Annotated in this window: 58 protein-coding genes, 1 tRNA gene and 1 other RNA gene (1 of these 60 running past the window's edge); 38 read left to right on the forward strand and 22 right to left on the reverse strand. The window is 37.8% G+C overall.

The window, feature by feature from the left end:
- Positions 1-137 (forward strand): zinc ribbon domain-containing protein (locus RFH42_RS10005; protein WP_308975558.1); only part of this gene is annotated, 137 nt, incomplete at its 5' end.
- Between the two features lie 166 nt (positions 138-303).
- Positions 304-400: signal recognition particle sRNA small type (ffs, locus tag RFH42_RS10010), an RNA gene on the forward strand.
- Positions 401-432: 32 nt separating this feature from the next.
- On the opposite strand, the gene RFH42_RS10015 is transcribed toward ffs, so the two are convergent.
- The 4 genes from RFH42_RS10015 to RFH42_RS10030 all read right to left on the reverse strand — a co-directional run bounded on the left by RFH42_RS10015 (position 433) and on the right by RFH42_RS10030 (position 3,420).
- Entirely contained in the window at positions 433-1,047 is a 615-nt protein-coding gene (locus RFH42_RS10015) for a regulatory protein RecX (protein ID WP_308975451.1), read from the reverse strand.
- A 68-nt stretch (positions 1,048-1,115) separates the two neighbouring features.
- Positions 1,116-2,159: a recombinase RecA gene (gene recA, locus RFH42_RS10020; protein WP_308975452.1), complete on the reverse strand. Its 1,044-nt coding sequence runs from the start codon at positions 2,157-2,159 to the stop codon at positions 1,116-1,118.
- A 129-nt stretch (positions 2,160-2,288) separates the two neighbouring features.
- On the reverse strand, positions 2,289-2,747 hold the full coding sequence (locus RFH42_RS10025) for an RNA-binding S4 domain-containing protein (protein ID WP_308975453.1): 459 nt from the start codon (positions 2,745-2,747) through the stop codon (positions 2,289-2,291).
- Positions 2,731-3,420 (reverse strand): HAD-IA family hydrolase, encoded by a 690-nt coding sequence (locus RFH42_RS10030; RefSeq protein WP_308975454.1) that lies wholly within the window; start codon positions 3,418-3,420, stop codon positions 2,731-2,733. Before RFH42_RS10030 ends, RFH42_RS10025 begins: the two co-directional genes overlap by 17 nt.
- Positions 3,421-3,872: 452 nt before the next feature.
- Between RFH42_RS10030 and imm45 the strand changes: the two genes are divergently transcribed.
- The 6 genes from imm45 (at position 3,873) to RFH42_RS10060 (ending at position 9,674) form a co-directional block, all read left to right on the forward strand.
- Complete coding sequence (gene imm45 / locus RFH42_RS10035) at positions 3,873-4,220, forward strand: Imm45 family immunity protein (RefSeq protein ID WP_308975455.1); 348 nt, start codon at positions 3,873-3,875, stop codon at positions 4,218-4,220.
- Between the two features lie 443 nt (positions 4,221-4,663).
- Positions 4,664-4,930 carry a hypothetical protein gene (locus tag RFH42_RS10040; RefSeq protein WP_308975456.1) on the forward strand — a complete coding sequence of 89 codons (267 nt, stop codon included), beginning with the start codon at positions 4,664-4,666 and terminating at the stop codon, positions 4,928-4,930.
- 102 nt (positions 4,931-5,032) lie between these two features.
- Positions 5,033-5,512, forward strand: coding sequence for an Imm42 family immunity protein (locus RFH42_RS10045; protein WP_308975457.1), 480 nt, complete (start codon positions 5,033-5,035; stop codon positions 5,510-5,512).
- Between the two features lie 605 nt (positions 5,513-6,117).
- A complete protein-coding gene (locus tag RFH42_RS10050; protein WP_308975458.1) occupies positions 6,118-6,435 on the forward strand; it encodes a hypothetical protein in 318 nt (105 codons plus the stop codon).
- Positions 6,436-6,881: 446 nt separating this feature from the next.
- Positions 6,882-8,147 (forward strand): MBL fold metallo-hydrolase, encoded by a 1,266-nt coding sequence (locus RFH42_RS10055; protein ID WP_308975459.1) that lies wholly within the window; start codon positions 6,882-6,884, stop codon positions 8,145-8,147.
- A gap of 372 nt (positions 8,148-8,519) precedes the next feature.
- On the forward strand, positions 8,520-9,674 hold the full coding sequence (locus RFH42_RS10060) for a porin (protein ID WP_308975460.1): 1,155 nt from the start codon (positions 8,520-8,522) through the stop codon (positions 9,672-9,674).
- 105 nt (positions 9,675-9,779) lie between these two features.
- On the opposite strand, the gene RFH42_RS10065 is transcribed toward RFH42_RS10060, so the two are convergent.
- From RFH42_RS10065 to xseA, 6 genes are all read right to left on the reverse strand, one after another.
- Positions 9,780-10,388: an alpha-ketoglutarate-dependent dioxygenase AlkB family protein gene (locus RFH42_RS10065; protein WP_308975461.1), complete on the reverse strand. Its 609-nt coding sequence runs from the start codon at positions 10,386-10,388 to the stop codon at positions 9,780-9,782.
- The gene (locus RFH42_RS10070) at positions 10,375-10,620 is read right to left on the reverse strand and encodes an Ada metal-binding domain-containing protein (protein WP_308975462.1); all 246 of its coding nucleotides are present in this window, start codon (positions 10,618-10,620) and stop codon (positions 10,375-10,377) included. The genes RFH42_RS10065 and RFH42_RS10070 overlap by 14 nt, the downstream gene beginning before the upstream one ends.
- A gap of 2 nt (positions 10,621-10,622) precedes the next feature.
- Positions 10,623-11,354 carry a 2OG-Fe(II) oxygenase gene (locus tag RFH42_RS10075; RefSeq protein WP_308975463.1) on the reverse strand — a complete coding sequence of 244 codons (732 nt, stop codon included), beginning with the start codon at positions 11,352-11,354 and terminating at the stop codon, positions 10,623-10,625.
- Positions 11,341-12,186 carry a methylated-DNA--[protein]-cysteine S-methyltransferase gene (locus tag RFH42_RS10080; RefSeq protein WP_308975464.1) on the reverse strand — a complete coding sequence of 282 codons (846 nt, stop codon included), beginning with the start codon at positions 12,184-12,186 and terminating at the stop codon, positions 11,341-11,343. Before RFH42_RS10080 ends, RFH42_RS10075 begins: the two co-directional genes overlap by 14 nt.
- 220 nt (positions 12,187-12,406) lie before the next feature.
- Positions 12,407-12,601, reverse strand: a complete 195-nt coding sequence (gene xseB, locus RFH42_RS10085; protein WP_308975465.1) for an exodeoxyribonuclease VII small subunit — start codon at positions 12,599-12,601, stop codon at positions 12,407-12,409.
- On the reverse strand, positions 12,594-13,856 hold the full coding sequence (gene xseA, locus RFH42_RS10090; RefSeq protein WP_308975466.1) for an exodeoxyribonuclease VII large subunit: 1,263 nt from the start codon (positions 13,854-13,856) through the stop codon (positions 12,594-12,596). The genes xseB and xseA overlap by 8 nt, the downstream gene beginning before the upstream one ends.
- Before the next feature lie 640 nt (positions 13,857-14,496).
- Between xseA and RFH42_RS10095 the strand changes: the two genes are divergently transcribed.
- Positions 14,497-15,357 carry a 3'(2'),5'-bisphosphate nucleotidase CysQ family protein gene (locus RFH42_RS10095; protein ID WP_308975467.1) on the forward strand — a complete coding sequence of 287 codons (861 nt, stop codon included), beginning with the start codon at positions 14,497-14,499 and terminating at the stop codon, positions 15,355-15,357.
- Between the two features lie 76 nt (positions 15,358-15,433).
- Here RFH42_RS10095 and RFH42_RS10100 read toward each other — a convergent pair whose 3' ends face one another.
- Positions 15,434-17,053: an oleate hydratase gene (locus tag RFH42_RS10100; RefSeq protein ID WP_308975468.1), complete on the reverse strand. Its 1,620-nt coding sequence runs from the start codon at positions 17,051-17,053 to the stop codon at positions 15,434-15,436.
- A 269-nt stretch (positions 17,054-17,322) separates the two neighbouring features.
- Here RFH42_RS10100 and RFH42_RS10105 point away from each other — a divergent pair, with 269 nt between their 5' ends.
- Positions 17,323-18,030 carry a histidine phosphatase family protein gene (locus RFH42_RS10105; RefSeq protein WP_308975559.1) on the forward strand — a complete coding sequence of 236 codons (708 nt, stop codon included), beginning with the start codon at positions 17,323-17,325 and terminating at the stop codon, positions 18,028-18,030.
- Positions 18,031-18,176: 146 nt separating this feature from the next.
- Here the strand turns inward: RFH42_RS10105 and rpsT are convergent, their stop codons facing one another.
- Positions 18,177-18,446: a 30S ribosomal protein S20 gene (gene rpsT / locus RFH42_RS10110; protein ID WP_308975469.1), complete on the reverse strand. Its 270-nt coding sequence runs from the start codon at positions 18,444-18,446 to the stop codon at positions 18,177-18,179.
- 216 nt (positions 18,447-18,662) lie between these two features.
- On the opposite strand from rpsT, the gene RFH42_RS10115 reads away from it, so the two are divergent.
- From RFH42_RS10115 to RFH42_RS10125, 3 genes are read left to right on the forward strand one after another with little or no spacing between them, the layout of a single operon-like run.
- Positions 18,663-19,334 carry a nucleoside-diphosphate sugar epimerase gene (locus tag RFH42_RS10115; protein ID WP_308975470.1) on the forward strand — a complete coding sequence of 224 codons (672 nt, stop codon included), beginning with the start codon at positions 18,663-18,665 and terminating at the stop codon, positions 19,332-19,334.
- Positions 19,335-19,339: 5 nt separating this feature from the next.
- Positions 19,340-19,852, forward strand: coding sequence for a ribonuclease E activity regulator RraA (rraA, locus tag RFH42_RS10120; protein WP_308975471.1), 513 nt, complete (start codon positions 19,340-19,342; stop codon positions 19,850-19,852).
- Positions 19,853-19,908: 56 nt separating this feature from the next.
- Positions 19,909-20,703: a glutathione S-transferase N-terminal domain-containing protein gene (locus RFH42_RS10125; RefSeq protein ID WP_308975472.1), complete on the forward strand. Its 795-nt coding sequence runs from the start codon at positions 19,909-19,911 to the stop codon at positions 20,701-20,703.
- Positions 20,704-20,827: 124 nt separating this feature from the next.
- Here the strand turns inward: RFH42_RS10125 and RFH42_RS10130 are convergent, their stop codons facing one another.
- Both RFH42_RS10130 and lpxO read right to left on the reverse strand, forming a co-directional pair.
- Positions 20,828-21,310 carry a hypothetical protein gene (locus tag RFH42_RS10130; RefSeq protein ID WP_308975473.1) on the reverse strand — a complete coding sequence of 161 codons (483 nt, stop codon included), beginning with the start codon at positions 21,308-21,310 and terminating at the stop codon, positions 20,828-20,830.
- Between the two features lie 149 nt (positions 21,311-21,459).
- Positions 21,460-22,365, reverse strand: a complete 906-nt coding sequence (gene lpxO / locus RFH42_RS10135; RefSeq protein ID WP_308975474.1) for a lipid A hydroxylase LpxO — start codon at positions 22,363-22,365, stop codon at positions 21,460-21,462.
- Positions 22,366-22,602: 237 nt separating this feature from the next.
- Between lpxO and RFH42_RS10140 the strand changes: the two genes are divergently transcribed.
- From RFH42_RS10140 to pepN, 7 genes are all read left to right on the forward strand, one after another.
- Entirely contained in the window at positions 22,603-22,836 is a 234-nt protein-coding gene (locus tag RFH42_RS10140; RefSeq protein WP_308975475.1) for a hypothetical protein, read from the forward strand.
- Between the two features lie 112 nt (positions 22,837-22,948).
- Entirely contained in the window at positions 22,949-23,578 is a 630-nt protein-coding gene (locus RFH42_RS10145; RefSeq protein WP_308975476.1) for a 2'-5' RNA ligase family protein, read from the forward strand.
- Positions 23,579-23,580: 2 nt separating this feature from the next.
- Positions 23,581-24,096: a bifunctional adenosylcobinamide kinase/adenosylcobinamide-phosphate guanylyltransferase gene (gene cobU / locus RFH42_RS10150; RefSeq protein WP_308975477.1), complete on the forward strand. Its 516-nt coding sequence runs from the start codon at positions 23,581-23,583 to the stop codon at positions 24,094-24,096.
- A gap of 3 nt (positions 24,097-24,099) precedes the next feature.
- Positions 24,100-25,158, forward strand: coding sequence for a nicotinate-nucleotide--dimethylbenzimidazole phosphoribosyltransferase (cobT, locus tag RFH42_RS10155; protein ID WP_308975478.1), 1,059 nt, complete (start codon positions 24,100-24,102; stop codon positions 25,156-25,158).
- A 6-nt stretch (positions 25,159-25,164) separates the two neighbouring features.
- Positions 25,165-25,818, forward strand: coding sequence for a histidine phosphatase family protein (locus tag RFH42_RS10160; RefSeq protein ID WP_308975479.1), 654 nt, complete (start codon positions 25,165-25,167; stop codon positions 25,816-25,818).
- Positions 25,819-25,829: 11 nt separating this feature from the next.
- Entirely contained in the window at positions 25,830-26,588 is a 759-nt protein-coding gene (locus RFH42_RS10165) for an adenosylcobinamide-GDP ribazoletransferase (RefSeq protein ID WP_308975480.1), read from the forward strand.
- Between the two features lie 247 nt (positions 26,589-26,835).
- Complete coding sequence (gene pepN / locus RFH42_RS10170) at positions 26,836-29,445, forward strand: aminopeptidase N (RefSeq protein ID WP_308975481.1); 2,610 nt, start codon at positions 26,836-26,838, stop codon at positions 29,443-29,445.
- A gap of 91 nt (positions 29,446-29,536) precedes the next feature.
- Here pepN and glnG read toward each other — a convergent pair whose 3' ends face one another.
- Entirely contained in the window at positions 29,537-31,003 is a 1,467-nt protein-coding gene (gene glnG / locus RFH42_RS10175) for a nitrogen regulation protein NR(I) (protein ID WP_308975482.1), read from the reverse strand.
- Positions 30,990-32,099, reverse strand: coding sequence for a nitrogen regulation protein NR(II) (glnL, locus tag RFH42_RS10180; protein ID WP_308975483.1), 1,110 nt, complete (start codon positions 32,097-32,099; stop codon positions 30,990-30,992). Before glnL ends, glnG begins: the two co-directional genes overlap by 14 nt.
- Positions 32,100-32,459: 360 nt before the next feature.
- On the opposite strand from glnL, the gene rimO reads away from it, so the two are divergent.
- From rimO to RFH42_RS10245, 13 genes are all read left to right on the forward strand, one after another.
- Entirely contained in the window at positions 32,460-33,803 is a 1,344-nt protein-coding gene (gene rimO / locus RFH42_RS10185) for a 30S ribosomal protein S12 methylthiotransferase RimO (RefSeq protein WP_308975484.1), read from the forward strand.
- A gap of 56 nt (positions 33,804-33,859) precedes the next feature.
- Complete coding sequence (gene pyrH, locus RFH42_RS10190) at positions 33,860-34,591, forward strand: UMP kinase (RefSeq protein ID WP_308975485.1); 732 nt, start codon at positions 33,860-33,862, stop codon at positions 34,589-34,591.
- Between the two features lie 71 nt (positions 34,592-34,662).
- On the forward strand, positions 34,663-35,217 hold the full coding sequence (gene frr / locus RFH42_RS10195; protein WP_308975486.1) for a ribosome recycling factor: 555 nt from the start codon (positions 34,663-34,665) through the stop codon (positions 35,215-35,217).
- Positions 35,218-35,223: 6 nt separating this feature from the next.
- Positions 35,224-35,973 (forward strand): polyprenyl diphosphate synthase, encoded by a 750-nt coding sequence (gene uppS / locus RFH42_RS10200; RefSeq protein ID WP_308975487.1) that lies wholly within the window; start codon positions 35,224-35,226, stop codon positions 35,971-35,973.
- The gene (locus tag RFH42_RS10205; protein ID WP_308975488.1) at positions 35,973-36,797 is read left to right on the forward strand and encodes a phosphatidate cytidylyltransferase; all 825 of its coding nucleotides are present in this window, start codon (positions 35,973-35,975) and stop codon (positions 36,795-36,797) included. The genes uppS and RFH42_RS10205 overlap by 1 nt, the downstream gene beginning before the upstream one ends.
- Positions 36,798-37,994: a 1-deoxy-D-xylulose-5-phosphate reductoisomerase gene (ispC, locus tag RFH42_RS10210; RefSeq protein WP_308975489.1), complete on the forward strand. Its 1,197-nt coding sequence runs from the start codon at positions 36,798-36,800 to the stop codon at positions 37,992-37,994. It begins immediately after the preceding gene.
- Positions 37,995-37,996: 2 nt separating this feature from the next.
- Complete coding sequence (gene rseP / locus RFH42_RS10215; RefSeq protein WP_308975490.1) at positions 37,997-39,349, forward strand: RIP metalloprotease RseP; 1,353 nt, start codon at positions 37,997-37,999, stop codon at positions 39,347-39,349.
- A 185-nt stretch (positions 39,350-39,534) separates the two neighbouring features.
- The gene (gene bamA / locus RFH42_RS10220) at positions 39,535-41,907 is read left to right on the forward strand and encodes an outer membrane protein assembly factor BamA (RefSeq protein ID WP_374990830.1); all 2,373 of its coding nucleotides are present in this window, start codon (positions 39,535-39,537) and stop codon (positions 41,905-41,907) included.
- Between the two features lie 59 nt (positions 41,908-41,966).
- Positions 41,967-42,452, forward strand: a complete 486-nt coding sequence (locus tag RFH42_RS10225; protein ID WP_308975492.1) for an OmpH family outer membrane protein — start codon at positions 41,967-41,969, stop codon at positions 42,450-42,452.
- 3 nt (positions 42,453-42,455) lie between these two features.
- Positions 42,456-43,526: a UDP-3-O-(3-hydroxymyristoyl)glucosamine N-acyltransferase gene (gene lpxD / locus RFH42_RS10230; protein ID WP_308975493.1), complete on the forward strand. Its 1,071-nt coding sequence runs from the start codon at positions 42,456-42,458 to the stop codon at positions 43,524-43,526.
- A 2-nt stretch (positions 43,527-43,528) separates the two neighbouring features.
- Positions 43,529-44,014 carry a 3-hydroxyacyl-ACP dehydratase FabZ gene (fabZ, locus tag RFH42_RS10235; RefSeq protein ID WP_308975494.1) on the forward strand — a complete coding sequence of 162 codons (486 nt, stop codon included), beginning with the start codon at positions 43,529-43,531 and terminating at the stop codon, positions 44,012-44,014.
- Positions 44,011-44,799: an acyl-ACP--UDP-N-acetylglucosamine O-acyltransferase gene (gene lpxA / locus RFH42_RS10240; protein ID WP_308975495.1), complete on the forward strand. Its 789-nt coding sequence runs from the start codon at positions 44,011-44,013 to the stop codon at positions 44,797-44,799. The genes fabZ and lpxA overlap by 4 nt, the downstream gene beginning before the upstream one ends.
- A 259-nt stretch (positions 44,800-45,058) precedes the next feature.
- Positions 45,059-45,430: an NADPH-dependent 7-cyano-7-deazaguanine reductase gene (locus RFH42_RS10245; RefSeq protein WP_308975496.1), complete on the forward strand. Its 372-nt coding sequence runs from the start codon at positions 45,059-45,061 to the stop codon at positions 45,428-45,430.
- A 177-nt stretch (positions 45,431-45,607) separates the two neighbouring features.
- On the opposite strand, the gene RFH42_RS10250 is transcribed toward RFH42_RS10245, so the two are convergent.
- The 3 genes from RFH42_RS10250 to RFH42_RS10260 all read right to left on the reverse strand — a co-directional run bounded on the left by RFH42_RS10250 (position 45,608) and on the right by RFH42_RS10260 (position 50,515).
- Entirely contained in the window at positions 45,608-47,413 is a 1,806-nt protein-coding gene (locus RFH42_RS10250) for an aminopeptidase P family protein (RefSeq protein ID WP_308975497.1), read from the reverse strand.
- Between the two features lie 11 nt (positions 47,414-47,424).
- The gene (locus tag RFH42_RS10255) at positions 47,425-48,951 is read right to left on the reverse strand and encodes a peptide MFS transporter (protein WP_308975498.1); all 1,527 of its coding nucleotides are present in this window, start codon (positions 48,949-48,951) and stop codon (positions 47,425-47,427) included.
- Between the two features lie 355 nt (positions 48,952-49,306).
- Positions 49,307-50,515, reverse strand: a complete 1,209-nt coding sequence (locus tag RFH42_RS10260; protein ID WP_308975499.1) for a L,D-transpeptidase family protein — start codon at positions 50,513-50,515, stop codon at positions 49,307-49,309.
- A gap of 203 nt (positions 50,516-50,718) precedes the next feature.
- Here RFH42_RS10260 and hemE point away from each other — a divergent pair, with 203 nt between their 5' ends.
- The 4 genes from hemE to RFH42_RS10280 all read left to right on the forward strand — a co-directional run bounded on the left by hemE (position 50,719) and on the right by RFH42_RS10280 (position 54,967).
- Complete coding sequence (gene hemE, locus RFH42_RS10265; RefSeq protein ID WP_308975500.1) at positions 50,719-51,792, forward strand: uroporphyrinogen decarboxylase; 1,074 nt, start codon at positions 50,719-50,721, stop codon at positions 51,790-51,792.
- Positions 51,793-51,815: 23 nt separating this feature from the next.
- The gene (locus RFH42_RS10270; protein ID WP_308975501.1) at positions 51,816-52,613 is read left to right on the forward strand and encodes a DUF817 family protein; all 798 of its coding nucleotides are present in this window, start codon (positions 51,816-51,818) and stop codon (positions 52,611-52,613) included.
- A gap of 143 nt (positions 52,614-52,756) precedes the next feature.
- Entirely contained in the window at positions 52,757-54,790 is a 2,034-nt protein-coding gene (locus RFH42_RS10275; RefSeq protein WP_308975560.1) for an NADPH-dependent 2,4-dienoyl-CoA reductase, read from the forward strand.
- A gap of 87 nt (positions 54,791-54,877) precedes the next feature.
- Positions 54,878-54,967 (forward strand) — tRNA-Ser (locus RFH42_RS10280).
- A 93-nt stretch (positions 54,968-55,060) separates the two neighbouring features.
- Here RFH42_RS10280 and RFH42_RS10285 read toward each other — a convergent pair.
- The 3 genes from RFH42_RS10285 to RFH42_RS10295 all read right to left on the reverse strand — a co-directional run bounded on the left by RFH42_RS10285 (position 55,061) and on the right by RFH42_RS10295 (position 57,311).
- Positions 55,061-56,026, reverse strand: coding sequence for a zinc-dependent alcohol dehydrogenase family protein (locus tag RFH42_RS10285; protein WP_308975502.1), 966 nt, complete (start codon positions 56,024-56,026; stop codon positions 55,061-55,063).
- 64 nt (positions 56,027-56,090) lie between these two features.
- Positions 56,091-56,393, reverse strand: a complete 303-nt coding sequence (locus RFH42_RS10290) for an ArsR/SmtB family transcription factor (RefSeq protein ID WP_308975503.1) — start codon at positions 56,391-56,393, stop codon at positions 56,091-56,093.
- Positions 56,394-56,498: 105 nt separating this feature from the next.
- The gene (locus RFH42_RS10295) at positions 56,499-57,311 is read right to left on the reverse strand and encodes a helix-turn-helix transcriptional regulator (protein ID WP_308975504.1); all 813 of its coding nucleotides are present in this window, start codon (positions 57,309-57,311) and stop codon (positions 56,499-56,501) included.
- Between the two features lie 99 nt (positions 57,312-57,410).
- Between RFH42_RS10295 and RFH42_RS10300 the strand changes: the two genes are divergently transcribed.
- Positions 57,411-57,671 carry the beginning of an MFS transporter gene (locus RFH42_RS10300; RefSeq protein ID WP_308975505.1) on the forward strand. The gene runs 1,182 nt beyond the window's last position, so the window shows 261 of its 1,443 coding nt (coding positions 1-261); its start codon is at positions 57,411-57,413; its stop codon lies beyond the right edge, outside the window.

A 57,671-nucleotide genomic window follows, 5' to 3' on the forward strand; every position in this document is an offset into this window, starting at 1 on the left:
TTGGAATAAGAGAATGGCAGTGTCATGAGTGTGGTAGCTCATGGGATCGGGATATAAATTCCGCACTGAATATACTTCTTACGAAACAGTGTTTCTCAGGACATAAGCGTCTAGCAGTAGGAATCACCCCCATTTAAGGGGGTGAGGATGTCAATTTGATGTGCTTTATTGGCGTGCTCAGGAGAGATATTACGTTAAATTGTTGTTCAAATGAACAAACAGTTAAGGATGTAGTGGTTTTTTGCAGATCTAGCTTGCAAGTCAAGAAAAAATCCATATACTTTGTTTCTGTAATGGTAACCCTGCTGGTGGTTTCGCAATTATACTCTGTAAACCCCGCCAGGACCGGAAGGTAGCAACGGTAGCAGATCTATGATGTGCCGAAATTTTGCTAGTAGGGTTGCCACCATAATAATTTTAAATTTTCTTTTTTTAATCCTCTTCTTTTTTACCCGCAATAACTTTCATCACAATATCCATTTGAAAACCTCGATAGAGAAGAAACCTGGCTTGTTTGGCTTTGAGTTTTGGATCTGTAGCGACTGCAGGACCATATTTTTTCACTTTGAGCTGATAGGCTTGTGTTAGCCAGTCAATTTCTTGCATTTGATCGTGGATGTGTGCTTGGTCAAGCGCTTTGCTTTTTAATACTTGTTTGATACGTTGAGGCCCTTTACCTCGTTGTACCTGACTACGCAGAGTCATTTCTGCTACACGTTCATCACTTTGATAATTGGCCGCTGCAAATTCATCAACGAGAGCAAGAACCTCATCTTTGTTTTGAGCATATATTGATAATTTCTCAATGAGTTCTTTTTTTGAGTATTCTCGGCGTGTGAGTACAGCAAAGGCATAGGAGCGTAAACGCGTACCTGTGAGTCCTGTAGGAGGAGTATGGGATTGAGGTGATGCTGTTTCTTCAAGAGCATCTTCAGTAGATAGAGTTTGATGATCTATTGCGGCATTTTCATCGCTCGATTTATGACAATCATATTCATTTTTAATTGTGTGATAATCGAGTAACTTGGGGAATGGTGATGTAGACATATTAGAGCCTTCTTAAGCGTCAATAAAAAACACCCCTGAGGGCGTTTTTTATTGTGAGAAAGGGGGGATTATTCTGCAAGTAAGTCTGCTGGTTCTTCTTCCTGCTCTTCAGGTGCAGCAATTTGAGTAGTTAAAAGCTTTTCGCGAATCATACGATCTAGATCTTGAGCGAGTTGTTGGTTCTCTTCTAAATGGCGAATAACATTGTTTTTACCTTGGCCAATCTTATTGCCTTGATACGAATACCAGGCTCCTGCTTTTTGTACTAATTCTTGCTGTACAGCTAGATCAACCAGTTCACCTAAATGGTTCGTGCCTTTACCATATAAAATTTGGAAAAGTGCTTCTTTAAATGGAGGAGCCATTTTGTTTTTCACAACTTTAACTTTAGTTTCTGAACCGATGATCTCGTCACCTTCTTTAACTTGGCCGACACGACGAATATCTAAACGAACAGAAGCATAAAATTTTAATGCATTACCGCCAGTTGTTGTTTCAGGACTACCAAACATTACACCAATTTTCATACGAATTTGGTTAATGAAAATAACCATACAATTTGAACGTTTAGCATTACCAGTAATCTTACGTAAAGCCTGACTCATTAAACGTGCTTGAAGCCCCATGTGTGAGTCACCCATTTCGCCTTCAATCTCTGCACGAGGTGTTAGGGCTGCAACTGAGTCAACAACAATAAGATCAATTGCACCAGAGCGAACGAGCATATCAGCAATTTCGAGAGCCTGTTCACCATTGTCTGGTTGTGAAACTAATAGGTTGTCAATGTCTACACCTAATTTGCGTGCATACTGTGGGTCAAGAGCATGTTCTGCATCAATAAATGCACAGGTTCCACCAGCTTTTTGGCATTGTGCAATTGCTTGTAGGGTCATAGTGGTTTTACCTGAAGATTCAGGACCATAGATTTCTACAATACGGCCTTTAGGTAAACCACCAATACCCAATGCAATATCTAGCGTTAACGAGCCTGTGGACACGACTTCAACGGCTTGTACTTTATTTTCACCTAAACGCATTACGGTATTTTTACCAAATTGCTTTTCAATTTGACTCAGCGCTGCGGTAAGTGCCTTGCTCTTGTTCTCATCCATCTTTCTAACCTCAATACAATATTTATTTCACTAACTATTTAAGTGGATGTCTTTCACTTTGGATCATGTCCACGGCAACAATAGTGACAGAAAAGTAGAGCCTGTTCTATCTGTTTTTAAGTCTCTGCGTCATAGTGTGTCGCATGGTTCATCTTCATGAAAAGACCAAACACGTTGTGTTTGTTGATCATTATCATGCTTAAATTTCTGCAAGTCTCGTCGATCTTTTTTACTTGGTCGATGCTCTGGACGTGCTAGATTATGCAATTTTCTTTGAGTGGAAATCAATTCCCGACGTGCAATGCTATCTGAAGTTTCATCATAAAGTTGCTGTGCAATTGGGGCAGGGCCACGCTGAGCAGATAAGCCTTTAATTAAAACTGTTTTTTTATCAAAGCCTTGTTGAATAGTTAGTTGCATACCAACACGTATTTCTTTGGATACTTTTACTCGCTCACCTTGATGATGTACTTTACCACCTTCAATTGCTTCTTTTGCAGCAGAACGTGTTTTAAAAAAACGAGCGGCCCAAAGCCATTTATCAACTCGCATTGCCTCTAAAGAAGAGGATTCAGGCTGTTTGCTCATGTAAAACCTTTGTATTTATAGTTGCTAAATGATCAATAAGCTCAGTTAAATCTTGAAGTGCAGGATAATTCAGTTCTGTTTGACAACGTGCATCTCGTCCACTAGATGGTTGAATGATACTGAATAAATGGGGAATACCAAATTGTTGTGCAGCATCTAAAACGGGTGCTGTATCATCAATAAATACAGCATCTTGGGAGGAAAAGGGGTGTAGTTCCTGAAGTTTTTGCCAAAATAATGGGTGCTCTTTACTATAACCTAGCTGTTCACTGCTTAAAATCACTTCAAAGTAAGGTCGGAGCTCAATTTGATCAAGTTTAAGTTGTAAACCGGCTTGATCTGCATTGGTGAGTAACCAACAGCGATATCCTTGTTGTTTGAGTTGTGTTAAAAGTTCAAAACAACCTCGGCGTGGAGCAATGTGTTGTTTAAAATCATACTGTAATTGTAATACATCAACACCAACAGTTTGCGTCCAATAAGCGGATGAATACCAAGAGATGGTATGTTTGTGCTGTTGGTAGAATTGATTTAAGTTAGCTTGGCTTTGTTCTAAGCTACATTGATGATGCTCTGCATGACGAATTGCGAGTTGCTGATTCCAAATGAGATCGTCGAAAGCTAAATCAAGCAGTGTTCCATCCATATCGAACATAACGATGGTATTTTTCATTTAAATTTTCTCAATGCTTCTCAAAGTCCAAAAAATCGACATAACTAACTGTTAATTCAATAGAATATTAATTTTAAAAGCATGGTAACATCTTTTATATCTTTCAAGGTTTTCCATGTTTTAAGAGAAAATATGTACATATTTTCCTTAGAATATCCTTATTGTGATTATAGCGCATTGAAGTGGGTAAATCGCTTTAAGTGATTTGTGATTGAAATCAAATAATGGAAAATTTAAAACGATTAAGATAGTTACTAATATTAGAGGAAGCTTGATTACCATCTTTCCTGTAATTGGACTAAACAAAATATCTTATGGGTAGAAGATACTTTACATTGTAAATGTTGCAAAACATGATATTGGGGGCAGACACTTAGGGATATTGAAATATACGGGAAATCAGCTAAAGAATCATCAATACGTAAACTGATTATGAAATAGGAATAGAATGAATGTGGCAGTTATTAGAAGAATGTGAGCGAGATTTAGTATGGAGTGGAACAGTTTTACGTGTATTTATTAAGCATAAAACAGAGTTTTATTATACAGATCAAATTGTTGATCTAATGTTTTTTAATAATCCCTTCTGTGATTTTGGTCTAATTGGTTTGATCATGATTTCTGGAGCAAAAGCTGGTTATGTTGAGTTGATGTTTCCACCAGAGGCTTATGGTTCGGATACATTATATGCAATACAAAAAAGTTGGTTAGTTGATAATCTTCATGAACATTTAAACTTGGATAAAGCTAATGATAAAGTTTTTATAAAAGATAATATTAGTGTTTTGCCTTTCATTTGAAAGCCTAAAAATAATTCGGTGTAAATCTTATTTTACTCATTAAACGATTCAAGGTGATCATCCTGTAATCACCTTAAAGTGTTATCTTGGCAATCAAAATTAGTTTAAATCCATACCCCTCATTTGAACAACTCTATTTACCCCTCAAAGGTTGATCATGAAAAATTAGGTAAATTATGGGTAAAAGAGTTTTTGATCTTAAAATTAAATAATATAAAACAATGAGTTGTAGTTTGGTTTGGTGGGCGCCATCTCCACTGATCATGTATTTTGCATATTGGTCAATCTTTAAATATATTTGGGTGTTTGATATATGATCACTTGTATTAAGGAAACACTCCTAACAAGAATTATAATATGTGTTAATAGTAATTATTATTGATATTTATTTTGTTGTATTATAAGTTTACGTAGCTTTTTGATAAATTTTATTTTTATAAAATATGAATATAAAACATATAAGTTTTTGGTTGTTTTTATTTTGTTCAGGCGGTGTATATGCAGCAGAAGATTTGTCTATTGCTGAGCTGACTCGTCAGGATCAGAGGTTCAATGAATTAAAACAGCAGTTAGATTCACAAGTAATCATTCAGCCAAAGAAAGTTCAGGCAGAGAATCATCAACCAGTCATCATTGCTGAGACACCTTGTTTTTATATCCATGTTATGCAGCTTGAAGTTGATGATAGGAGTGATCTCATTTACTTATGAAGGGACTGGTTCAAATATATATCACTGGGCGGGAAGTACTGCGGATCAAAGAAACCCGTTAACATTAGATAATAAAGTAAAAGCCTCATTACGAAAGTTAGGGTGGAACTCAAAGGTATTAAAATGATATTAAAAAATCATGATCAATTTTTTATACAGTGGGATATAGTTTATGAACTTGAGAATAATCCTAATTTAGGTATCTTTAATTTTTGGATTGATAATATCTGTTATCCAGCACAAGGCATAAATATAACTTTGCCTGCTCTATTTTGGGCTTTAATATGTAATATTGAAAGTATTGATGGTCTAAAAAAAGATTTAACAGATATTCCAATATCAAAAATTAATTTCTCTGATATTGATAATGATAAATTGGTATTTCTTGATACTGGTGAGCTATTCCAGTATGGGTTTGGTTTGGTTCTTGGGTTTAATCAAGACCAGGAGCGAATTTTTTACACTACTGATTTTGAGAAAACTTATTCAGAGATTATCTTACCTAAAGGGGTGTTACGGGCGACATTAAATTCACTTCTTTTAAATATGGATCAATGTGTGCTGATAAAACTGGACGCTTGACTTGGATTATAAATAGCATGGTGGGGGCTCCATATAATAACCAAAGTTAACAGTAGAAGCTAAGCAGTTACCCCATCTTCAATTAATTTAAACACTTCTAATGCACTTATTTATAATTTTTAATAAAAAACCTCGAAAATATTCTTTTAGTATTAAAATAAAATTAAACAAAAAGCATCGTGTAGTTTTAGTTTGGTAGATATTATCACCATTAAGGTCGGGACTTAAGCTTAGTCAATAATAATTGGTTTTGATCAAAATTATTGGTAGAAAGGGCTAGCAAAACAGATGATTTTATCTTAGTAAGAAGCTAATGTCTTTCAAGGTCTAACAAGGCTGTTCATATTATAAAAGAAAGTGTGTACATAAAAAATTAAAACCAAAATATGTGATGTAAAATCTTTTGTATTTTTTCATATTAACTTTAGTTAAAAAGTAGCAGCGTGAGAATTGTAGTGCATTGAGTGAGCTTTTCATCCAAGTGTTTTAGTATCACGTGGTTATGTACTATGCAAAAAACATTAAAGTTACATTATTCATATAAAATGAGACTCATTTAACATTTATTATTGAGGTGAATTTAATAAACATTTAACTTGGTATGTATGAATAAAAAACACGTGATTTTATCTGGTTTAATTGGTGTAGTCATTGGTGGCTTAGTTGGTTTTTTTAGCTACTCTCAAGTTTTTGCTCGTTATGACGCTGTTGTAACTTCCTGTGTAATGATGAATCAAGCTGTTGATCACCAGTTATTGACGACAGAACAAGTTAAACAGCTTGGTGTCCTAACAGGAAAGAGTTTAAAGCTGAGTCATGGCACAGTACTTAATAAACTGAGTCTTTCAGATAGCCAAGTTGCTAATGCCTCGGAGGGCTCTGTTTGTAGTCAGTTCTTGGTTGGTGTAAATCAATCAAATTAATGCAATTGTATAAATAGCCCCGCATAGTCGGGGTTTTTTATTAAACTTCATTTGAATAAAAACACATGAAAGTATATTCAATGAAAATCATAAAATTTGAGATATGCAATTATATGTTTAAATAGTGAAAATAGAAGAAATTGATTGCTAATTCAATTTTATTGGTACGATATTCTAAAAAATATTTATTTAAGATCTAATAATGAGAAATTTACTCAAAAATGGGTGCTAAACTTCCTAATAATAAATCTGAGATAGAGGTAAAAACTTTTCATTATGATGAAGATTTTTTTACTGTAACTGATTAAATATATGGGTTTTTCAATTGAAGGGTCAATGCATTCTATTCATTGCAAAACACGGGCTTAAAAATACCTTTAAGGATGAAATTTCACAAAATATTTTGTGGTAATTGTTAGGTATGTTTTTAGATAAAGGAAAATCGTATGATAAATTTAAAAAGCTATTTGTGCACTGCTATTGCAGCATGTTTGATTACTCAGTCAAGCTTTGCTGGAAATGAAAGTAGTGTTAATAATGCAGTTGAAAAAAGCTCGGTGAGTGTGGCCAGTACAACACCTCATTATCTGCAAAGACAACCCAAACGAGTGAGAGCTACTCCACCACCACGCGAAGGTTTGTATTTAGTGATGTTGGGAACTCGGGCTGGACCTTTTCCAAGCTTAAGAGCTGCTACATCAACAGCTTTGGTTGTGGATGGTCGAGTCTATGTGATTGATGCGGGCTCTGGTTTGGTACAGCGTTTCTATGAAAGTGGTTTGAATTTTGGTGATGTGCAAGGGATATTTATCACACATTTACATTCGGATCATGTCGATGACTTATATCCATTTGTTAACGTGAATTTTCCAAATTGGAAGTATGGAAAACAGAAAATCGCACTCATTGGCCCAGATCGCGCTGATGCAAATGGTAAACTCGATAGTGATGCAGGTTTTGGACACTTACCCAATACTAAATTAATTCATGCTGAAGATCCGACCCCAGGGATTAAAGAATTAATGCAGCATCATTTTGCAGCAAATGCTTATGATATGAATAACGCGATACATACAGTACGACGCTCAGATGATCACCCAAGAGATTTAACTGGAACAAATGGTCCGGGAATGCTAGATATTCAAGCATTACCTGCACCTAAAAACTCCAGTCCAAGTAATATGTCTCCGAAGATGAAACCAATACAGGTTTATCAGGATGACTACGTTAAAGTGACAGCGGCATTAGCTCAACATCCTATGGTATATCCAGCTTGGTCTTATCGATTTGATACGAAATATGGATCGGTTACATTTAGTGGTGATACTGCTCCAAATGATAATTTAATGCAATTGGGACGTAATACGGATATTTTGATTAATGAAGTGATGGATATTAATGCAGCCCTAGCAGTTTTTGCAGGCACCGCAATTGAAAAAACCATGACTACACAAATCTTAGACGGCCATACAGCAATTACTTCTGGAGTAGACCCTCGTAGTCATAAGGCGACATTAGGTGTTGGGGCTTTTGCTGCTAAAATGGGAGCTAAAGGATTAGTACTTAACCATATTTGGCCAGATAACGAAAAAATCACGAGTGAATATTTACAGACTACAGCAGAGCGAGAGTTTAAAGGTCCTGTTCATGCAAGTGAGGATCTCGATTTAATTAATATCTCTGAATTTCTTAAAAGTCGATCAGCAAAATAGACTAAACAAAATAGTATTTGAAAACTGAGGTATTTTTCATTTCAGTTTTCAAAACTCAATATGAATAATGATTCTAATTTTAGAAGCATAATAATATGTTTTCTAATGGGTTTATGTATCTAATATTTATATTATGTTTTGAGTTTATTGTTAAATTAACATCTGATTTTAAAAAGCATATTTATAATATGAGAGTAAAGTTGGAAATTGTTGATTGGTAGGAAATGTTTTTATAATACTGGCTGTTATATTAACTTGTTATTAAATTAAGTTATATATTTGGCATATTATAAGCACAGAATAATACTCAATATAGTAGGTGTTGGAAAGGATTATCCAACAAAATTAAAATTGGACTATATGGACATCAAAATGTTAAAAAAAACATTTGTGATAGGCTTTTGCGCAATTGCTACATTAAACGTGAATAAAGCCTATGCTGAAGTTGAACTTGTGCATCAAGATAAAATTTTTTCTGACCAAGATAGCTTGTCGCTTAAGACGCGTGGGAGCATGAGATTACAAGCACTCAATTTTGATCAATATAATAAAACCAATGAAAGTCAAAAATATCGTAGGGATGGTTATAGTGCAGCAAGCCGTATGTATTTTGATTTAGATTACAAATTTAATGAGAACACGCGCATATTTGCTGAATATCAAAATTATTTTAATCTACCTAAAATTTTTGATTGGGAGGGGCATTATGGAAAGAATGATGAAGATTTTACTACAATTCAAGCATATGGTGGGATAGAGAACTCAAAATACGGTACATTGAAGTTTGGTAAAATGTACAGTATTTATCATGATGTTGTTGGGGTAAAAACAGATCTGTGGGATTACGATATGCTGGGCCAGGCACCTACATGGAGTCCTTTTTCATTCTTTGATGGTTCTTTAGTGTCAAGTAAAACACTACGTTATGAGAACAAAAATAAATATGTTGATCTTTATGCAGCCTATTTATTTGGAGATGAAACATCAAAAAATAATATGACCTATAAGCTAAAGTCTGGTGGTGAGCTAGCAGCAGATATTCATTTGAACAAAAAATTGTCCTTGGGTGTTTCTTATAAACATAATGAGGCACGTTTAAATGATTCAATAAATAGTCATGATTTGTCTCAAGATTTAATTGCTTCAGCTTTATATTATTTTGATGGGAAATGGATGTTAGGTGCTGGGGTAGGATGGTATAAGAATTTGCTGCCTAATAATTCCGCATTAAATCAGCAAACACCTGTAAATTTAGAGCAATATTTAGACACGGAAGCTTATGGTTTTGAGTACTATGCAGGCTATAGATTTAATGTGCAAAATCACGGTATACAATCAGTACAACCTTATGTAATGGGTGATTATATTAAATACACTCATGGTGATGATTTTTCACGTAAAGATTATGGTGTAGGGGTAGCATTTCGTTTTAATTATGGTTTAGGTTTTGATTATGAGAGATTATATACTCATGATAATAAATCAACACCAGATCTGCACTTATTTCGACTTCGCTATCAGTGGTAAGCATAATTATGGCTAAATTTTCGCTATACGGTTTAGCCATGTGAATTTAGAATATTTTGAAGATATCGAGTTCAATGAGGGAAGTATTAAAAAATTGAACTAAGATTATGGTTTTTCAATCTGACGAAAAGTTAAATTAATCCGTGCTGAGTGAATACGTTTGCTCGGCGGTAAACGATGTAACCAATGTGTTTGTGTGGTACCTTTCATTAGTAATAGACTGCCATGTGCTAAAACCAGCTCCACTTTTTCTTTGGTCTGTTTATGTTTGAATGCAAATTTTCTTTGAGCGCCTAAACTTAATGATGCAATAGCACCATTCTTTTTTAAATCGCTTTCTGCATCACTGTGCCATGCCATACCTTCATTGCCATCATGATATAAATTAAGTAAACATGAGTTATATGTTTCTCCTGTATGATGTTCGACTAATTTTTTTAATTCAATGAGTACTGGAGTCCAAGCTAAGGCATGTTTGGTTGTGTTTGAATAGGTGTATGAAAAAGGGAGATTGCCATACCAGGCGACTTTACGTTTGGTTGTAATGTGTTTTCCATAAATAATGGCTTCATCATGTTGCCAGGCAATAGAATGAAATAAATTAGAAAAATAAATATTAGCCAATTCTAATGACAATATTTGACCATAATACAAGACATTCCCATCATAAGGTAAAAGATTAAGACCGAGATATTCTTGTTCAAATAGATCCATTTTTCCAATTCCTATAGGCGTGTCTCATACAATGTCCACAAGGTCGATATCCTAAACTCAGTGCTTCAGTTTCATTTTTAAAAAAAACTCTATTTTTACGCTTCATTCGTTTACCTGAACTACAATGCAATAAACCGTAAATGCCTAAACGTTGATTGCCTGCAAACAATATCTTTCCTTGACGAAATAATAAACGAAATTCTTGATCCGTTAATATGTCATGTTCAATCATATTCAGTTCACTGCATCATGAAAGATTATTCCTAAAGTATAACGTTCACCTTGATGTAAGGGGCTTACGCCATGCTTTATATTAATTCGGTAATATCCTCGGAGCCCTTTTTCAGGTTTAAATTGAGTGGTAAAAATAACCACATCACCTTTTTTGGGTTGCAGTACAGTTACTTTGGATTGAGCTCGTGGAATTTGCTGAGTCAGGACAAATTCTCCACCTTGATAATCAGTGTTTACTTGATTTAAAAATACAACAAGTTGAATGGGGAAATAAACTTCACCATAAAGGTCTTGATGCAAGGTATTAAAGCCATTTTTATCGTATTTAAGAATGAGTGGAGTTGCTTTAAGTTGTCCTTTTTGATGGCATTGAAATAGAAAGTCTTGATGATTTTCAGGAAAAGTTGTTTCTATATTCAGCATATTAAACCATGCATTCGCAATAGGCATAAGATATGAATACATTTGCGTTCGTAGTTGGTGAATCATATGAGGCAAAGGATAGTTAAAGTATCTATACTCTCCTAATCCAAAGCGATAACGTTGCATATTCACGGTCTTACGATAAAGAGTAGGATGATCATAATGGCTTTTTATCAGGTCACATTGTGATTCAGTTAATAGCTGCTCAAGTAGCATATAACCTTGTTGATGCATCATTTTGGTAATATTTTGCCAATCAAGCTGTGCTAGTTTTTTTCTAAAGTACTGTTCTATTTCAGGGGGTTGCATGAGTTTTTGCTCCTTCCCAACCAATGATGGCTGTTTTTCGTGTTGCTCCCCACATATAACCACCAAAATGCCCAGATGACTGAATAACGCGATGACAAGGAATAAGGAAGGCTACAGGATTATGACCTATTGCTGTACCTACCGCACGAGAGGCTTTGTTGTGCCCAATGTTCTTTGCAATTTCCCCATAGGTCGTTAATTCTCCCATAGGAATTTTGAGCAAGCTTTCCCAAACCTTGAGTTGAAATTCAGTACCTTTGAGGTGCAACTTAATTTCTGCTAGATCACCATGATTTGATTGCAGGAGATGAATCGCTTTTTTTTGTAGCTCATCTTGATGTTGCAAAAATGTTGCTTTGGGGAATTTGAGTTGAAGTTGTGCAAATGCATCTGGCGTAGTTTCAGTGAAAGCCATATGGCAAATGCCTTTTGCTGTTGAAGCAATAATGACAGAGCCAAAGGTGGTTTCTGCAAAACTATAATAAATTTGCAATGATTCACCCCCATTTTTGTATTCAGCGGGTGACATGCCCTCAATATGTATAAATAGGTCATGTAAACGACTGGTACTTGAAAAACCAGTATTGAAGGTTGCTTCGAATATGCTGTTTTCTTTGTGACTTTTTAAAATAGACTTGGCGTGTTCCAAGCTAATATATTGTAGAAATTTTTTAGGGCTTATGCCGGCCCATTCTGTGAAGGTTCTTTGAAAATGAGCTTGGCTTAAATGAACGTGCTCTGCAACTTCAGATAAGCTGGGCTGTTGTTTGAAGTTTTGATTAATATACTCAATTGCTTTTGCAATCCGAATATAGTTCGTATCTTTTAACATTATCACTCACTGAAACTTTTTGACTAAAGTTAAACATTAACAAATAGCGCTAGGAAGCAAAATCCGATTCTTGCTATAAGTGTCAGGTGAGTAATTTGAAAATGGATATAGAACTTTTGAAGGGTTCTATGGGGCGTTATAAAGGTAAGCGTTATAGTTCCAGAGATGATTAAAAAGATTGTAGTCGGTATAAAAATAGCAAATAGAGTGGGATCACGATTTATTCCTTAAACGTTTCATTTAAGGCCTGTTGAATTGCATCTACTCGTGTTTTACAAGCTTTATAAGCAGACATAGATTCTTCAACTATTTTCATTAAATTATCAATATCTGGTTCATTTTGTGATTCGAGGAGCGCCGCATTTTTCTTGAGCACTTCATATCCCTCTTTAAAGCTCAGATCTGATTTAGTCATTTTTACTTACCTGTGTAATATGCGCATTGATAATACCATCTTGGATTTCAATCTGAATAGATTTATCCACGATTTGCTGCACAGAACGAATAGTCTTACCTTGATTTCGTACAACAGCATAGCCTTTAGCCATGACTGTTTTTGGGTTTTGCAATAAGGTTTCTCGCATTAATGAGTCTAGAAGTGTGGTTGTATTTTTAACTTGAAGCTGGGCAAAGTACTGGGTTGTATTTTTGATTAAATTGATATTTTTATTTGATTCATTTAATTGGTTTTGGGCAAGCGTTTTGATGAGTTGAATATGTTGCTCATTTTGCTTTTGATAGATTGTGATTTGATTTTGAGAAAAAAATTTGATGGTCTGTAAATATTCCAGCACTTGTTGTGAACGTTCGGAGATTAAATTACGAATACCTGCAATGACTTTACTTGGAGTATCAAAAGATCGATGCGCGACTTCGTCTAATATTGTTTTATCTTTTTCATGACCAATACCAACCCAGATTGGAACAGAACGTTTGCATAGTAAAGCAGCAAGATCATAGTCATTAAGATAAGCAAGATCATTTACAGCACCACCTCCACGTATAATGACAATGAGATCTGGAGCAATGTGGGTGGCTTTTGCCCACTGTCTGAGTGCATTTGCAAGAGATTCGCTAATACTTTTTGCGGCTGTATTGCCCTGAAAGGTTGCGGTGTGATAAGTAAATTGACATACATTCGATTTTGCCAATAAATCCGCATCTTTTCTAAAGTCACCTAGTCCAGCTGCATTTTCTGGAGCAATGACAAGAATATGATGCAGATCAAATGGAGTGGGAAGTAATCTGTTCTTATGTACCAATTCTTCTTGACTAAGACGAAGTAATATTTGCTGATAGCGTTTGGCAATATCACCTAATGTATAACTTGAGTCGATGTCTTCAATATTTACAGAAAAACCGTATTGAGGGCTGAATACAGCTTTAATTTTGATCAGTACATTTAAATCGGTGGTAAGTTCAATACCGCTTTCTTTTTCAAATTTCAAAATCATTTTAGCCGCACTAGACTTCCAAATTGTCGCTTTACAGCTAGCAATTACTTTGTCTGTATCTTCATCTTTTTCTGCGAGCTCTAAATAATAGTGTCCAGATTTTATATTGAGATTACGAATTTCTGCTTTTACCCAGATTGCATCACTAAAAGTTTGTTTAATGGTTTCTTGTACTATGGATAGGTATTCACTTAGGGAAAGTTGCAAATCAGACATATTTCATTTGAAGTGTTTGAGTGGTTTAAATATTATATTTCACAACAGGGAAAGGCAAATTTTGCTAGAAAGCAGATTGTGATGAAGACTAATCATCTATTTGAATGATAAGTTATTTGTTTTGAATTGCTGTATTTGATTAAAGTAATTTTAGCCCTTATTGCTGACAAAAGAAGTATCACGAGTTTGTGCAGCTTCACTTGTCAGTATGTTACTCAGTGTATAATTCATTTCTATATTAATAACACTGAATAGTTAGCACTGTGAAACTTTTCTTTCAAACTTATAGATTATGATGGGGTTCTATAGATTGAACCCCCAAATATTTGAGTATTTTTGTGCCAAATTTGTTGGAGTCGATGGAAATTATTTTACAGATTAATTTTAGTAAAATAATTAATTTGTGAGATAGATCACTTATTAATACATTTGAATATATAATTTAGATTAGGTGTTTTGCTGATAAACAGTTAGTATGTTGGGCATTTAATGGGTTTTAGCCTGAGCATTTGCTTGTTGAAAATTGCCTGTGTGGTCGTGAGCTGGGGGTGAGTAAAATGAGTAAGGTTTGGGTGACTTAAAATAGACGGCTACGTAGCTAAGCTTTAAAATTATATAAATAACGGGTAGGTTCTAGACGATGTTTATTACAACTCAAACTCCACAAGATGCGCAACTATTAGAAATTATGTCTATTTTACAAAAAGCCAGCCAGATGCTGTTGGACGAATATAGACATTATTGTGCAGGTAAAGCGTTTGATGTAGAAAGTAAATATGATCAATCTCCAGTCACTCAAGCAGATTTAAAAGTTAATGAATATATATTGCAGCAACTTGCAGTATTTAGTCCGGATATCCCTGTTTTATCTGAGGAAAATGATCACTCTGACAGACAGCAGTGGGATAGTTGTTGGATGCTAGATCCTTTAGATGGTACGAAAGAGTTTTTACATCAACGTGATGAATTTACGATTAATTTAAGTCTTATTCAAAATCATCAAACCATATTTTCTGCTATTGCAGTGCCTTGTGAACAACTCCTTTACCTTGGTTATTTAACTGAATTGCCTTATCGCTATTCTATTACTACAGGGCATTGGGAACGTTATTGTAAATATAAAGACATTGAAGAAGATGCTGTACAAATTGGTTTAAGTCATCGTAGTAAGAATCCAAAGTATCAACAGTATATTGAGTATATTGAGCAAGAGATCCCCGTTATTCGCCGTGAGGCAGGGAGTGCATACAAGTTCTGTATGATGCTTGAAGGTGAAATTGATATTTATCCACGGTTTCATCCAACTTCGGAATGGGATACTAGTGCAGGTCAAGGGTTGCTCGAAAGCATTGGTGGTGGGTTAGTGAGCCTACGGGCTGTTCCCTTTACCTATAATCAGCGTAGTACTGTATTAAATGAAGGGTTTATTGCTTTTCGTAATGAGAATAACCAAAAGATTGCGCTGGATGCCTTGCAGAGTGTACTTGAGAAAAGTGATTGAAATTTCGATCAATTCTAAAAATTGAGATTGGTGGCGTAGCCTAAATATCAAAGCTACGCCGCCGAACGGGTTATGTTTAGTGGAATACCGTTTCTAATGCTTTTAATCCTACTTTAGGATCAAATAAGCCATTATAGATATCAGGGATTTCATGATCTACTTCAAAAAAATGATAAATTGCAGTCATTGCTCCACGTACAGAATATTCAACAGTAAAAACAACATCATCTTTTAATTCAACAAACTGCCCTAAAAAGGCGAAATTTCCTGAGTTCTTAGGAACAACTTGTGGTCGATCACCAGGCTTACGACAAGCAAATAGGGCAGATGCATAAGGCATCATAGCTGTTGTGACCTGAGTGGTTGACAATACATGTGTCAAGATGTCATCAAAACCAAGCTGTTTAACCAATTCTGTGAGTATTTCTGTACCCGTTGCTTCAGACATCGGCTTTTTAATGTAATCACCAATTTGATCAATTTGAAAACCATAACCCCAAAGCGTATAAGTATTTTTGGGTAAATCGGCAAAGTGTGGCTGGGCTGGAACAACAATGGAAAGATGCCAAGCCGATTGATACCAAGTCATTAGTGCGCCTGTACCTGGCTGGTTACCTGTATATTCAATGATACGATTTAATAAAACGTCATCCGACATGGTTAAAGTGAAAGATTCCCACTTATGTTCGTCAATATTGCCATAAAAACTCATTGGGCGACCAAAGTCTGTAGCCTTGTCTGCGAGTGTTTGCCAAAGTGTCCAACCATGATCAAGGCGATCACGAATAAGAGCGGGTACATCATTATTTCCCGCATAACGTGAATCAGCCGTAATTGAGCCTAGTGTAAATAGAGCAATATCCTGTGCACCGAGTTCAATTTGTTCAATCGCACCAGAATGATGAACATGTAGTCGTGTTGCACGACGTTCTTGAGTGTCGGGATTGGTTTCGAAGTCTGCATCACTGACATAGTGTGCAAAGCGTACATCTACACCTTGCTGGGTAAGCCAGCGTTGTAATGGCACGATCATAGAGTCATATTGGTTGTACTTTGTGCGTTTGATACCAGCAAGTGTATGGATTCTTGGTAGTTCTTGCATAAAGCGTAAAAAATAACGGCGGAGTTCAATCGCACTATGCCATTGTTGGAATGCAAAAGTTGTACGCCACATGCGCCAAAAATTCGTTTGAAAGAAGCTGTGGTCAAAGTACTCATCAATGCGACGACTACCAATTTTATCTTCTTTACTGGTGAGCAGGCGAAGTATTTGAGCACGGTGTAGGGTATTGAATCCAAGTTTTTCAGCATCTAAAATTTGATGGTCAGCATCGATGAGACGAGCTTGTGCATGGGTCTTAATATGTTGATTAAACTGCAGACATTCTTCGCGTACAGAGATATCTGGATTTTCAAGAGAGGGAATGCTGGAAAATAAGTCCCATAAACATAAATAGGTTTCATCTGTGAGCATGCGGCCACCACGGGTTACCCACGCATGTTTTGCATTCGGACTATGTGCGCCATCCATTGCGCCACCAGTAAGGTTTAATTCTTCTAGGATATGGATATTCTCGGGAGGAACTTTCGCATCACGAATTGCAAAAGCCGCTGCCGCCATACCAGCGATACCACCACCAATAATCCAAAGATGTGCATTTTGTGCATCATAGTTTTTAACTTTTATATTTTGCATCTTAAGCCTCTAAATTATCACTTGTTATTGACTAATGTTTAAAACCATAAAAATAGTATGTCTTTTTTTATGTGAAAAACATATGAAATCAATGAATTATTTTGTAAAGCTGTTGTCCAGTGTCTATCTATGGACTGTAACGCACATTTTGACAATACAGTTTGGGGATTATATTGTTGATTGATTGTTAAAGTGGGTTGAGTATGTCAAAGTGCTTGAGAGGATTTAGAAATTAAGGAAATGTCTTGCTGAACTTGTTACCCCAGTCGATGTTTGATGGCATGGACTTATTACCAGAATTGAGCACGCCTGTGACTTTGTTTACACGACATTCTCTTCGTGAGATGGCTTCTGGGCAGGGGGTGGCGGGTTATGATTTACAGTTAACTGCGCAAGGTCGAGAGTTAGCGCAGTCATGGGGGGCTCATTTAGTTGAACATAGTCAGCGTGAGTTACAGTATTGTATTTCTAGCCCAATTCAGCGTTGTCGAGATACAGCAACACTCATGATTCAAGGGGCTGAAGAAGTGGGGCAAGATTGCTTAAATACTATTGATGTGGTTTCTCAGGGTTTATTGGTTGAGCCTGGTAGCTTTGTGGTGGATATTCAGCAGGCTGCACCATATTTTCGTCGTCAAGGTGCTTTAGGATTTATTAATAGCTTTATTAATCAACGACTACCAGGTATGAAGCATCCAGTATATGGTGTATTGGATGTCCTTGAATTGATTTATCACAGTCATCCAGAACAAAAGGCTGGTCTAAGCCTTGCTGTGAGTCATGATACGATTATTGCAGCTCTATTGGCTGTTATTTCACAGCGACAGCATATTTCGGTACAGGATTGGCCAGAAATGATGGAAGGTCTTTTTGTTTGGTTTGAGGGGAATGATTTTGCAACAAGTTGTATCCATTGGATATGGCGAGGTGAAAAGCATACACGATGCATTGAAGAGCTAAAGCAACAAACCACATAGTCTTTGTTAGATACGACTCATATGTTATGTATACGTGGGATATGATCTTTAATGTAAGTTAAGTTTTTATTGTAATTTATAATGAGATTAGTTTTTGTGGTTAAAAAAACAAAAAGCCCATAAGGGCTTTTGTTTTTTAATGCGACTTAGTTAGAAGCTAAAGCTTTAACTTGTGCATTTAAACGGCTCTTATGACGAGCAGCTTTGTTTTTATGGATGATACCTTTATCAGCCATACGGTCGATTACTGGAACTGCTTTTTTGTAAGCGTCAGTAGCGACAGCATAATCACCAGTAGTGATTGCAGCGATAGTACGTTTGATATAAGTACGAACCATAGAACGTAAGCTTGCGTTGTGTTTGCGTGCTTTAACGTTTTGACGAGCACGTTTTTTAGCTTGAGCAGAGTTTGCCACTCGTGCACTCCTTGAAATAGATTGGTCTGGGCGGGCTGAAATTGCAACTGAAGCCAATTTCAGAAGAATTGTCACCAGCCCGTAAACAAGTGCCATATTTTGATTAAACAATGCATCGAAGTCAAGTCTTGATGTGCTTTGACTTGGTTTTAATGATAGAAATAAATCAGTGAACCCTATGTTTTTGGTTAGATTTTACAGAAGGATGTATAAAAAATGTCAAACATTATTCAACATGCTGTTGTTATTGGTGCTACAGGGCTGGTGGGTAAGCAGTTGATTACAATGCTGAATCAGCTTAACCATTGTCAGAAAATTACCGCTATAGTTCGTAAATATGAGCCAGAATTTGAACAATACAACAAAGTGAAACAGATTGTGTGTGAAGATTTGACAAAGTTAAGCGCAGAACAGGTTGTTATGTGTAGCCATGCTTTTAGTTGTCTTGGGACAACGATGAAAAAGGCGGGATCTAAGGCTGCATTTTTTCAGGTTGATTTTAATTTAAATGCACACTTTGCACGCTTATTTGTAGGTACAGAAGTACATTATTTGCTTGTAAGTGCACTAGCAGCAAAGGCTGATTCATTATTTTTTTATAACCGAGTAAAAGGTGAGTTAGAAAACGAGGTGCAGCAACTGGGGCTGGCAAAAGTTTCTATTATTCGACCTTCTTTATTGCTCGGTGAGCGTAAGGAACAGCGATTACTTGAACAAGGTGCACAACGATTATTTACTCATCTAACGAAGGTATTGCCACAACAATTTGCTTTTCGCCCAGTAACGGCAAATCAGGTGGCTCAGATATTGATTGGGGCAGCCGAAAGGCAAATAGAAAATTTCTTGATTTATGATAACTTAGCTGTGCAAAAAACTTTTCAAGGATAAATAACATGCAAACAGCGACTTTCGTCACTTGTGACTTATTAGATGATCATCCAAATCTAGATATACAAGTATTAACTCCTTCTTTGGATGGTAAGTTTTTTCAAAGTTTTGGAGCACGTAAAAGTTTTGCAGGACAAATCGTTACTGTGAAATGCTTTGAAGATAATTCACGCGTTAAAGAGCTACTTGCTACAGATGGTACAGGTAAAGTTTTAGTCGTGGATGGTGGAGCTTCAATGCGCTGTGCCTTAATGGGCGATATGATTGCTGAGTCGGCAGTAAAAAATAATTGGAATGGTGTTGTAATCTATGGCTGTGTTCGAGATGTAGATGCAATTGCAGAACTGAATCTAGGCGTACATGCATTGGCTGCAATACCACGTAAAAGCCATCGTCAGGGCATAGGCGAAGTTGGAATAAGTTTGTATTTTGGTGGGGTGGCTTTTCACAATGGTGAGTATCTATATGCAGATAATAACGGCATTGTGGTTGCTCAGGAAAAACTTATCGATTGTTAATAGGTTTTTTATGGCACAGCCAAAAAACTAATAATAATTTAAATTAAGGTAATAGCATGGTGAATCATCATATTAAAGTAACACAAGCAATACTTTCATCATTGACTGAAGGTAGTCGTGGAATGTCTGGTACAGCATTTCCGATGCAACCTAATCGGGCACTTAAACTTTACGAATTTGAAGGTTCACCATTTTGTCGACGTGTACGTGAAGTGATGACGCTATTGAACCTCGATTATGAAGTTTATCCCTGCCCAAAAGGAGGGGAGAAATATCGCAGTGTGGTGAAAAAACTGGGTGGAAAAATGCAGTTTCCATTCTTTGTTGATGAAAATACAGGCGATCAACTGTATGAGTCACAACAAATTATACAACACCTATTTAAACACTATAGTGCTACAGGTAAGACACCAAGTACGTATCGGTATTATCCTAAACTTCCGTTTGTTGCATTTGCTGGTACATTGATTAATGGTGCAAGAGGGGTGTGGGTAAATAAAGCGATTAAACAACGTGAAGCACCAGCTGAATTATTACAATTGTGGGGATTTGAATCGAGCCCTTTTACACGGATTGTACGTGCGTTGTTAACTGAGCTTGAATTGCCTTTTGTATTCAACAACGTAGCAAAAGAACGTTGGCAAGATATGGGGCTCGCTAGCTTCCGTTTAAAGCCAGGCCCTTATCACGCCATTAAGGCCGGTAAACGAGCAAAAATCATTGAATTGATGGGAAGACCAACACAAGATATTCAAGTTCCTTATTTGGTTGACCCCAATACCAATGTGGCTTTATTTGAGTCAGCTGAAATTGTGAAGTACTTAGAACAGCAATACGGCACACCTGAATAAAGCGTTGAATTGGCTTTAAATACAATCTAGTCATGATTTAATAAAAAGGCCTCATCAATACGCATTGATGAGGCCTTTTTGTTTTTGGTGTTTTACTTAGTAACACACTTACCATGCAGTCGTATTATTCAGTAATGACTTGACCAACATAACCTTTAATAAAAGTCAGGTAAGCAGATGATTTATGACCATCAGCAGTAAGTACTGGGCGAACAATTTCCCCTTTGTCTGTACTAAGTTTTAGGTCAATTTCTTTTGCATTGTGAAACGAATTGAGAAAACTTACTGGGACAATGATTGAATTGCTTGAAATTTTATTTTGGGCTTCTGTACGATATTTTGTTGCTTGAATAGTTGAATATTCATAAGGTTGGCCATCAATAACGAAATTGAATTTTTTAATATCGTACTGCTCTGGATTATTAATTTCAGCAGTAATTTTAAACCCATTACGTTGTTCATCATTCCAACGCATTGCAATTTCTGGACAAACTTCGTTAGCAGCACAGATAAGAGGTCCTTTAGTTACAACACGTTCAGGATAAGAACCTGCACAAGCAGAGAGTAGAAGAGCAAGTGTTGAAGTCAGGGCAAGTTGGATTTTCATATTTTACCTATGTTTTAGGATTGTTTTTTACAAGTATAAATGGATTTAACTTAAAATACTCCACCCCTTAAAGAAATAATAGGGTGGAGTATTTATGAGAGATTATTACTTATTATCTCTATAAGTTGGAATATCTCATCGCGTCCTGATTAGAGGATGGCTGGAATCATAAGCACACAGATCAAAATTGCAAATAATATCCATTTGTAAATATAGTATAGCGGTTTGTTGCGGGCCTTGATTTCACGGCCTTTAGCATGTACTGCATAGCCATATTTAAAGACTTTATTAATAGCACCAGTTTTATCTGTTGCATCATTTGGAGAGCTGGCACCAGACATCACATTACGACCAAACCAGTAATTAAAGGATTGTGCCCATTTCCATTTCATTGGTCTTTCAATATCACAGAACAAGATAATACGCGTTTGGTCAGTATTATTTTGAGCCCAATGAACATAAGTTTCGTCAAAAAGAGTTGCTTCGCCATCACGCCAAGAATAACGTTGTTGATCAACCTCAATAAAGCACTGATCATCGTTAGGGGTACTTAAACCTAAATGGTAGCGGATAGAACCAGCATATGGATCACGGTGTTTACCAAGATAACTGCCTGAAGGTAGTTCGGCAAACATTGCTGCTTTTACACTTGGAATCTTTTCAAGCAAGGCAACAGTTTGTGGGCAAAGTTGTCGAGCTGATGGATGAGTATCTTGATACCATTTTAGGTAAAAGCGTTTCCAACCTCGTTTAAAGAAGGTGTTAAAGCCTGCATCATTATTACTTTCAGCTGCTTTGATTTGATCTTGAAGCTGTAAAGCTTCATCACGAATAACTTTCCAGTTTTGTTGTAGAACTTCCAATTCTGGAAACTGTTTTGGATCAAAAAAAGGGTCTGGGGGTAAGCGTGAAAATCCTGTCATAAACATATTGATCGGACCAAGAAAAGTCGAATGATCAAAAAATTGACGAGAGAATTTTAATCGCTCTTTGCCTCGAAAGTGAGCATAGAGCAAGCTAATGAAAAACACCGATATAATGATGACCACATACATAATTATTTATAGTCAGACAATAAAAAAGCCAATTCTAACCTAGGGCTTAGTTAAATAGACTTGGGCTAGGATAATATATTGTAAAAAAGTATTTGTATTTCACTGTATTGTCATATGGTTAAATGTTCTTAAAAACAAGGAATGTTGAAATAATGCGCATCGGAATGTTAAAAGCTGGACTGTCAGATAAAACCTGTTATAACTGAAAATAAAGCGTGATAAAAAAAGGGGTATCCGATGAAAACCACAGTGAAGTATATTGTTTTGAAAAGTAAGGATTATCAATTAGGCACTTCGCTATTTGAAGAAGAACTTGATTGTGATGCTGATTATTTTGATCGTATTCCTCGGGTGATTCGTTATCAGCAACATGATTTCCAAGTGAAGTCGAAAGAATTACAACGTAAACAGATTTTCGATGAGTTCGAAGAGTCTCAAGCGATTGTGGTTAAAGTTATTGCCTTAAATTAAAAGATTTAGCTGAATTTTAAAAAAATAAATGAACAACAGCATCAAGATCAGTGTTGTTGTTCTTTTTGTGTGATACTTAGCAAGGTTACTTTTCTATACGTGGCATCAAAAAATGTCTTCGGTGTTTTTAACAGCACAACAAACTACACTCGCAACTACACAGTCTGATTATCCAGAATGGCATTTAAACCGAAAAAAATATGCTTTGTGGTATTTGCAGCTAGAACAGCAAGACTGTATCGATTATTGCCAACAACTGAGTCAACATTTTTCTGACTTTATTATTCAACCTATGCAGCGGCAATATCATATTACTATTTTTGTTTGTGGATTTTTAGGACAACAACAAGTCTATAACGATGATTTTAGTCATGAGCAGTTTATTCAACAGCGCAAAAAAATTGCACAACTGAATTTATCACCTATTGTTTTAAATACAGCTAATGTACGTAGTTTTCGTTCATCTTTATTTGTTGAAATTGAAGATTCAAAACAGATTTTGCAACAATTACGCCAACAAATGGGATTGTACGCGCAGGAAATTAGAGCACAGTATTATGTGCCACATCTTAGCTTGGGTATTTATAATAATAGCTATTCTTATGCTCAAATTCAGGCAGCTATAGATGCACTAGAGCAACGATCGTTTGTTTTAACATTTAAACAGTTACATTTTGGTTATTATCAGGCGCAATGCTTGCAAGGTCCGTTATATGCGGAACACACACTTCAATTGGATTAATCATGTTGCAATTTATTTTAGGTGGTGCACGTTCAGGAAAAAGTCGATACGCTGAACAAATTGCACTTGCGCAGAATCTACCCGTCATCTATGTGGCTACAGCACAGGCATTAGATGCAGAAATGCAGCAGCGTATTTTGCATCATCAACAACAGCGTCCAGCAGACTGGAGTTTAGTTGAGTCCCCACTTTATTTGGCGGATGAATTACTTAAAATAGATTGTGAAGGTCAAGTGATTTTAGTTGATTGCTTAACTTTATGGATGAGTAATCTCTTGCTTGATGTCAACTCAAACACACAAGGTCTACAGTGTGAAAAATTACTCGCTGTTTTACCAAAACTTAAGTCACATGTAATTTTAGTCAGTAATGAAACAGGATTGGGCGTGGTACCAATGGGGCAGTTAAGTCGTCAGTTTGTAGATGAATCTGGGCGTCTACATCAGCAAATTGTGCAGTTGGCAGATACAGTAACTTTTTGTGTTGCTGGTTTACCAATGCAATTAAAAGGAGAGTGAACAGTGCAATGGTATCAACAGGCTTGTCAGCAACCGAGTCAGCATAGTCGAGAGTTGGCTGAGCAGCGTCAATCACAATTAACCAAGCCAACAGGTTCACTTGCTGAATTGGAGCAAGTTGCAATTCATTTGGCTGCATTACAAAACACATCGCACCCACAATTAGACCGACCATGGATTTGTATTTATGCTGCAGATCATGGTGTTATGGCAGAGAAAATTTCTGCTTATCCTCAGATTGTGACTAGACAAATGTTACATAACTTTATGACAGGTGGAGCTTGTATTAGTGTAATTGCTCGTGAATATGATGCTCAGCTCGATGTCATTGACTGCGGTACAGTGGGTGAACCCTATCATGTTGATGGCGTGTTACAGGTGCCTGTATCGGCAGGAACTGCTAATTTTGTTGAAACTTCAGCAATGACACTTGAACAGTGTTTGGCTGCATTAGAAATAGGAAAAAGCAATGTAGAAACGGCTTATGCTGAAAAAGCATCTATTTACATTGCTGGAGAAATGGGAATTGGAAATACATGTTCAGCTTCAACGTTGGCATGTCTAATCCTTGATATGGAAGCTAAGACGCTAACAGGTGTTGGAACAGGTTTGAATGAAGCTCAGTTGCAACACAAAGTTCAAGTGATTGAGCGTGCAATTGCCTTACATTCGCCTAAATTAAAAGACCAAGGTATTGATATTTTATGTGCTGTTGGTGGCTTTGAAATTGCTGCAATGGTTGGGGCTTATATTCGTTGTGCTCAGATAGGATTGCCAATTTTAGTTGATGGCTTTATCAGTACTGCTGCTGCCTTGGTTGCTTGTCAGATTAATCCTCAGGTACGTGATTGGATGTTATTTGGTCATCAGTCGGCTGAGCGTGGTCATGTTTTATTATTAGAAAAGTTAAAGGCTAATCCATTATTGAAACTCAATATGCGTTTGGGTGAAGGAAGTGGAGCAGGTGCGGCTTTGGGATTGATTCATTTGGCTTGTCGTTTACATAATGAAATGGCAACCTTTGCTGAAGCTGCAGTTATTGGCGACAAACTTAAAGGTTAAGGCCGAATGCTACGTATTGATGTATTAAGGCATGGTGAAAGTGAGTTGTCTGCCTGCTTACGCGGTTCGCTGAACGATGCTCTAACACCACAAGGTTGGCAGCAAATGCAGCAAGAGGTTGCTAATGTTGTTGATGTATATAGCAATCAATTTAATTCGACACTTGTACCTTGGCAGGCAATTTGGACTTCTCCATTACAACGCTGTGAGCGCTTTGCCTCTGATTTATCTGAGCGTTTGAACTTGGATCTCTATAAGAGTGCAAAATTTCAAGAAATGCATTTTGGTGATTGGGAAGGGCAAACGACAGCACTGCTCTATCAACAATATCCAGAGCAATTGGCCGAATTTTGGCAACATCCAACACAATTCACTCCACCTTCTGCTGAATCATTAGAGGTATTTCAACAACGGGTGTGGAGTGGATTAGAACAGATGTTAGTGCAAATGCAGACATTGCAATTAACACATGTTTTATTAGTGAGTCATGGTGGAGTGATTAAGTTACTAAAATGTTTAGCTTTACAACAAGATTTAGATTTGATTCTTACTCAGTCTGCTGAACTTGGACAGCTCTATCGTTTTGAACTGACATTTTCACGGTCACAACAACTTTGCATTCGTTCTGTTGAGGCTAATGTGCGAGCAACTCCCGAATAAAAGGAGGGTGTATGACCCCATTTCTTATAGCACTTCAGTTTCTGACGATTATTCCTGTCCATTTAAAAGCGATGCCTAGTGATACTGAGCAAAGCCAATCACTGCTTTACTATCCGTTGGTCGGTGCTTTGATTGGTGCTGTATTATATGGGGTTGCACTCTTATGTAGTGGACTTCCTCATATTATGCTGGTGAGTTTAATTTTTGTATTGTGGGTTGTTCTAACTGGCGGTTTGCATTTAGATGGTTTAGCAGACAGTGCTGATGCTTGGGTCGGTGGATATGGTGATAAAGATCGGACCTTAGCCATTATGAAAGATCCCTCTTGTGGGCCAATTGGTGTGTTGAGCCTGTTGTTACAGGGCATGATGAAGTGGTCAGCACTCTATGTATTATTGCAACACCATGAGCTCATGAATGCATTGATTTTATTTCCAGTTTTAGGACGATTGGCAGCATTAATTTTACTCAGCACTACGGTTTATGTACGTGCCCAAGGTATTGCCCAGGCCCTTGTTGCGCATCGTTATTCTTTTGGAATGTGCTTGAAGTTGAGCTTGGTCACTTTGTTGAGTTTGCTTGTTGCAAGCTATTGGTCATGGCATGGGCTAGTGTCTGTAATGGCACTATTATTAACAATTTTTATTTTACGTACTGTTTTTGTTCGCCGTGTGGGTGGGGTTACAGGCGATTTGTTAGGTGCGAGTGTTGAGCTCAGTGAGACAGCTGTACTATGGAGTTTTGTCTTAAGTTACTTCATCTTAGTTTAAGTGAGTACAGCAGATGTTGGTCGAGTAGAGCTTAATGTTACTATTGCATAAAATAAAGACATTTATAGCGTGATTAAATTGAAAATCAGTAAGCCTAACCCGATATAGAGGCTATGACACTCAAGGTCTCATTATATTGGTATGTCAATTGAATCATTACTATAACGAAGTAGATGACTTGGCATATGATTAGTGAATTGATAAAAGATAAAGTTAAGACGATTTGGCTCAACAAAGAGGGCAATTTATGAATATCGCAGCAAACCCAAGTACGGACGCAAATCAAACGATTTATTTGAAAGACTATCAAAAACCAGCTTATCTTGTGGATTCGGTGGAACTCGATATTCAAGTCTATGCAGATCACACTCAAGTGAACAGTGTTTTAAAAATGCAGCGTCAAGCTGCTGGGGATCTAGTTTTATTGGGGCGTGATCTTGAGCTACTTAATGTGCGCCTTAATGATCAATTGCTTACTGCAGTAGACTATCGTTTGGATTCAGAGCAGTTAGTGATCTTAAATGCACCAGAACAAGCACTATTGGAAATAGAAGTGCGCATTCATCCTGAAACAAATACGATGCTTGAGGGTCTATATCAAGCTGGCGGTGATTTATTTGTTACGCAAAATGAGCCTGAAGGTTTCCGTAAAATTACCTTCTATCCAGATCGCCCAGATGTACTTTCTACATTTACAACACGTGTTGAAGCCGATAAAAAATATCCAGTATTACTTGCTAATGGTAATTTGATTGAGAAGGGCGATGTTGATGGACAGCGTCATTATGCAATTTGGCAAGATCCGACTAAAAAACCAAGTTATTTATTTGCCTGTGTTATTGGTGATCTGGATGTACTACGTGACCAATACACCACATCAGAAGGTCGTGAGGTTGCATTAGAAATTTATGCAATATCTAAAGATATTCCAAAATGCCATATTGCAATGCAAGCATTAAAGCATTCAATGCGTTGGGACGAAGAGCATTATGGTCGTCCCTATGATTTAGATAACTATATGATTGTAGCTGTTAGTCAGTTCAATATGGGGGCAATGGAAAATAAAGGCCTGAATATTTTTAATACCTCTTGTGTGTTGGCAGATGAGGAATTTACTACTGATGCAGCAATTATGCGTGTACAGTCAGTCATTGCCCATGAATATTTCCATAACTGGACAGGAAACCGTATTACTTGTCGTGATTGGTTCCAACTTTGTTTAAAAGAAGGCTTGACGGTGTTCCGTGACCAGTCTTTCTCTGAAGATTTACAGTCTGCAGCAGTGCAACGTATTGATGATGTTGCAGTATTAAAAGCACACCAATTTCCTGAAGATGCAGGCCCACTATCACACCCACCACGCCCTGACCATTTTATTGAAATTAATAATTTCTATACAGCAACAGTCTATGAAAAAGGTGCGGAAATTAACCGTATGATGGCAACTTTGTTGGGTAAAGAAAAGTTCCGCCGTGGTACAGACGAATATTTCCGCCGTCATGATGGTCAGGCTGTTACTGTTGAAGATTGGATTGCGGCATTAACTGCAGGCTCTGGTGTAGATTTATCTGCCTTTTTACTTTGGTATAACCAGCCAGGTACACCTAAATTACAGGTGCAAGCAGAGTATAGTGAAGAAAAGCAAAGCTATCGTTTACACTTAAAGCAAAGTTTAAAGGCCAATGCGAAGTATCCAAATTTACAAGCATTACCAATTCCTGTTGCATTAGCGATGTTTGACCCACAAACAGGTGAGCAATTGGTGTTAAATTGCGATGTATTAGTGGCTAATCAAGTGAAAGACGCTGTTTATTTGTTTGATCAAGAGCAAGCAACAATTGAATTTAGTGGATTGAAACAGAAGCCAGTACTTTCTTTACTACGTAATTTCTCAGCACCTGTGAACTTGGACTTTGATTATTCAGATACTGAACTGGCTCAGCTATTGCAATTTGAGAGTAATGGTTTTAACCAGTGGCAAGCAACTCAAACTTTATTAGAACGAATTTTACTGGATGATCACCCAGCGCAAATCTATTTGGATGCAATCAAGAATACGTTACCAGCCATTGTAGAACGAGATCCATTGTTGGCATCTCGCTTGTTTGATGTACCAAGTGAGAACTACTTGGCTAGTCGTATAGATCAAGATTATCAACCAGAGCAAGTCCGAGAGAAACGCGAACAACTATTAAATTCTTTGGCTAAGGCTTTGTCCACTTGGGTGAAAACTTGTTATCTATCACTTAATCCTGCTACACAAACTGATTTTTCACAGGCAATGGGTGTTCGTGCGCTGAAAAATATTATGCTGGGTTTGTTGGCACGACAAGGTGATGCTGATGTATTTGCTATGGCAGATCAACAATATAAAACCACAGCCAATATGACTGAGCGCTTAGGGGCGTTAAAAATCTTGCATTGGTATAATGCTCCTCAAGCTAAAGCTGCATTACAAGATTTTTATCAACGTTATAAGGATGAAGCTTTATCACTAGATCAATGGTTTATGTTACAAGCAGCGCATCCACAAGTGACTGCTGAGCAAATTACTGCTTTAACTACTCATCCTGACTATGACCTAGGAACACCTAACCGGTTCCGTGCTGTTACAGGGGGCTTAAATGCCAATCCAGTAAATGCATGGAGCTTTGGTGTAGCGCATATCGTTGAATTGTCTTTATATCTTGATGAGAAAAATCCAATTGTAGGTTCACGTATTTTACAACTTTTAGCTCGTTGGTATACGTTAGCTGAACCCAAGCGCACGGAAGTCCGCAGTGTATTACAGCAATTGAAAACTCAGTTTAAGTCAAAAAATATGGTTGAGACCATTAATACGATGCTAGAGGTCTAATGAATAGCTGAGTTCACTATAGATCATTCAGTGAATATAAAAATAGCTGCTTTAAAGCAGCTATTTTTTTGGACAATGCAAAGTCTAAAGCTTAAATTTTTAATTCCTCTTCATCCTCATCATCAGCAGAGTCCATACCGAGTTCTTTGAGTTTACGTGTAAGTGTATTACGTCCCCAACCCAATAATTCGGCGGCATGGCGCTTGCGTCCACGGGTTTGTGCAAGTGCAGCTTGAATTAAGGTGCGCTCAAACATTGGAATCGCAACTTCAAGTAATTTCATTTCACCATTTTTGAGTTTTTGTTCTGCCCATTGCTCTAGGAGTTGATCCCACTGTTCTGGTAAAACTGTTGTGGTGGTATCAGTTGATACTGATATTTGAGGAATAGGAATTTGTTTGAGTTCATTGGGTAAGTCTTCTGGATAAACTTCACGACTTGTTGTCATGACTGTTAACCAACGACAAGTATTTTCAAGCTGGCGGACATTGCCGGGCCAAGGCAACTGTTTCATGTAATCTTGAGTTTCTTGACGCAAAATCTTCGGACTTACATCTAGTTCTTTGCCAGCGCGGGCCAAAAAGTGTTGCGCCAGCATTGGAATGTCTTCAGCACGATTAACCAGTTTAGGAATGTGAATGCGAATAACATTAAGACGATGATAAAGATCTTCTCGGAAGCGCCCAGCTTGTACCTGTTTTTCTAGATCTTGATGTGTAGCAGCGACAATACGTACATCTACACGAACAGGTATATGTCCACCTACACGGTAAAATTCACCATCTGCAAGTACACGTAATAAACGAGTTTGAGTTTCAAATGGCATATCGCCAATTTCATCTAAAAACAGAGTGCCGCCATTGGCTTGTTCAAATCGACCCTGACGTTGGGTATTGGCACCAGTGAAAGCACCTTTTTCATGACCAAATAACTCCGTTTCGATTAAGTCTTTGGGAATAGCGGCCATATTTAGTGCAATAAAAGGTTTATTACTACGCGGTGAGTGGCGATGCAGCGCATGAGCAACCAATTCTTTGCCTGTGCCTGATTCACCATTAATGAGTACAGTAATATGAGATTGTGATAAACGGCCAATGGCTCGAAAAACTTCCTGCATGGCAGGAGACTCGCCAATGATTTCTGTGGTTTGAATTGGCGTCGCTTTAGCTGATTCTTGTTGTTGTAGCTTATTGATGTGCATGATGGCACGGTTGACTAATGCAAGGGCTTCATCAATATCAAAAGGTTTAGGGAGGTATTCAAAGGCACCTGTTTGATAACTAGATACAGCTGACTCTAAATCAGAATGTGCTGTCATAATAATGACAGGTAGATCTGGATGACTGTTTTTTACTTTCGTTAAGAAACTAAGTCCATCAATACCCGGCATACGAATATCAGTTAAGATGACATCTGGCGTAGACTGATGTAATTGTTCTAAGGCTGATTGAGCTTCCTCAAAGCTTGAGACATCAAAGCCTTCTTCTTTAAAGGTCTTTTCAAGGACCCAGCGCATTGCCCGATCATCATCAATAATCCAAATTTTATTTTGTAGCATGATTGGACTCCCAAGGTAAATAAAGACTAAATGTGGTTTTTCCAGATGTAGATTGGCAGGCGATCATCCCGTTATGTTGATGCATAATATTTTGCGCAATGCTCAACCCAAGTCCTGTTCCATTGGCACGGCCTGAAACAAGTGGGTAGAAAATAGCTTCAAGTAATTCTTCGGGAATACCAGGTCCGTTATCCTCTATATCTATACGAATTGTAGATTTGTGTAAGACACCATTAATGGTGACAAGACGTTGAATACGTGTGCGTAAACATAGTGCAGGAGAGTGGTTTTGATAAAATGCTTTGTTTTCCATCATTGCTTGTACAGCATTGACACTAATATTAAGCATGACTTGAATTAATTGGTCACGGTCTGCATTAATTTCAGGCAGTGATAAGTCATAGTCGCGTGTGATTTTTATACGGTTTTTGGTTTGGTTGACAATAAGTGCACGAACACGTTCCAAAGGCTCATGCAAATTCACTTCACTATAACTAGGAAGTTGGCGAGAGCCGAGCATGGTATCTGCCAAATTTCTTAGCCGATCTACTTCACTAATGATCACATCTGTAAATTCGTTATATTGAGGGTCAGCTAAGCTACGTGCAAGAAGCTGTGTGGCGCCACGAATACCTCCAAGCGGATTTTTGATTTCATGCGCAACGCCTCGAATAAGCTGGCGAGTAACTTGATGTTGTTGTGTTAAGCTTTCTTCCTTTGCGATCTTAAGCATACGATCAATCGGCGTTAGTTCAATTAACAACAAAGGAGGGTGTTGCATAGAGGATTGCAATTGTGAAACTGAATAATCCACATGCACATCTTTAAAGTTTACGCTGAGAATCGCTTCGCGCCGTGTATAGCTTTGACCTTTATTTAAGGTGTTTAATAATGCTTCATGGGTTTTAAAGTGATCGTTAGAGCGATGTAAAATATTAAGTACGGGTTGTCCTTTGGCACGCAATAAGCTGAGATCAAACAGTGCCTCACAAGCAGAGTTGAGATAATAGATATTGAGGTTGTGATCAACCAATAAAATAGCTGTGACTAAATTATCCACAAGCAGTTGATAGTCAATGGTTGAGTTTGAAGGCATTAACCAAATAATCCTGTATTAAAAAGGCGCAATATTGCTGTTGTTGTGCGCAAAAATCACCGAAGTGGGGCAATTCAACATTTGTATAGATATTCTTTAGCAAGATGTGCGCCAACTTGAATGTATATAAACCGATGTAGGATAAGCAAAGCACAAGCACGCTGTGTTTTACCCGCCTTTGTTTAAATATAGCGGATGTAGATGGTGCTGCAATTTATTTTTGTTCCAAAATGGTGCTAAATGAGCAATGCATTAAAAAATAGTCACAAAATGGTGCATATTGCAAAGAGTGTGGATTCCACCTGTTTTTATGCGCAGAAACATCATACAATACCACGCATTCTAGTGGAGCACAGATTCATGAAATCCCCCAAAGTCGGTTTTGTATCTTTAGGTTGTCCTAAGGCATTGGTCGATTCTGAACGTATTTTGACCCAATTAAAAACTGAGGGTTATGAGGTCGCATCGAATTATGATGGTGCGGATTTAGTTGTTGTTAATACCTGTGGTTTTATTGAATCTGCAGTACAAGAGTCCTTGGATGCCATTGGCGAGGCCATGAATGAAAATGGTCGCGTGATTGTTACAGGTTGTCTTGGTAAAGATGAAGACAAAATTCGTGAAATGCACCCCAATGTTTTAAAAGTCACTGGGGCAGCCGCATATCAAGATGTTATGGAAGCAGTACATGAATATGTACCTGCACCACCAAAACATAATCCATTTATTGATTTAGTCCCAGAACAAGGGATTCGTTTAACACCAAAACATTATGCTTATCTGAAAATTTCAGAAGGCTGTAATCATCGTTGTACCTTCTGCATTATCCCAAGCATGCGTGGTGATTTAGTTTCACGTCCAGTAGGGTCTGTACTGAGTGAAGCAAAAGCATTGAAAAATGCAGGCGTAAAAGAAGTTTTGGTCATTTCTCAAGATACATCTGCTTATGGTGTTGATACTAAATACAAATTAGATTTTTGGGATGGCCAACCAGTTAAAACTAAATTCTTCGACATGTGTGAAGCTTTAGGCCAATTGGGCATATGGGTGCGTTTACATTACGTTTATCCATATCCACATGTAGATGCAGTAATTGATTTAATGGCGCAATCGAAGATTTTGCCTTATTTAGATATTCCTTTTCAGCATGCCAGTCCAAAAATTCTAAAATTAATGAAGCGACCAGCACATAGCGAAAATACTTTAGAGCGTATAAAAGTTTGGCGTGAAAAATGCCCGCAGTTAGTTATTCGTTCAACATTTGTTGTAGGCTTCCCTGGTGAAACAGAAGAAGACTTCCAAATGCTATTAGATTGGTTGCGTGAGGCACAGTTGGATCGTGTTGGTTGCTTTACTTACTCTCCAGTGGAAGGGGCAACAGCAAATGACTTACCTGATCATGTGCCAGAAGAAGTAAAACAAGAACGTTATGAACGTTTTATGCAGGTTCAGCAAGAAATCTCTGCTGCTAAGTTACAACAACGAATTGGTCAAGTGATGACAGTATTGGTTGATGGGCTAGAAGATGAGTTTCCTGTTGCTGTAGCACGTTCATATGCTGATGCACCAGAGATTGATGGCAATGTATTTGTAGAAGACATTGATAAATCACTTATTAAAGCAGGTGATTTACTTGAAGTTGAAATTACAGATGCCGATGAGTACGATTTATTTGCAAAACTAATCCAAATAAAATCAACCTAAGCTTTAACAGAACACCTTTCAGTGGCGTTTATTAACATATTTGCGGAGTTAAACAGATGTCAGATTCGAAAAATCCACGTTATTCTAGAATCTTATTAAAATTATCAGGCGAAGCGCTTGCTGGTAATAAGGATATGGGGATTGATGCTCAAGTGCTCGATCAGATGTCTTTATCAATCGCACACATGGTTGGCCTAGGTGTGCAAGTCGGTATTGTTGTTGGTGGCGGAAATTTATATCGTGGTAGCCAATTACAAAAAGATGGTTTAGTTGGTCGTGTAACAGGTGACCAAATGGGCATGCTTGCAACTGTGATGAATGGTTTGGCTTTGCGTGATGCTTTAGTTCGTCGCAATATCAAAACTCGTTTGATGTCTGCTTTGCCAATAGGTACTGTTGTTGAATCCTATTCGAGTCGTGATGCAATCCGTCATTTGTCTCAAGGTGAGGTATGTGTATTTGTAGCAGGTACAGGTAACCCATTCTTTACAACAGATACAGCAGCATGTTTACGTGGTATTGAAATTGAAGCGAAGTTGATTCTTAAAGCAACTAAAGTTGATGGCGTCTACAACAAAGACCCGAGTAAATATGATGATGCAGTGAAATATGATCAATTAAGTTTTGATCAGGTTCTAGATGAAAAGCTTGGTGTAATGGATCTAACTGCAATCTGTTTGTGTCGTGATCACAATGTGCCCTTACAAGTTTTTGATATGAACAAGTCAGGTGCTTTGCTTTCGGTTGTTATGGGTGAAAAAGAAGGAACCTTGGTGACAAATTCGTGACCTCTGCCGTAAAGCACTTTATACTGCAACTTTTAAATTTTTAATTTTGAATAAATAGTAAGGAAGATCATATGATTAACGATCTTAAAAAAGACAGTGAATCTCGTATGCAAAAGACTTTAGAGTCTTTGGAGCAAGGATTCGCAAAAGTACGCACTGGCCGTGCACACCCATCAATTTTAAATGGGGTCATGGTTCCTTACTATGGTTCTGATGTGCCGTTAAACCAAGTGGCAAACGTGGGTGTTGAAGATTCACGTACACTGATCGTTCAACCATTTGAGCGTACAATGGTTTCTGCAATTGATAAAGCTATTCGTGAAAGTGATCTTGGTTTAAACCCAATTACTGCAGATTCTATTCGTGTTCCTTTACCAGCATTAACTGAAGAAACTCGTCGTGATATGCAGAAAGTTGCACGTACTGAGGCTGAAAATGCCAAAGTAGCAATTCGCAATATACGTCGTGATGTTTTAGGTGATTTTAAGTCATTGCTTAAAGATAAAGAAATCTCTGAAGATGAAGAGCGTCGTGCAGGTGATGATGTTCAAAAAATTACAGATAAATATGTTGCTGAAGTTGATAAGCGTTTAGCAGCGAAAGAAGCTGAATTGATGAAGGTCTAAATTTGCATGTCTAATGACAACGCAACTGCGCCTCAACATGTTGCCATCATTATGGATGGCAACAATCGTTTTGCCAAAAAAAATCAACTTGATAAAGGCGATGGGCATAGAGAGGGCAAAAATGTTCTCGATCCCATTGTTGAATATTGTCGTGAAATAAATATCAAGGCTCTGACAGTTTTTGCTTTTTCGAGTGAAAACTGGAACCGTCCACAGCAAGAAGTTGAATTGCTCATGCATTTATTAGATGAGACAATTCGTGAACAAATTCCACGTATGGAAAAGTTTCAGATTTCTTTGCGATTTATTGGTGACCGAAGTCGATTATCTGCAGATCTACGTGAATTAATGCAGGAAGCAGAACAGCGTACAGCACACAATACTGCCATGACACTTACTATTGCAGTGAGTTATGGTGGTATGTGGGATATTGCACAAGCTGCACAGAAAATTGCAGTCGAGGTGAAGGAAAACAAACTCGAACCCGAACAGGTCGACAGTGATTTGTTCTCACGTTATGTAAGTTTAGGGGATTTACCTGCGGTGGATTTATTAATTCGCACAGGTGGAGACTACCGATTGTCAAATTTTCTTTTGTGGCAAGCGGCTTATGCTGAACTGTATTTTACCCAGACACTATGGCCAGAGTTTACCACTACGGAATTTGGTCATGCGGTTAATGTATTCATGGGGCGGGAGCGGCGTTTTGGTAAGACTTCAGAACAAATTCAACATGAGAAAATAGAGAAAAAGTAATGTTAGAGCGGATAATCACCGCATTGGTATTGGTTGCGGTTGTACTTAGCTGTATGTTTGCAACAACTTCAGAATATCCAATGTATGTGCTCATGATCATTGCATCTGGCATTGCCGGTTATGAATGGTCAAAATTAATGCCACATCGTAGTGTCAATGTGAATAAGTCCAAGGCGGCGATTTTTGGGCTATTTACTGCTTTGTTCTCAGGTTTGGCTTTATACCTTGGTGACTTAGCATTGCTATTATGGACAGCATCTATTTTAACGTGGATATTGAGTATTAATTGGGTGAAGTCTTATCCAGAATATGATGGTTGGTACAATACCAGTTTGAATATTATTGGCGTAGTGTTAATTAGCGCTGCGGTAACCGCAATTTTTGATGTTTGGCACAGTTCACCATGGTGGTTAATGTATTTGTTCCTTTTGGTTTGGGGGGCAGATAGTGGTGCTTACTTTGTTGGTCGTAAAATGGGTAAAAGAAAACTTGCACCTAAAGTTAGTCCAAATAAGTCTATTGAGGGCTTAATGGGTGGGGTAGTGACCGTAATGCTGGTCATTATTGTTGTGCAGGTGAGTTTCTTAAAAGTGACACTTTTACAACATATCTTGTTCTTTATTCTATCCGTAATTACTGTTTTTAGTTCAGTATTAGGTGATCTTTTTGAGTCAATGATTAAACGTCGTGCAGGTATAAAAGATTCAGGTCGTATTTTACCTGGTCATGGCGGAGTATTAGATCGTATTGACTCGTTGCTTGCTGCAGCACCTGTTTTTGCAGCAGGTTTATGTGTTTTAAAACTTATTGGTGTAGATCTTTAAATGACACAAGCAGTTTGTATTCTTGGCGTGACAGGTTCCATTGGGAAAAGCACGCTAAAGGTTTTGGCTCAACATCCAGAACAATATTCAGTTTATGCACTCAGTGGTTATAGCCGTATGGCTGAATTGGCCGCCATCTGTCAGAAACATCGACCGAAAGTGGTTGTAGTTCCGACAGAGCGAGTTGCAGAATTAACTAAATATTTTAAAGAATATCAGCTAGAAAATATTGAAATCCTAACCGATAACAGCGGCTTGGAGCAAATTGCAGCTCATCCAGAAGTTGATGTGGTTATGGCTGCAATTGTTGGTGCTGCAGGTCTGTTGCCTACTTTAGCTGCAATTAAAGCTGGTAAGCGAGTGTTATTGGCAAATAAAGAAGCATTAGTGATGTCTGGTGAATTGATGATGCGTGCAGCACATCAGTCAAAGGCTTTACTATTACCAGTCGATTCAGAGCATAATGCAATTTTTCAGTGCTTGCCTGCTAACTATATGCAGTTGAATCCGCAAGGTGAACCAGTGTTGGGTGTCTCACAAATATTATTGACAGCTTCTGGTGGCCCATTTCTAACAACAAGCTTAGAACAATTACAACATGTAACTCCAGCACAAGCGTGCAAACATCCAAATTGGTCGATGGGACAAAAAATTTCCGTTGATTCAGCCACTCTTATGAATAAAGGGCTGGAGTTAATAGAAGCTTGTCATTTGTTTTCAATAAAAGAACATTTTGTTACAGTTGTTGTGCATCCTCAGAGTATTATTCACTCAATGGTTCAATATGTGGATGGTTCTACATTGGCTCAAATGGGGAACCCTGATATGTGTACACCAATTGCGCATGCGTTGGCATGGCCAAAGCGGATTTCAACTGATGTTGCGCCCTTAGATCTCTTTACTCATACTCAACTTAATTTCCAAGCTCCTGATTTGGTACGCTTTCCTGCATTGAAATTGGCACGTCAAGCAATGCAAGCAGGTGGAATTATGCCTGCTGTACTCAATGCAGCAAATGAAGTTGCCGTTGCTGCATTTTTAAAACAACAAATCGGTTTTTTAAATATTGCACAAACAGTTGAACATACCCTAAATCAAGTCCAAAATGTTGCTGCAGAATCAATAGATTTGATTTTGCATACCGATAAACTTGCACGCCAAGTTACTGCGCAATATATCAGTCGACTGGGAAGCTGAACATGAATGTCCTTTTTATTATTGCTGCTGCCATATTCCTTTTAGGTCCACTCATTGCAATACATGAATTTGGACATTATTGGGTTGCACGTAAACTTGGTGTTAAAGTTTTGGTGTACTCCATTGGCTTTGGCCCTACAGTATTAAAATGGACGTCAAAAAAATCAGGTATTCAATATCAATTGTCTGCATTGCCATTAGGTGGCTATGTAAAAATGCTTGATGAGCGTGAAGGGAATGTCAGCGAGGCAGAAAGCCATTTGGCTTTTAATCGCCAATCACCTTGGAAGCGTATTGCTATTGTTGCTGCTGGACCTCTTATTAATTTAATTTTTGCAGTACTGCTGTTTTGGATTTTATTTTTACCAGAACAGACACAGTTGAATACACGTATTGGTAAAGTTTTAGAGAACACACCTGCTGCAACTCAACTTAAAGTTGGGGATAAAATTACAGCCATTGATGGTAAGTCAACCGAAACTTGGGAAAAGCTTAATTACGCCTTGGTAGATCGTGTTGGTGAAACTGGTCAAATTTATGTGCAATTTAACCGTGGTGGCGAGCAAAAAACAGCAGCATTACCTATTCAAGAATTCATTAAGGACCAAAGTCAATCTCCTATGGAGGTGCTTGGCTTTTTACCTTATCGCCCATCAGTTCCAGCTGTTATTAGTGAATTGAGTGAAGATGGTGCTGCAATTCGCCAAGGTATGCATGTAGGTGATCAAATCACTGCTATTGATGGTGTAGCCATGCATGATAGCTTTGATGTTATTCGTTTAGTACAGCATTCTCCAGAAAAAATGTTGAATATTGATGTATTACGAAAAGGGCAAACTGTACAGCTACAAGTTATGCCACAAGGACATCGCGATGATATGGGGCAAGTCAAAGGCATGCTCGGCATTAAAATGCAGCAGACAAAAGTGACAATTCCAGCTGAATATAAACAAACAATTCAATATAATCCTGCTGAAGCTTTTGTGATTGCAGTAGAAAAAACTGGTCAACTTTCTACTATGATCCTAAACTCTATGGTAAAAATGGTACGTGGTATGATTGGCCTAGAAAATTTATCTGGTCCAATTACCATTGCGAAAGTTGCAGGACAAAGTGCTGAAATGGGATGGCAAACATTTATCTCTTTCATGGCACTGATGAGCGTGAGCTTAGGAATTTTAAATTTACTCCCGATTCCAATGTTGGATGGTGGACATTTGGTTTATTACATCATAGAGGCGATACGGGGTAAGCCTGTATCTGAAAATATACAAATTATTGGACTCAAAATTGGTATGGTACTGCTCGGAAGTATGATGCTTCTTGCAATATTTAACGATTTTATGCGTTTATAATGTAATTGTTGGAAAATTAACTTTTTTGGAAAAAAACAGGCATGCAGCACTCATATTTATTTATGCCATTGGCACTCGTTAGTGCGATGGCTGCAGTACAACAAGTATATGCAGCGGATGAATTTATTGCACGTGATATACGTGTTGACGGTTTAGTTCGTTTAACTCCGAAAAATGTTTTAACCATGATCCCAATTAATAGTGGGGATCGCGTGTCTGATCCAGCAATTGCTGATGCAATTCGTGCGCTTTATGCAACGAACTTGTTTGATGACATTAAAGCGCGTGAAGAAAATGGTGTGCTCGTTTTTGATGTTGTTGAACGCCCAATCATTTCTAAAATCAACTTTAAAGGCAATAAGCTTATTCCTAAAGAAGCCTTACAAGAAGGTTTAAAGAAAATGGGCTTAGCTGAAGGTGAAGTGCTGAAAAAATCAGCATTGCAAACTTTGGAAACAGAGCTTGAGCAGCAATATGCGCAGCAAGGTCGCTACGATGCCAAAATTAAAGTGGATACAGTTGCACGCCCAAATAACCGTGTTGAATTAGATATTAACTTTCAAGAAGGTAAGGCCGCAAAAGTATTTGATATCAATATTGTTGGTAATACCGTATTTAAAGATGATGAAATTAAGCAAGCCTTTGCATTAAAAGAAAGTGGCTGGGCATCTATTGTTACGCGTAATGACCGTTATGCGCGTGAGAAAATGGCTGCCAGTATGGAAGCTTTACGTGCATTATATTTAAACAAAGGTTATATCAATTTTGAAATTAACAGTTCTAATTTAAATATTAGTGAAGATAAAAAGAATATCTTTATTGAGGTATCTGTTAATGAAGGTGAGCAATATAAATTTGGTCAAACTAAGTTTTTAGGTGATGCTCTCTATAAAATGGATGAGCTTAAAGCTCTGCAAGTATATAAAGATGGTGACATTTATTCGCAGGAACGCGTGAATGCTGTAAAGCAATTACTCTCACGTAAATATGGTAATGCTGGTTATTACTATGCAGATATTAACGTTGTGCCTGAAATTTTACCTGAAACGCATACAGTAAATCTGAACTATTATATTAATCCAGGTCAACAAGTTACAGTTCGTCGTATTAACTTTGCTGGGAACACAAAGACAGCTGATGAAGTATTACGTCGTGAAATGCGTCAGATGGAAGGTGCATTAGCCAGTAATGAAAAAATTGACCTTTCTCGCGTGCGTTTAGAGCGAACTGGTTTCTTTAAAACAGTTGATATTCAACCTGTTCGTGTACCGAATGCACCAGACCAAGTTGATTTAAATATTAATGTTGAAGAGCAACACTCTGGTACTAGTACTTTAGCTGTCGGTTTCTCGCAAAGTGGTGGTGTGACATTCCAAGCAGGTTTAAGTCAAACCAACTTCTTTGGTACGGGTAATCGTGTAGCCATTGATTTATCGCGTTCAGAAACACAAGATTACTATAACTTAAGTGTAACTGATCCATACTTCACCATTGATGGGGTGAGTCGTGGTTATAACGCATATTATCGTAAGACTAAATTAAACAGTAGTTATAACGTCAACAACTACGTTACAGATAGTTTGGGTGGTGGTTTAAGTTTTGGTTATCCAATTGATGAAAACCAAAATATTAGTGCTGGTTTAAACATTGATAATACGAAAGTAACTACGGGTCAGTATGTATCGACCTATGTACGTGATTATTTATTGCGTAATGGTGGTAAAGCGACAGGAGAGGCGAAGACTCAATGTCCAGCTGGTTCTGAGTTGAATGCGGAAAGGGAATGCTTTGATAGCGTTAAGAAGGTTGTCGTGCCCCCTGTCACATATCATGGTGAGTTTCAAGGTGAATTCTTAACTTATAACTTAAACCTAGGTTGGTCTTATAACACCTTAAACCGTCCAATTTTCCCAACCAGTGGTACTTTGCATCGCTTAAACGGTGAGATTGCTCTCCCTGGTAGTGATGTTGAATATCAAAAATTAACTTATGAAGCTCAAACTTATTTCTCTTTGGGTAAAGACTTTGTTCTTCGTGGCTATGGTAAGTTGGGCTATGGTAATGACTTACCATTCTATAAAAACTTCTATGCCGGTGGTTTTGGTTCGGTTCGTGGTTATGACAACAGTACTCTAGGTCCGAAATATCCTGGTGTGGTTTATGATGCCATTGGTGCAGTGGATTGGAACCCTGAAGAAGTGGGTGGTAACGCTTTAATTCAGTTTGGTACAGAGCTTGCACTTCCTATTCCATTTAAAGGGGATTGGGCACGTCAAGTACGTCCTGTAATCTTTGCTGAAGGCGCACAAGTCTTTGATACCCAGTGTGATGTTCCACGCGGTCAGCTAAATTTCGGCAATGGTAAAATTGTTGATGCTAAGCAATACTGTAAAGATAACAATGAGTTAGATTTTGGTAATATGCGTTATAGTGTTGGTGTTGGTTTCACTTGGATTACCATGATTGGCCCATTATCACTCAGTTATGCATTCCCATTGAATGATAAAGAAGGCGATAAAACAAAAGCGGTTCAATTTGAAATCGGTCGTACATTCTAACGACCGCTTTCAATTTCTTGTTGTTTAAAATAGTTGTAAATGTTTAAAAGGTATAAAACATGAAAAAAATGAATCTATTGGTTCTTGGTTTAGGTATGGCGGTGTCTGGTTTAGCAAATGCTGCAGGTTATGGTGTAGTCGATTTAGAAAAAGTAGTGACTGCAAGCCAATATTTAAAACAGCAAAATGCGAGTTTAGAACAAACAGTTAAACCACAAACTGCAAAGCTTGAACAAATTGGCAAAGAAATAGAAGCATTGCAGCAAAAAGCAACTCAACCAGGGGCGAATAAAGAGCAACTTGCATCGCAATATCAAGCAAAAGTAACTGAGTTCCAAACGATTCAACAAGCTGTTCAAACTAAAGTACAGGCTGCTATTCAAAGCACAAATAAAACTTTTGAAGCACGTGTAAAGCAAGTTGCTGAACAATTGCGCCAAGAAAGCGGTTTAGATATGGTAATGAACAAAAATGCTGTTTTATCTTATGACCCAAAATTCGATTTAACTGATAAAATGACTCAAAAGGTTAATGCAATTAAATAATCAATGAAGTCAAATTGTTATTCATTAAATGAACTTGCTAATGTCGTCAATGGTACTGTAATTGGCGACAGCAAGATTCAAGTCAGTGGGCTTGCTAGTCTTGAGTACGCTCAGGCCGAGCAAGTATCTTTTGTTAATGGTGAGAAGTATCTAGATAAAGCCATTCATTCTCAGGCAGGTGCATTGATTGTTACTGCCGCCCTTAAAGAGCAACTGTCGAAACATCAGCACTTTATTGTAGTTGATAACCCATATTTAGCATTTGCTCAGTTAACTCATCACTTTGAAACTAAATTTTCACGCCGAGGTATTGAGCATACAGCGCAAATAGCAGCTTCAGCGATCATCGCTGACAATGCTTATGTTGGGCATTATGCAGTGATCGGTGAACATTGTGTTGTGGGTGATAATACCATTATTCAATCACATGTTCGTTTAGATGACGGGGTTGAGATTGGTCAAAACTGTTTAATTGAATCACATGTGCTCATTACAGCTGCTGCGCAATTGGGAAATAATGTGCGTATTCATGCAAATACCGTCATTGGTGGGGAAGGTTTTGGTTTTGCACCCTATCAAGGTCAGTGGCATCGTATTGCACAATTAGGTTCTGTCCGTATTGGAAATAATGTACGTATAGGCTCAAATTGCAGTATTGATCGTGGTGCACTTGAAGATACCATTCTTGAAGATGGTGTGATTCTTGATAATCTTGTGCAAATTGCACATAACGTTAAAGTGGGTGCAAATACAGCAATGGCTGCTAAGTGTGGTATTGCTGGTAGTACAACGATTGGCAAAAACTGTGTCTTTGCAGGTGCTGTTGGTGTCGTAGGGCATATAAATATCTGTGATAATGTGACAATTACGGGTATGTCAATGGTCACAAAAAATATTTTACAAGCAGGTAGTTATTCTTCCGGTACTGCAATGTCAGAAACTGCTCAATGGAAAAAAACGGTGGTTCGCCTTAGACAATTAGCAGATGTGCCATTGACCAAGATGGTCAAACAACTTGATCATATGCAGGCTCGAATTGAGTCCCTTGAAACTAATTTTAAGTTGCGTAAATAACTATGACTGAGACTAAAGCCTTACCGTTCACGGTTCCTGAACTACCAATGAATGTTCAAACTATTCGTTCATATCTACCACACCGCTATCCATTTTTGCTGGTTGATCGTGTAACTGATGTAACCGAGAATGGTATTGTTGGTTATAAAAATATCACGATTAATGAAGAATTTATGCAGGGGCATTTCCCTGGTTATCCGATTATGCCTGGCGTACTTATTGTTGAAGCAATGGCGCAAATTTCAGGTGTTTTAGGTTTTATTATGAACAATGAAACACCTCAACCAGGTTCATTGTTTTTGTTTGCTGGTGCAGAAAAAGTTCGCTTTAAAAAACAAGTCGTTCCAGGCGATCAATTGGTGCTAAAATCTGAACTTCTTATGCAAAAGCGCGGTATTTATAAATATTTATGTACTGCTTGCGTAGATGACAAGATTGCAGCGACGGCTGAAATTATCATTTCTCATCAGAAATTAGAGCAGGTATGAGTAATAACGAATTAATCCACACGACCGCAATTATCGATCCAACCGCTCAGATTGCTTCTGATGTTAGTATCGGTCCATACACAATTATTGGACCAAATGTCAGCATTGGTGCTGGTACTAAAATTTACTCTCATGTTGTGATTGCCAAAAATACACGTATTGGTGAACACAATCAGATCTATCAATTTGCCAGTATTGGTGAGGATTGTCAGGATCTGAAGTATCAAGGTGAAGATACATGGCTTGAAATTGGTGACCATAACCAAATTCGCGAGCATTGTAGTTTACACCGAGGAACTGTTCAGGATCAGTCTTTGACAAAAATCGGCAGTCATAACTTACTTATGGTCAATACTCATATTGCCCATGACTGTGTTATCGGCAACCATAACATTTTCGCCAATAATGTCGGCGTTGCTGGACATGTGCATACTGGTGATTATGTTGTGGTCGGTGGTAATTCGGGGATTCATCAATTTTGTAAAATTGATTCGTACAGTATGATTGGTGGTGCATCTTTAATTCTTAAAGATGTTGCTGCATATACGATGGTTTCTGGAAATCCTGCGCGTACTTTTGGATTAAATGTTGAAGGTATGCGGCGTAAAGGTTGGTCTAAAGAAACAATTCATGGTTTGCGAGAGTGTTTTAAATTAATCTTTAAATCAGGCTTGACCACGGAAGAAGCAATTGCTCAAATACAAGCGGAAATTGTTCCTCAAGTTGCTGAGGCTCAGCTTTTGATTGATTCTTTAGCCCAGTCAAAACGAGGCATAGTACGTTAATTTGACTGTGGTTGAAATGAATCTCGAAATTAAAGAGCATGTTGTTTAGTACATGCTTTTTACAGTAAACCTCACTCATTGTGAGGTTTTTTATTGCTAGAAGATCATACTGTTAAGTTTGTGGAAGCGACATAGAATGAGTAGATCAGAATAAAATCGAATAAATTTGAAAAGATTTTGCAGTGAATTGTTATTCGTTTTGTCCATTGTTTTTGATCGTAGTATGATTAAGTAAATGTTTCTAATGATTGGAATTTTAATGAAAAAATTACTTTTTATTTCATCGCTTTTGGCATTAGGTTTTATGAGTGGATGTAGTCAAGCAGACCAAAATAAGACGACTAAAACAGATGCCGCCGCAGCTTCACAGATTGGTGTGATTGACTCAAATGCAACAAGTGTAAAATATGAAACTGAAGATAAGAAGGAATTTATCCTAACGACCAAAGATAATTTTGCCAGTGCAACTTTATTAGACGCAGAGGGTAATAGCTATGCATTAAAAGAATCTCCAGCAGGCAGTGGTATGTTATTAAAAGGTGAGAATGGCGTATCAGTTCATACTAAAGGGGATGAAGGTATTATTGAGCTCTCTAAGGAGCGTAGTTTTAATGTTAAAGAAGTGAAATAATTCATTAAGATCTATCAAATACCCTGATTAATGCTATGACGTATTTGGTCAGGGTATTTTTTCTTACTGTAAATGCCTTATCTCATTTTATTCGTGAAGGGTATTTTGTTTAGGTGTCTTTAAGGAACCGAGGTTCCTTGTATAGACTGATTAACGCATAGAAATAGCTTAAATGTGTTATTGAATCATTTGTGTTTGATGTGTCAGCCATTCTAGTACTGAACCCGTTAAATAGGGTGCAAGTGAATGATAAACAGATTGATGGTAGTTATTTAGCCATTGTTTTTCACTTTCATTGAGAAGCTCTTTTACAATGCATTGTTGATGAATAGGACATAAAGTTAGATTCTCAAAATGCAAGAACTGCCCATAATGCACTGTGGGAACAACTTTATTTTGCACAGTGACTAAATTTTCAATACGAATGCCATATTGGCCATCATGATAAAGTCCAGGTTCATTGGAAACAATCATCCCAGCTTTTAAGGCTGAATCAGCTGTAATGGGTGCGTAATATGACAAGACTTGTGGCCCTTCATGTACATTTAGTGCAAAACCGACACCATGGCCTGTACCATGCCGATAATCTAATCCTTGTTGCCATAAAACTTGCCGTGCAATTGAGTCAAGCAGTGGTGCGGCGAGGTTTTCTGGAAAGACAGCTTGTGATAGTGCAATATGTGCTTTGAGGACGAGTGTATAGTCCTTTTTTTGTTGAGCAGTTGCTTGACCAACTTCAACAACTCGAGTGATATCTGTAGTACCGTCATGATATTGAGCCCCTGAGTCTATAAGAAGCAAACCATGACCATGAATGGGGCTAAACTGTTCTGTTGTTGCTCGATAGTGCGGTTGAGCACCATTGGCATTAAAACCTGCAATAGTAGCAAAGCTAGGTCCAATATACCCCAATTGTTGTGCACGATAAGCTGTGAGTTTTTTATCAATATCAAGTTCATTTAACTCAATCTTTTCAGATATTGCTTGTTCAAGCCATGTAAAAAAGTGACATAAGGCAATTCCATCTTTAAGCATGGCATTGCGGATATGTTGAATTTCTAAAGGATGTTTAGATGCCTTCAGTCTAGTGCTCGGATTGAGTTCATGGTGGACTTTTACACTTTTAGGGAGTGCTTCTTGGTGAAATGCAGATACTTTTGTGGGGTCAAGCCAGATACTGTCTTGTTGTAGTTGAGAGAGAAAAGGGGCTGACTGAGTATAATCGATGATTTCAACACCATCATGTTGTAACTGTTGGATTAATTTAGGTTTGAGTTTGTTTGGGGCAATAAATAATACAATACGAGACTGATCAATATATAAATGCGCTAAAAAAACAGGATTGTATTCAACATCACAACCACGGCAGTTTAAAATCCATGCGATATCATCAAGAGATGAAATAAATAAGCTGGCAACTTGTTTTGTCGCTAGGATTTCTCGAAGGGCTTCTATTTTTTCAAGATGTGTTAATGCATTGAGGCCATCTGCCATCATGTGTACTGTTTGTACAGGCAATGCTGGTCGATCTAACCAAAGTTCATCAATTAGATCTGATTGCGTATAAAGCTGAATATTGTATTGTTGGGAAATTTGTTCAAGTAAGCCAAATTGTTGTACAGATATAATTTGATTGTTTATTGCAAGCGTATCTCCTGATTGTAGGTGCTGTTTTATCCAAGCAAGATGCGTGCTTTGAGGATCTGCCGTGAGTTTTTGTACGCTGATCCCACTGCCTGCAAGTTGTTGTTCTGCTTGTAACCAATAACGACCATCAACCCAAAGACCTGCAAAATTGGCAGTAACAATGATGGTACCTACAGAGCCTGTGAAACCAGATAACCAAGCCCTTATTTTCCAGTGCTCTGGCAAATACTCAGAAAGATGAGGGTCTGCACTCATGAGTAACCAAGCATTGATGCCTTGTTCTTTCATGTTGTCACGGAGTTGTTTAAGTTTATCTGTTGTAGAGAGCGTAAGCATATATATTCCTTTTATCCGCAACGAGAGGGCTTAGCAAGCATCTTATTTAGAGGAAATTTAAGTATAAACAAAAGTATGGCTCCAATCAGTAAGATCAAGCTATATCGGTAGAGTAAGCCTGACATTTCATTAAAAGATTGGGCTAAGATTTCACTGCCCATTAAGCCTGCACACAAATTACCAATAGCAATAGCAGTACACCAAAGCCCCATAATTTGTCCACGCAGTTTGTCAGGAGCCAGTTCTGTCATGGCTGATAAGCCAATTGGGCTTAAACATAACTCCCCTAATGTGAGTAAGAAAAAACTACTCACCAGCCACCAAGGTGAAGCGAGTGGATGACTTTGCTGACTATTAAGCAGTGATTGGCAGGCAAATGCGAGTACTAGGAATGCAGCTGTTGCAAAGAGAAGTGCCAAGATAAATTTACTGAGATGCGTTAAATGATAATGTCGCTTTGCAAGAGCAGTCCATACCCAAGCCAAAACAGGTGATAAGGTGATGACGAAGAGTGGGTTAATTGATTGGAACCAAATGGTGGGAATTTGAAAGTTAAATAGATTACGATTGGTATGTTCTAATGCAAAGAGATTAAATACAGTGTAGGTTTGCTCGAAAGCAGACCAAAATAAGGCAGCAGCCATTAATAAAATAAAGCATAAAATAATTTTAGTTTTTTCATGAAAAGTTAATCCTGCAAAAAAAAGCATATAGCCAAAGTAAATAAAGACTGTTGTAACAATACTAATGGTCAAATAACGGCTTAAAAATATAGGATGGAGAGTAATCCAAGCTTGATGAACGGCAATTATTAAAAATATTAGGATAGTCACCAAGCCATAAATGAGTTTTGCTGCATAGGGGTGTGGTGAAATGGGGGAGTCCAAGCCATTGTTACTAATCAGGTCTTGGTTAAAGTTTTTAAGTTGTTTTATACAATAAAAACGAAATATAAGCATTGAACATAACATACCTAAGCCGCCAGCAATGAAACCAGCATGCCAATTAATATGCTCAGCTAATAGCCCTGTAATTAATGGAGCAATAAACGAACCAATATTTATTCCCGTATAGAAAATAAGAAAGCCTGAGTCCCGACGCTGATCTGCTTCTTGGTAGAGCAAACCAACAATTACAGCAATACAGGTTTTAAAAAGACCTGAACCTAGAGCAATAAAGACCAATCCTAGGTAAAAAAAGGTACTCGAAAAAAAAGCATTCAGGGCAATACAAAAATGGCCTATAGACATCAGGATTGCACCAATATACACGGCACGAATTTGACCTAAATAATGGTCTGCAAGCCATCCTCCTAATATCGTCATAAAATAGACAGATCCAGCAAAAAGCCCGACCAATGCAGAAGCCTCAGCTCGGCTCATTTGCATGCCACCTTGAAAAATAAAAGCAGTCATGTAGAGAATTAAGAGTGGGCGAATACCATAAAAAGAAAAGCGTTCCCACAGTTCGGTTAGAAAAAGTCCTTTTAGTGGCCTTGGATGGCCATAAAAACCAGTATGTAGTTGTTTTGATTTCATCTTGAATCCTTAGATGATATTTATAATAAGTTGAACAGCTAAATTGGTAATGGTGTATGTATGCGATGTAGACGCTACATATAATTTTTTAAAAAATCTAATGAATGTAAAGGTTGGGTTGTTTATGTAGTTGGCGTGATCACATATGTTTTGTTATGCCTAGATTTTAGGCTTTATGTTTTATTCATTGTTGTTGTTTAGTTAAATTAAAAATTAGTTGATGATCTGTACACAATTAAACTTATGTTTAGCGTCATGATGATGGGAAAGGTTTTCTGAGTTGGATAAAAAATTAAAATGGCATAAAAAAACGCCCTCAAATGTGGGCGTTTTTTATACATATACTGAATTGAAATTATTCGAGGAACTTCACTGTAACACCAGCTTTTACTTTCTTACCTAAGTCATTCGCATCCCAGTTCGTCAAACGGATACAACCATGCGATGCTGTCTTAGAAATCAAAGAAGGGTTTGGTGTACCATGAATACCAAATGATTTTTTACTTAAACCAATCCAAATATTACCCACTGGGCCATTTGGGCCAGGTGGCAAAGAAAGAGGTTTATTATTATTTCCTTGTACAAAGTTACTTGGAGAGTAGCTGTACCATGGGTTTGGAGCAACTCCAGTAATTTTATAAGTTCCTGTTGGAGATGGTGTTTGTGCACTACCAATGGTTGCAGGGAAAGAACCGACCATTTGATTTTGACTATTAAATAAATAAAGTTGTTTAACACCTTTATGCGCAACAATTAAATGAATATTTTCAGGAAGCTCATTACGAATATTGGTCACAATAATACGCTCACCAGCTTTCTTAAAACTCGCATTTGGATTGAGCTTTTTCATAAAGGCTTCATCCATATGGAATTTTTCCGAAAGCATTTCGAGAGGACCAGTATAATAGAGTCCTTTCATTTTTGCTTGTTGAGCATAATCACGCGGGATTGATCCTGAATAAGGACCTTTTAAATCTGCTTCAGTGATGGTGTACTCTACAAAAGCAGGTTTATTCCCTTGTAAACTAATTAGTTTATCCCAAGTTTCTTTGGTTAAAGATCCAGTTGGCTCTAAACCTTGCATTTGTTGGAAAGATGAAATGGCTTTTAATGTATTCATGCCACTTGAACCATCAATTGCACCTGGTGAAGCATGAGCATTGTTAAGCATTACATGTGCGCGAGCATACACAGGAAATTGACCACGACCAATATTTTCATACCATTCGGCATTATTAATACCATCGAGAGTCCAAGCTGCTTTTGCAGCCTTGTTGGATGTATTTGTTGTATTTGTTGTACTTGGTGCTTGAGCAATATCAGCTTTTAGATTTTCAGACTTTTCTAATTTTTGCAGCGTATTTGCAGCTTGGTTTAGATCTTTCTGTTCTTGTGGAGTAATTGCGCTATTTGCTACATCAGATGCAGTATCTACTGCTAATGGATCAATTGGATCTTCAACGGTTGCAGAAGTTTTTGACTGATCAGCTGCTTGTGGTGCCGCGAGAACACTTGTAGTAAAAGCACAACTGAGACTCAAAGCAAGGATTGAGCGAACGAACATGTAAATCAACCTTAACGTTTATTCATATAGGAATATTCAAATCGCGATAAGTATTACAGAAATAATTATTCTGTGCAGTATTTGTTTTGTTTAATTCGATATTTATATTAATCACTAAGTCGGAAACATTGTGCTAAGCATTACTATATTGGGGTGCATTTGTTATGATGGCGACGATTTTAGAATATAGATTTGGAAAGTAAATGACGACTTTAAAAAATGATCGCTTTCTACGTGCCTTATTACGTGAACCTGTGGATACGACTCCAGTCTGGATGATGCGTCAAGCTGGCCGTTATTTACCTGAATATCGTGAGACTCGCAGTCAAGCGGGGGATTTTCTTTCACTGTGTAAAAATACCGAACTTGCTTGTGAAGTGACATTGCAACCTTTGCGTCGTTATGAGTTGGATGCTGCAATTTTATTTTCAGATATTCTTACTGTGCCAGATGCAATGGGACTCGGATTATATTTTGAGGCTGGCGAAGGACCTAAGTTTCATAAAACCATACGTACTGAACAAGATGTTGCTAATTTAACCAAGTTGAATGCTAAAGCTGATTTAGCCTATGTTATGGATGCAGTATCTGCTATTCGTTCAGCATTATCAGGACAAGTACCATTGATTGGTTTTTCTGGTAGTCCTTGGACATTGGCCACATATATGATCGAAGGTGGATCAAGCAAAGATTTTCGTTTTAGTAAAGAAATGCTTTACCGTCAACCTGAGGTTTTGCATGCTTTACTTGATCATCTTGCTGATGCGGTAATCGACTATTTAAATGCGCAAATTGATGCAGGTGCGCAAGCCGTTCAGATATTTGATAGTTGGGGAGGTGCATTAGCACATCAACAATATATAGACTTCTCTTTACGTTATATGCAGAAAATTGTGGCAGGCTTACAGCGTGAGAAAGAGGGACGTAAAGTACCTGTAATTTTATTTACTAAAGGTGGTGGTCAATGGCTTGAACCAATGGTAATGACTGGTGCTGATGCTTTAGGTTTAGATTGGACCACACCTTTAAATGTTGCGAGACAGGCCGTTGCTGGCCGTGTTGCTTTACAGGGTAATCTAGATCCAGCAACCTTATATGGTTCTAAGTCAGAAATTGAAAGAGCAGTAAAAGCAATGCTTGATGATGCTTATGCCGGTGGTGAGACTACAGGCTATGTCGCAAACTTAGGACATGGTATTACACAGTGGGTTAATCCAGAGCAACCAAAAATCTTTGTAGATACTGTACATGAGTATAGTGCTCAGTATCTGAAATAAGTTTTGCTTTGAGAATTTATCACATGAGTGTGATCATTAATCTTATACGTTTTTCCAGCTTAGCCGCTTCGGCGGCTGTGTTTGGGATATTGCTGCTTTTGGCATTTGTCCTTAGTGTTTCTATGGATGATACGGCTTACTTTGGATTTTATCGTTACGATTATTTATTATTCTTTGCATTAATGATTCAGTTTACCATGCTCTATTTCAAGCTAGAGTCTTGGAATGAAGCGAAGGTTATTGCATTGTTTCATGTAATGGCCATGGTCATGGAGATTGTGCTTACTAGTCCTGTTATTGGCTCTTGGTATTATCCACAACCATCGGTGTTTAAAATAATTACTGTGCCTTTGTTCGCAGGTTTTATGTATTCAGCCGTGGGTAGTTTTTTTTCTCGCGGTATTCGTTTATTACAAGTGCAATTTGACCATTTACCTAGTTTTACCGCCATGATGAGTTTGGCTGTATTATCTTATTTAAATTTTATGACTAAATTCGTAATTTACGATTTTCGTTATTTTTTATTCCTTTGGAGTGTTCTTTTATTTTATAAAACGAGAGTGCAATTTAACCTAGGCAATTATAAAATTCATAGTCCTATGTTATTGGTACTTCTCATTTTGGCTGTAATCATTTGGGTTGCAGAGAATATTAGTACTTTTTATCAAATTTGGTTATACCCAAGCCAGATTGACGCTTGGCATATGGTTGGACTGGGTAAAATTGGTTCTTGGTATTTATTGCTCCTGTTGAGCTTAGTATTGGTGTTAAAAATACTGGGTGATCGTGATCAACAAGGACATTGGTATATTAAGCATTAATAGCAATATACAGTCATATATTTCTATCGTATTCAATTGGCAGCAACATAAAAATAAATAGACCGAGAAGTCATCAATAATATGTAAATTTCGGTTAGAGTATTATGCAACAAGTTGCAAAGCCAATATTTGAAGGACTCATCATGACAACTCGCTATGCACATATTTTAAAACCTCTACATTTAGGTTATACAACGATTAAGAACCGTGTGGTGATGGGATCCATGCACACTGGATTAGAAGATCGCTTTTATAATTATCCTAAGCTTGCAGCTTATTTTGAAGAGCGTGCTAAGGGCGGAGTGGGCCTGATTATTACTGGTGGGATATCGCCCAATCGCCAAGGTTGGTTATTACCCGCAGGTGGTACGATGAACCACTTAGGGGATATCGTTCCTCATCGATTAGTAACCCATGCAGTACATAAACATGGTTCGAAAATTTTAATGCAGATTTTGCATGCTGGACGCTATGGTTATCAGCCTTTCGTCGTTTCAGCAAGCCCCATAAAATCGCCTATTTCACCTTTTAAACCACGCCAATTAACTGAAAAACAAATATTACAAACCATTGAAGATTTTGCACATACAGCGAGTTTGGCAAAACGTGCAGGTTATGATGGGGTTGAGGTGATGGGGTCAGAAGGCTACTTGATTAACCAATTTCTGAGTCGACATGTGAATCAGCGTGAAGATTGTTGGGGCGGAGATATTCAAAATCGCATGCGTTTTGCTGTAGAAATAGTGAAAGCCATTCGTGCCAAAGTGGGTGAAAAGTTTATTATCAGTTTCCGTTTATCCCTGCTCGATTTGGTACATGACGGTAATACTATGGACGAAGTTATCGTTGTTGCTCAAGCTTTAGAAAAAGTCGGTGTTACATTATTGAATACGGGTATTGGATGGCATGAAGCACGTATTCCTACTATTGTAACATCTGTCCCAAGAGCGGCTTTTGTTGATTATACTGCTGAGGTTAAGAAACACGTCTCGTTACCCGTTATTGCATCAAACCGCATTAACATGCCCGATACAGCAGAAGAAATTTTGGCACAAGGTCAAGCTGATATGGTGCAAATGGCACGTCCATTATTAGCCGATCCGTATTGGGTAAGTAAAACAGCAACTAATCGTGTTCAAGAGATTAATACTTGTATTGCATGTAATCAGGCTTGTTTAGATCACACCTTTAAGAATCAACGTGCTACATGTTTAGTCAATCCAAGAGCCGCTTATGAGACTGAGTTGGTTTATATCAAAACAAAACGTCCTAAACGCATCGCCGTGGTTGGTGCTGGTGTTGCTGGTATGTCGGCTGCAACCGTTGCTGCAGGGCGTGGTCACCAAGTGACCCTATTTGAAGCCAGCAGCGAGGTTGGTGGGCAATTTAATTTGGCGAAAGTTGTCCCTGGTAAAGAAGAGTTTCATGAGACAATTCGTTATTTCAAAGGTCAAATTCAATTAACAGGCGTGGAATTAAGATTAAATACCAAAGTTAATCGAGAGCAACTTGAACGTGAAGGATTTGATGAGGTCATTGTTGCTACAGGTGTTATTCCTCGTGCACTGAAGATTGAGGGTAGTCACGCACCTCAAGTATTGTCTTATGCTGAAGTATTGAGAGGAGCTCCTGTGGGGTTGCGTGTTGCTGTGATTGGTGCTGGAGGAATAGGCTTTGATGTTTCAGAATATTTATTAAAGCCTGAACATCAACCCCAACCACAAACAATTGCGGATTGGAAGCGTGAATGGGGGGTTGATCAACATTCAAATTATGTTTCTGAAGGTGGTCTACAAACTGCTGAAGTTGAATCACCAATACGTGAAATTTATTTAATGCAACGCAAGACTACGGCTTTGGGAGCAGGTTTAGGTAAGACTTCTGGATGGGTACATCGCGCACAATTGAAGAAACATGCAGTAAAAATGCTACGTGGTGTGCAATACAAGGCTGTAACCGATGAAGGTATTTGGGTTGATATCAATGGCCAAGATCAATTGTTACGTGTAGATACGGTTGTCGTGTGTGCTGGACAGGAGTCTGTTGCAGATTTGATGCCAAAGCAAGATGAGAAAACATTTGCAAAATACCATATTATTGGTGGAGCTAAATTGGCAGCAGAGCTTGATGCAAAGCGTGCAATCCGTGAAGGTGCTGAATTAGCAGCCAAAATATAAGGTTTTTGTTGAAACATTATTCACTTGAACATTTTTTTATGAATTTTACTTGTATAAGAGCAAGAAGCTTTGTATTCTTGCGCACATGGAAGCGTGGCAGAGTGGTTTAATGCACCGGTCTTGAAAACCGACGAGGGCGCGAGTCCTCCGTGAGTTCGAATCTCACCGCTTCCGCCAAATTCTGAATCAAGCCCTTGTGAAAACAAGGGCTTTTTTCTTGTCTATGATTTACGTTTACACATGGTTTCACCTTCACTAAAGGGGGTATTTTTATTCTGTGAAAACGTCAATTGCAATTTTCCCTTGTATCCCGTTATTTTTACTTTCCAAACGGGCATGAGCGAGTGAAATGTCTTTTAGTGAATAAATTGCACCAATGTGTGGGCGTAATTGACCACGTTCAACTAAGGTGGTTAATTCATCCAGTTTTCCACGGTTTTGTCTTGTAAAAACAAAATGGTAACTCGCATTTTTAGCCCAAGCTTGGATAAGATTCTGTGGTTGGTCTATATCCACAATACTGACAACTCGACCTAATTGGGCTAGCGCATCTGGGCTTTTGGATAAGGTATGACCACCAATTGTGTCTAAGATTACATCTACACCTTGTCCATGAGTTTCTTTCATGATGAAATCAACATAATCTTCATGTTCATAGTCAATAATTGCGTCGGCCCCAAGTCGATGCACAAATTGTCGATTCATTTCACGTACTGTTGTAAATACTTTGGCACCAACAGCTTTTGCTATTTGAATAGCGATATGCCCAACGCCACCAGCGCCTCCATGTATTAATATTGTCTCGTTTGCTTGCAAATTAGCTCGTGTAATCAGCCCTTCCCAAACAGTACCACCAACCAAGCTTAAACTTGCGGCTTCAAGATGATTTAATGAGGCTGGTTTCTTTGCCACAATATTTTCGTCAGCAACATGGTATTCAGCATAACTTCCTGAACCATTGAATATTTGGGGGGTATACCAAACTTCATCCCCAACTGAGAAAAGGTTTACACCCTCACCAATTGCTTCAATTACTCCTGATACATCATGTCCAGTGATAGCGGGTAAGGGTACAAGATCTGCATAGTCACCTCTACGTACCTGATAATCTAGGGGATTAATTGAAGTCGCATATACACGGACTAATACTTGCCCTGTTTTTGGGGTAGGTTTAGTTACATCACAATATTCAAATTGGTTTGAATCACCAAAAGATTTTAAAACAGCTGCTTTCATCATTAAACCTTATTTCGTTAAAAAGAGATATCGGGAATTATCGATGTGTTGATTTAAAAAAAAACTACAGCTCTGTGCCAATAAGTTCTGCTAAAGCACGTATTGCAGCTTCATTACGTTTGTAATAGGTCCACTGTCCAACACGTTTAACCTCAACCAGGCCAGCACGTTGTAGTGTAGAAAGATAATCAGACACTGTAGACTGTGAGAGCCCAACGCCTTCTTGAATGCTACTGACGCAAACACCCAAAGTAAAAACATCGCCTTCATCTTGAGGCGGGAAGTGTTTTACAGGGTCTTTTAAGCCTTTTAAAATTTCAAGGCGTGTGCGGTTTGAGAGCGCTTTAAATACATCGATCAATTCCATGACATGATTGTATCGAAATATACAGATATGTCTATCATAAATTTAAATGCGCAGAGAAAGAGGTTTTAGTTTCAGCTAGCTAGGATTGGTGATATCCCAATTGGGTCATTTTGTTTGGTTGATATGAGAGAAATATTGTTTGGGTGGATAACCAAAAGCTTTTTTAAACATTGTAATGAAATTACTGGTACTGCTATAACCTAATTGATCTGAGATTTCATTTAATGAAATTTGATTCATCGCTAATAATTCACAAGCTCTACTTAATTTAACTTGTTGTATCCACTGATATATATTAATACCAGTATCTTTTAGAAATAAGCGTCTTAATGTACTTTCAGACATTGCATATTGCTTTGCTATTTCTTTTATAGAAATTTTATGGTGTAAATTGTCTAAAATATTTTGCGAAACTTTCTTTAAACGTTCATTTTGAGGAATAGGAATGGATAATGGTTCTAGTGGCGCTAATCGAACTTCATTCATAATAACTGCAGCAATACATTTTCTTTCATAATCAAGCTCCATTATCAGAGGCCATTGTGCAGCGGTCTGCGTAAGCACTCTAAGTATTTCATTAAAATGAATGACACATGGTTGAGCAGGTAGATTTACGCATTGGTCTGGACGAACAAAGATAGTATATCCTGATTTTACATTATGAATTTTGATTTGGTGCTGAGTTCTGGGAGGAAGCCAACATGCTCGAAGTGAGGGAAGTACCCAAGAAGCATGTTTTGTATCTACTTGTACAAACCCAGATTCAACACAAAATAATTGCCCTCGTTGATGTGCATGCGATGCATATTCACGATTGCCTAGTTTAAATTCATTGCTCTCATTTTCATCACCTTTTAATGCAATGATTTCAGGTCCATTTTCCAATTCGCTGGTATCGATATCTAAATGAAGATTCATGTTGAATAAAAATCAAACTTTTATGGAATTATCTCAATATAGTGGCATCAAATAACTGTGGCAACATTTGCTTTCTATTTAAATGAAGTCAGAAAGATAATGAATGAAGCCAAACCTTTAGCTACAGTTTCTTTGGTGAAAGAAACAAAGAACAAAACAATTGCAGTCGTTATTGCCTGTATATGTTCATTTATGGTGGTTGCAGATGGCAGCATTATTAATGTTTCTTTATACACAATTAAGCAAGCTTTGTTATTGTCTGAAATACAAATGCAATGGGTTGTCGATATTTACTTATTGTGTTTGGGGGGATTCATGCTCTTAGCCTCAAAGTTAAGTGATATTTATGGGAGAAAACAA

Source organism: Acinetobacter rudis (assembly GCF_031157835.1).
Lineage (GTDB): Bacteria > Pseudomonadota > Gammaproteobacteria > Pseudomonadales > Moraxellaceae > Acinetobacter > Acinetobacter rudis_A.

Excerpts from the sequence above, each read along its gene's own strand:
- fabZ (WP_308975494.1), top strand. The coding sequence starts at position 43,529 with ATGACTGAGACTAAAGCCTTACCGTTCACGGTTCCTGAACTACCAATG.
- RFH42_RS10130 (WP_308975473.1), bottom strand. The coding sequence starts at position 21,310 with ATGAAAATCCAACTTGCCCTGACTTCAACACTTGCTCTTCTACTCTCT.
- RFH42_RS10100 (WP_308975468.1), bottom strand. The coding sequence starts at position 17,053 with ATGCAAAATATAAAAGTTAAAAACTATGATGCACAAAATGCACATCTT.
- glnL (WP_308975483.1), bottom strand. The coding sequence starts at position 32,099 with ATGCCTTCAAACTCAACCATTGACTATCAACTGCTTGTGGATAATTTA.
- RFH42_RS10225 (WP_308975492.1), top strand. The coding sequence starts at position 41,967 with ATGAAAAAAATGAATCTATTGGTTCTTGGTTTAGGTATGGCGGTGTCT.
- RFH42_RS10050 (WP_308975458.1), top strand. The coding sequence starts at position 6,118 with ATGAATAAAAAACACGTGATTTTATCTGGTTTAATTGGTGTAGTCATT.
- RFH42_RS10145 (WP_308975476.1), top strand. The coding sequence starts at position 22,949 with ATGTCTTCGGTGTTTTTAACAGCACAACAAACTACACTCGCAACTACA.
- RFH42_RS10270 (WP_308975501.1), top strand. The coding sequence starts at position 51,816 with ATGAGTGTGATCATTAATCTTATACGTTTTTCCAGCTTAGCCGCTTCG.
- RFH42_RS10125 (WP_308975472.1), top strand. The coding sequence starts at position 19,909 with ATGGTGAATCATCATATTAAAGTAACACAAGCAATACTTTCATCATTG.
- ispC (WP_308975489.1), top strand. The coding sequence starts at position 36,798 with ATGACACAAGCAGTTTGTATTCTTGGCGTGACAGGTTCCATTGGGAAA.
- pyrH (WP_308975485.1), top strand. The coding sequence starts at position 33,860 with ATGTCAGATTCGAAAAATCCACGTTATTCTAGAATCTTATTAAAATTA.
- RFH42_RS10030 (WP_308975454.1), bottom strand. The coding sequence starts at position 3,420 with ATGAAAAATACCATCGTTATGTTCGATATGGATGGAACACTGCTTGAT.
- RFH42_RS10015 (WP_308975451.1), bottom strand. The coding sequence starts at position 1,047 with ATGTCTACATCACCATTCCCCAAGTTACTCGATTATCACACAATTAAA.
- RFH42_RS10075 (WP_308975463.1), bottom strand. The coding sequence starts at position 11,354 with ATGCAACCCCCTGAAATAGAACAGTACTTTAGAAAAAAACTAGCACAG.
- RFH42_RS10160 (WP_308975479.1), top strand. The coding sequence starts at position 25,165 with ATGCTACGTATTGATGTATTAAGGCATGGTGAAAGTGAGTTGTCTGCC.
- RFH42_RS10065 (WP_308975461.1), bottom strand. The coding sequence starts at position 10,388 with ATGGATCTATTTGAACAAGAATATCTCGGTCTTAATCTTTTACCTTAT.
- RFH42_RS10040 (WP_308975456.1), top strand. The coding sequence starts at position 4,664 with ATGAATATAAAACATATAAGTTTTTGGTTGTTTTTATTTTGTTCAGGC.
- RFH42_RS10245 (WP_308975496.1), top strand. The coding sequence starts at position 45,059 with ATGAAAAAATTACTTTTTATTTCATCGCTTTTGGCATTAGGTTTTATG.
- bamA (WP_374990830.1), top strand. The coding sequence starts at position 39,535 with ATGATCCCAATTAATAGTGGGGATCGCGTGTCTGATCCAGCAATTGCT.
- RFH42_RS10025 (WP_308975453.1), bottom strand. The coding sequence starts at position 2,747 with ATGAGCAAACAGCCTGAATCCTCTTCTTTAGAGGCAATGCGAGTTGAT.
- RFH42_RS10055 (WP_308975459.1), top strand. The coding sequence starts at position 6,882 with ATGATAAATTTAAAAAGCTATTTGTGCACTGCTATTGCAGCATGTTTG.
- recA (WP_308975452.1), bottom strand. The coding sequence starts at position 2,159 with ATGGATGAGAACAAGAGCAAGGCACTTACCGCAGCGCTGAGTCAAATT.
- RFH42_RS10290 (WP_308975503.1), bottom strand. The coding sequence starts at position 56,393 with ATGGAATTGATCGATGTATTTAAAGCGCTCTCAAACCGCACACGCCTT.
- rimO (WP_308975484.1), top strand. The coding sequence starts at position 32,460 with ATGAAATCCCCCAAAGTCGGTTTTGTATCTTTAGGTTGTCCTAAGGCA.
- imm45 (WP_308975455.1), top strand. The coding sequence starts at position 3,873 with ATGTGGCAGTTATTAGAAGAATGTGAGCGAGATTTAGTATGGAGTGGA.
- RFH42_RS10255 (WP_308975498.1), bottom strand. The coding sequence starts at position 48,951 with ATGAAATCAAAACAACTACATACTGGTTTTTATGGCCATCCAAGGCCA.
- RFH42_RS10080 (WP_308975464.1), bottom strand. The coding sequence starts at position 12,186 with ATGTTAAAAGATACGAACTATATTCGGATTGCAAAAGCAATTGAGTAT.
- hemE (WP_308975500.1), top strand. The coding sequence starts at position 50,719 with ATGACGACTTTAAAAAATGATCGCTTTCTACGTGCCTTATTACGTGAA.
- cobU (WP_308975477.1), top strand. The coding sequence starts at position 23,581 with ATGTTGCAATTTATTTTAGGTGGTGCACGTTCAGGAAAAAGTCGATAC.
- RFH42_RS10140 (WP_308975475.1), top strand. The coding sequence starts at position 22,603 with ATGAAAACCACAGTGAAGTATATTGTTTTGAAAAGTAAGGATTATCAA.
- RFH42_RS10105 (WP_308975559.1), top strand. The coding sequence starts at position 17,323 with ATGTTTGATGGCATGGACTTATTACCAGAATTGAGCACGCCTGTGACT.
- rraA (WP_308975471.1), top strand. The coding sequence starts at position 19,340 with ATGCAAACAGCGACTTTCGTCACTTGTGACTTATTAGATGATCATCCA.
- RFH42_RS10275 (WP_308975560.1), top strand. The coding sequence starts at position 52,757 with ATGACAACTCGCTATGCACATATTTTAAAACCTCTACATTTAGGTTAT.
- lpxO (WP_308975474.1), bottom strand. The coding sequence starts at position 22,365 with ATGTATGTGGTCATCATTATATCGGTGTTTTTCATTAGCTTGCTCTAT.
- frr (WP_308975486.1), top strand. The coding sequence starts at position 34,663 with ATGATTAACGATCTTAAAAAAGACAGTGAATCTCGTATGCAAAAGACT.
- RFH42_RS10205 (WP_308975488.1), top strand. The coding sequence starts at position 35,973 with ATGTTAGAGCGGATAATCACCGCATTGGTATTGGTTGCGGTTGTACTT.
- uppS (WP_308975487.1), top strand. The coding sequence starts at position 35,224 with ATGTCTAATGACAACGCAACTGCGCCTCAACATGTTGCCATCATTATG.
- pepN (WP_308975481.1), top strand. The coding sequence starts at position 26,836 with ATGAATATCGCAGCAAACCCAAGTACGGACGCAAATCAAACGATTTAT.
- RFH42_RS10295 (WP_308975504.1), bottom strand. The coding sequence starts at position 57,311 with ATGAATCTTCATTTAGATATCGATACCAGCGAATTGGAAAATGGACCT.
- lpxD (WP_308975493.1), top strand. The coding sequence starts at position 42,456 with ATGAAGTCAAATTGTTATTCATTAAATGAACTTGCTAATGTCGTCAAT.
- RFH42_RS10095 (WP_308975467.1), top strand. The coding sequence starts at position 14,497 with ATGTTTATTACAACTCAAACTCCACAAGATGCGCAACTATTAGAAATT.
- RFH42_RS10070 (WP_308975462.1), bottom strand. The coding sequence starts at position 10,620 with ATGATTGAACATGACATATTAACGGATCAAGAATTTCGTTTATTATTT.
- RFH42_RS10260 (WP_308975499.1), bottom strand. The coding sequence starts at position 50,515 with ATGTTCGTTCGCTCAATCCTTGCTTTGAGTCTCAGTTGTGCTTTTACT.
- RFH42_RS10060 (WP_308975460.1), top strand. The coding sequence starts at position 8,520 with ATGTTAAAAAAAACATTTGTGATAGGCTTTTGCGCAATTGCTACATTA.
- RFH42_RS10285 (WP_308975502.1), bottom strand. The coding sequence starts at position 56,026 with ATGAAAGCAGCTGTTTTAAAATCTTTTGGTGATTCAAACCAATTTGAA.
- RFH42_RS10165 (WP_308975480.1), top strand. The coding sequence starts at position 25,830 with ATGACCCCATTTCTTATAGCACTTCAGTTTCTGACGATTATTCCTGTC.
- xseB (WP_308975465.1), bottom strand. The coding sequence starts at position 12,601 with ATGACTAAATCAGATCTGAGCTTTAAAGAGGGATATGAAGTGCTCAAG.
- lpxA (WP_308975495.1), top strand. The coding sequence starts at position 44,011 with ATGAGTAATAACGAATTAATCCACACGACCGCAATTATCGATCCAACC.
- xseA (WP_308975466.1), bottom strand. The coding sequence starts at position 13,856 with ATGTCTGATTTGCAACTTTCCCTAAGTGAATACCTATCCATAGTACAA.
- RFH42_RS10115 (WP_308975470.1), top strand. The coding sequence starts at position 18,663 with ATGTCAAACATTATTCAACATGCTGTTGTTATTGGTGCTACAGGGCTG.
- rseP (WP_308975490.1), top strand. The coding sequence starts at position 37,997 with ATGAATGTCCTTTTTATTATTGCTGCTGCCATATTCCTTTTAGGTCCA.
- RFH42_RS10250 (WP_308975497.1), bottom strand. The coding sequence starts at position 47,413 with ATGCTTACGCTCTCTACAACAGATAAACTTAAACAACTCCGTGACAAC.
- glnG (WP_308975482.1), bottom strand. The coding sequence starts at position 31,003 with ATGCTACAAAATAAAATTTGGATTATTGATGATGATCGGGCAATGCGC.